We start from the raw sequence: 56,967 nt of genomic DNA, 5'->3' as shown, positions 1-56,967 counted from the left end.
TTTCGGGTGGATAGGGATACGATGCAGGACAGCGGAGTGAAGCATTCTAGGGTTCAGGAGAGCGGCGGCTTGCCGCCGCGCCGGCTGTCGGTGGCGCCGATGCTGGATTGGACCGATCGACACTACCGCTATTTCGCGCGCCAGATCACCCGACACACCTGGTTGTATACCGAGATGGTCACCACCGGCGCGCTGCTGCATGGCGACGTCGAACGCCATCTGCGCTTCGACGAAGCGGAACACCCGCTGGCGCTGCAACTGGGCGGCAGCGAGCCGGCGGAGCTGGCGCGTTGCGCCAGGCTGGCGGCGGAATGGGGCTACGACGAGGTCAACCTGAACGTGGGCTGCCCGTCGGAGCGCGTGCAGAAGGGCGCTTTCGGCGCCTGTCTGATGGCCGAGCCGCAATTGGTGGCCGACTGCGTCAAGGCGATGCGCGACGCGGTGCCCATCGACGTGACGGTCAAGCACCGCATCGGTATTGATCGCATCGAGCATTACGATTATCTGCGCGACTTCGTCGATCAGGTGGCGGACGCCGGCTGCCGCACCTTCATCGTCCATGCGCGCAACGCCATCCTCAAGGGCCTGAGCCCCAAGGAAAACCGTGAAATTCCGCCGTTGAAATATGATTACGTCTACCGGCTGAAGCAGGAGCGCCCGGATCTGGAAATCCTGATCAACGGCGGCGTCAAAAGCCAGGCCGACATCGACGAGCATCTGCGCCATGTGGACGGCGTGATGGTGGGGCGCGAGGCCTACCACAATCCCTGGCTGATGGCCGATTGGGACCAGCGCTACTACGGCGTCGGCGCCGCGCCGGAGCGCGAGCAGGTGGTGGCCGCGATGATGCCCTATGTGGCGGCGCGCCTGGCCGAGGGCCACAAGACGCGCAATATCGCCCGCCACATCCTGGGCCTGTTCCAGGGCATTCCCGGCGCGCGCAATTGGCGGCGCATGCTGTCCGACGCCAAGCTGCTGGACGGCGCCGACGAGCGCCTGCTGCTGCAGGCCTTGGAAGCGACGCTGGGCGCCGCCCGCCGCTCGGAATAAACAGCATGAACCGCCTGGCCGCGGCCAGGAACGGATTCGCGGCATCGGGGTCTGCTGTAGCAAGGCGAGAGCGCTGTTCTTGCCGAGGCCGGGCCCGACGCCGCCATATTTAAGAACGTGTTGACGATCCAGCGAGCAAGCGCGAGACAAGGCGGAAGCCGCCGAGAAAGCGGAAGACGAGCGTGGCGCATGAGCGTCTCGACGCCGCGCGCCGCGTCAGCTCCCGCGAAGCGCTGCGGATCGTGAACAGGTTCCAAGTCGCGGGACTTCCCAAGGGAGGCCCGCCATGGCGGCTTGCCGCCTTTTCTGTTCGCCATGCTGGTCATGGCTGTCTGGAGGTGAATCTGAATTGAAAGCGCTGAAGCTTGTCCTATTGTCCTCCGTTCTGTCGTCCGCCGTCTGGGCCGGGCCCAAGGACGTCTTGCACATCTATAACTGGAGCGGCTCCTTGTCGGACGCCATCCTCCGCCAGTTCGAGAAAAGCTGTGATTGCCGCGTGGTACAGAATTACTACGGCGACAACGAGGAAATGCTGGCCAAGCTGGCGGCCGGGGCCAAGGGCTACGATATGGTGTTTCCGTCCAGCTTCGTGATCGAGGCGATGAGCAAGCAGAAGCTACTGCAGCCGCTGGATCACGCCAAGTTGCCGAATCTGAAGAATGTCGATCCGGCCTATCTGTCCCAAAGCTACGATCCGGGCAACCGCTACACCGTGCCCACGGTGCTGTCGCTGACTTCGGTCGGCTACAATGCGGAGCGTCTGCAGAAACTGGGCATAGACCCGCACAGCTGGTCGGTGATCTTCGATCCCAAGGTGCTGCAGAAGATCAAGGGCAAGGTCACGGTGCTGGACAGCTCGCGCGAGGTGTTCGCCGCCGCGCTGTTCTACTTGGGCAAGAACCCCAATACCGCCAGCCAGGCCGACTATCGCGCGGCGCAGGCGGTGATCAAGCAGGCCAAGCCCTACTGGGCCACCTTCTCCAACGCCAGTTATCTGAAAGAGCTGGCGGTGGGCAATATCTGGGTGTCGCTGGGCTATTCCACCGAGTTCTTCCAGGCCGCCGAGGACGCGCGCCTGGCCAAGCGCCGTTTCCACATCGCCAATGTGGCGCAGAAGGAAGGCAATGAACTGGGCGTGGACACCATGGCGGTGCTGGCCAGCGCCAAACGCCCGGACCTGGCGCATCAGTTCATCAACTTCATGCTGGACGGCAAGAACGCCGCCCAATTGACCAATCTCAACGGCGCCACCAATCCGGTCAAGACCGCCGCGCCCTTTTTCCGAGCGGATTTGAAAGCCCATCCGGTGATAGATCCGACGCCGGACACCGTGAAAAAATGGACGGTGCTGCGTGAGCTGACGCCGGTGGAACGGCGCTCGCTGGCGCGAATGTGGACGGAAGTGAAGGTCAGCCGTTAAGCTTGTCTTTAATAGATATTCCGCAGCCCCGGCGTCGTCGGGGCTGCGTCGCATTCGATGGAGTTCTCATGTTCGACAAATTAGTGATGGCCAGCAACAACGCCGGCAAGTTGAAGGAATTCGCCGCGCTGATGGCGCCGCTGGGCATACAAGTGATTCCGCAGGGAGAGCTGCAGGTGCCGGAATGCCCGGAACCGCACCACACCTTCCTGGAAAACGCGCTGGAAAAAGCGCGTCACGCCAGCCGCGTGACCGGCTTGCCGGCGCTGGCCGACGATTCCGGCATCTGCGTCGAGGCGCTGTCCGGCGCGCCGGGCGTGTACTCGGCCCGCTACGCCGGCGAACCCAAGTCAGATGCCGCCAACAACGCCAAGCTGGTGGCGGCGCTGCAGGGCGAGGCCAATCGCCGCGCCTGGTATTACTGCGTGCTGGTCATGGTGCGCCACGCCGACGATCCGCAGCCGCTGGTAGCGGACGGCATGTGGTTCGGCGAAGTGCGCGACGAGGCCGCCGGCGCCGGCGGCTTCGGCTACGACCCGCATTTCTGGCTGCCGCAGCACGGCTGTAGCGTGGCGGAGATGGACGCGGCGGAGAAGAACCGCGTCAGCCACCGCGGCCAGGCGCTGCAAGCGCTGCTGGCCAAGCTGCGCGCGCTGGCATGAAGCGGGTACCCTCGCTCAGCGCTCGGCCGGCGCGGCTGATGCAACAAGGAGCCGCGACGTGCAGGTGAGCAAGATTTCGCTGTCCGCGCTTGGGCTGGACGGTCAAGTCGGCTTGAAAGAGCTGCCGCCGCTGTCGCTCTACATCCATTTCCCGTGGTGCGTGCGCAAATGCCCGTATTGCGACTTCAACTCGCACGAGCCCAAGAGCGGTTTCGACGAGATGGCCTATGTCGACGCCTTGCTGCGCGATCTGGAATTCAGCCTGCCCGAGGTCTGGGGCCGGCCGCTGAACAGCATCTTCATGGGGGGCGGCACTCCCAGCCTGTTCTCGCCGCTGGCGATGGACGCGCTGCTGGCCGGCGTGCGCGCGCGCATGCGGCTGCAGCCGGATGCGGAAATCACCATGGAAGCCAATCCCGGCACCTTCGAGGCCGAGCGTTTCCGCGGCTACCGCGAGGCCGGCATCAATCGGCTGTCCATCGGCATCCAGAGCTTCAAGCCTGCGCATTTGCAGGCGTTGGGCCGCATCCATGACGGCGAGGAGGCGCGTCGCGCCATCGATATCGCGCTAAGCCACTTCGACAACGTCAATCTGGACCTGATGTACGCGCTGCCGGGGCAGACCCTGGACGAAGCGCTGGCCGATCTGGACACCGCGCTGTCCTACGGCATCACCCATCTGTCCGCCTATCATCTGACGATAGAACCCAACACCCTGTTTGCCGTGGAGACGCCGCGCAATTTGCCGGACGACGAAGTGTCCGCCGACATGCAGGAGGCGATAGAAGCCCGGCTCGCCGCCGCCGGCTTCGAACACTACGAGACCTCGGCGTTCGCGCGGCCGGGCCGCCGCGCGCGGCACAATCTCAACTACTGGCAGTTCGGCGACTATATCGGCATCGGCGCCGGCGCCCACGGCAAGATCAGCAGCCACGCCGGCATCGTGCGCCAGATGCGCTACAAGCAGCCGGCCGCTTATTTGCAGGCGGTGGCCGAGGGCAAGCCCTTGCAAAGCAGCCGCAAGGTGGGACGCGAGGAACTGCCGTTCGAATTCATGATGAATTTGCTGCGGCTGACCGAAGGCTTCGAATTGCGCCTGTTCCAGGAGCGCACCGGCCTGCCGCTGTCCGTCATACAATCCGCCTTGACGCAAGCCGAGGCGCAAGGCCTGATAGCGCGCGACGCCGTGATGTTGCGGCCCACGCTCAAGGGCCAGCGTTTCCTCAATGATTTATTAACCCTGTTCCTGAAAGAAGGAGATGAATAATGGCTAAGGAAATCATCCACACCGACAAGGCTCCGGCCGCCATCGGCGCTTACTCGCAAGCCGTGAAAGCCGGCAACACCGTTTACCTGTCCGGCCAGATCCCGCTGGACCCGGCCACCATGAACGTGGTGGAAGGCGGTTTCGCCGCTGAAACCCATCAGGTGTTCAAGAACATGAAGGCCGTGTGCGAAGCCGCCGGCGGCAGCCTGGACCAGATCGTCAAGCTCAACGCTTATCTGACCGACCTGTCCAATTTCGCCACCTTCAACGAAATCATGGGCCAGTACTTCAGCCAGCCCTTCCCGGCGCGCGCCGCCGTCGGCGTGGCCAGCCTGCCCAAGGGCGTGCTGGTGGAAGCGGAAGCGGTTCTGGTGCTCTAAACCTGCTTACGATCTGCTGCGCTTCGTGAGACGTGGCACGGTGAGTACGTCTTCAAAATGCTCATGTACCGTGTGTACATTCCGCTTTTTCAGCCGTTTTCGCCTTGTCTCGCCTTAGCTCGCGAGATCGTAAACAGGTTCTGAGCGGCCCAACTGCTCGAAATGACAGACCACAAGGCGGCCCAGGCCGCCTTTTTTCATGTTAACTATTTGGACCCTCATTCTAAGCCGTGGAGGTCGCATGAGAGTCCGGATCGCGCTATTGCTATTGCTGCCGGGTCTGGCCTAGGCCCAGGTTTACAAGTGCCGCGACGCGGAAGGTCGGCTGGCCTATCGCGACCAGGCTTGCGCCGACGGCGGCACGGCGGAAGTGTTTCAGCCGCCGCCGCTGAACGTGATGAAGCAGGATGAACGCCAGCGTCGCGGCGTGGCCAAGTATCAGGCCGAGCGTCGGCGCTGGGCCGCCGACGAGGTGCGCGAAGCCCGGCAGCGCCAGGCGGATGGCCGCCGCGCTGAGTTGGCGCGCCAGAGAGAGCTGGACAAGGCGCGCCGGCGCTGTCAAGGTCTGCGGGAGCGTCAGCGGCGCTTGCGGCAGTCCTTGGCGGCTGTGCCGGCCAGGAAGGCGCAGGAGGCGCGCTTGGCCAGCGTGGAAGAGCAGATGGCCGCGGCGGCTTGCCATCAATTCCAGGAGGGGGCATGAGCAGGTATTCGTTCGAATTGGTCAATGTGTTCGCCGAGGAGCGCTTCGGCGGCAATCCGCTGGCGGTGTTCAGCGATGCCAGCGGTTTGGATGATCGCACCATGCAATTGCTGGCGCGGCAGATGAATCTATCGGAAACCGTATTCCTGTTCCCGCATGAAAGCGCGGCGGCGCGGCTGCGCATCTTCACGCCCAGCCAGGAACTGCCCTTCGCCGGCCATCCCACCCTGGGCGCGGCGGCGGTGTTGCACTGGCGCGGAGAACTGGGTGCCAGCTTCCAGTTGCACACCAATGCCGGCCTGATTCCGCTGCGGCATCACGATGGGATTTACTCGCTGCGCGCCAATGCGCCGAGCGAGCGCGGCTCCGGCCTCAGCCGCGGCCAGGCCGCGGCGATGCTGGGCTTGGACCAAGAAGACATCGCGCTGGAACCGGTGTGGCTGGACACCGGCAGTGAGCAATTGTTGATCCGCGCCGCCAGCGCCGGCGCGGTGCTGCGCGCCAAGCCGGTGCATGCCTTGTTGCTGCGAGACGCCACCTTGCGGCCGGGGCGCAGCGTCGCCTACCTATGGCATGAAGATGCCGGCGTGGCCACGGTGCGGCTGTTTTACGAGCAGCAGGGCGCGCTGCTGGAAGACCCGGGCACCGGCTCGGCCTGCGCCAATCTGGGCGGCTGGTGCGCGCTCCATGGCCAGGGGCCCTTGCAATGGAGGGTGGAGCAGGGCGCGGCGCTGGCGCGGCCCAATGTGCTGTATCTGCAAGTGGACGCCGAGCGCAGTATCACGGTAGGCGGGCGGGTGCAGCAGATCGGTCGAGGCGAGATTGTCTTGTAATCCTGGTCCAGGCCGTTGCGGTGCCATTCTTGACGTCGGCATCGGCTGTTGGCATCCTAGAGCCGCTGCTCCAAACCGGCGTTTCAGCGGCTGGCCGCCAGCGCTGCGCAGCGCATCAATAATGACAACCGCCATCAGGGCAAGAGCCGGCCACGGCTTTGCCGGCGGTCCGACTCGCGAGGAAAGATCAAGATGAGCAAATTCGCCAAAGCCGCCTGCCTGGCGTCCGTGCTGGGCCTGTTCAGCCACATGGCGCTGGCTGACAGCGCCGCCGGCGTCTGGAAGACGATAGACGACGAAACCAAGCAGGCCAAGGCCCTGGTGCAGATCAGCGAAAACGCCAGCGGCGAGCTGAGCGGCAAGATCATCAAGCTGTTCGCCAATCCGGAAGCGGTGTGCGACAAGTGCGAGGGCGACAAGAAGGGCAAGCCGGTCAATGGCATGCAAATCCTGTGGGGCCTGAAGAAGGACGGCGCGGAATGGGGCAATGGCAAGATCCTGGATCCCAAGTCCGGCAAGATCTACACCTCCGGCGCCAAGCTGATGGAAGACGGCAAGAAGCTGCGCGTGCGCGGCTATATCGGCCCCTTCTTCCGCTCCCAGGTGTGGGAGCGCCAGTAAGCGGCGACGCGGCCGGATAGCCGATGGGCGGAAGCGATGCGCTTCCGCCTTTTTCTTTATTGGGTACAATCGCTGCTGATGAGCTCCCTAATCGATCCCGCCAATCAAGCGCCGAGCGTGGCGCCGGCTCTGGCCAAGAAGCTGGAAAAGCTGGGCATACGCCGCCGTTTCGATCTGATCCTGCATCTGCCGCTGCGCTATGAGGACGAAACCCATCTATACGCGATCGCCGACGCGCCTTACGGCCAGGCGGTGCTGGTGGAGGGCGAGGTGATCGCCCATGAGATCCAGTTCCGCCCGCGCCGCCAGCTGGTGGCGCGCATCGAGGACGCCAGCGGCAGCCTGGTGCTGCGCTTCATTCATTTCTATCCCAACCAGGTGAAGCAGTTCACCACCGGCAACCGGGTGCGCGCCTTGGGCGAGATCCGTCGCGGCTTCGCCGGCGACGAGATGGTGCACCCCAAGATCCGCGAAGTGGGCAATGGCGCGCCGCTGGCGGAAAGCCTGACTCCGGTCTATCCCACCGTCAACGGCCTGACCCAGCCAGCGCTGCGCAAGCTGATCCACGCCGAACTGGATAGCCAGCCCCTGGGCGAGACGTTGCCGGAGGAACTGGCCGCGCCGCTGCGGCTGACGCCGTTCGCCGAGGCGATCCGACTGCTGCACCTGCCGACGCCGGATTACAGCGCCGGTCAGCTGGCCGATCCCGGCCTACCGGCCTGGCAGCGGCTCAAGTTCGACGAATTGCTGGCGCAGCAGCTATCGATGCGGCTGGCCTATCGCGCGCGCAGGCTGGGCCACGCGCCGCCCTTGCGCGGCGACGGCAAGCTGAGCCAGGCCTTGGCCGAGCGCCTGCCGTTCACGCTGACCGGCGCGCAGCAGCGCGCTTTGGCTGAAGTCCGCGCCGACCTGACTCAGCCGCACCCGATGCACCGGCTGTTGCAAGGCGACGTGGGTAGCGGCAAGACCATCGTCGCGGCCCTGGCGGCCTTGACCGCGATCGAATCCGGCTACCAGGTGGCCTTGATGGCGCCGACCGAAATCCTGGCCGAGCAGCATTTCCTCAAGCTGTCCTCCTGGCTGGAGCCGCTGGGCATCCCGGTGCGCTGGCTGGCCGGCAGCCTGCGCAAGAAGCAGAAACAGGAGGCGATGGCGGCCATCGCCAGCGGCGACACGCGGCTGGCGGTGGGCACGCACGCGCTGTTCCAGGACGAGGTGGCTTTTGAGCGTCTGGGCCTGGTCATCGTCGACGAACAGCACCGCTTCGGCGTGGGCCAGCGGCTGGCGCTGAAAGAGAAGGGCGGCGAGCCGCATCAGCTGATGATGTCGGCGACGCCGATTCCGCGCACGCTGGCGATGAGCTTCTACGCCGATCTCGACGTGTCGGTGATAGACGAGTTGCCGCCGGGGCGCACGCCCATCGTCACCAAGCTGATCAATAGCGCGCGCCGCGAGGAGATTGTCGCCCACGTGGCCAAAACCTGCGCCGACGGGCAGCAGGCCTACTGGGTGTGTCCGTTGATCGAAGAATCGGAAACCCTGCAATTGCAGACCGCGGTGGACACCCACCAGCAACTGACCGCGGATCTGCCGCATTTGGGCGTCGGCCTGGTGCACGGCCGGATGAAGGCGGACGAAAAGGCGGCGGTGATGGCGGCCTTTGCCCGCAACGAGCTGCAAGTGCTGGTGGCCACCACGGTGATCGAGGTCGGCGTGGACGTGCCCAATGCCAGCCTGATGGTGATAGAGCACGCCGAGCGCATGGGCCTGGCCCAGTTGCATCAGTTGCGCGGCCGAGTAGGGCGCGGCAGCGCCAAGAGCGTGTGCGTGCTGATGTTCGACAACCCCTTGTCGGACTTGGCCAAGGCGCGCTTGAAAGTGATATACGAGAATGTTGATGGTTTCGAGATCGCGCGCCAGGATTTGCTGATTCGCGGGCCCGGCGAACTGCTGGGCGCGCGCCAGAGCGGCCTGCCCATGCTGCGTTTCGCCAATCTGGAAGAGGATCTGGAACTGCTGGAAGCGGCGCGCGAGTTGGCGCCCTTGCTGCTGGAACGCCACCCGCAAGCGGTGGATGCGCATCTGGATCGTTGGCTGGCCGGGCGCGAGCAGTTTCTCAAGGCTTGAGAGCGCCATGAATAGGGCAAAAAAAAGCGCCTCGGCTGGGGGGCTGAGGCGCAAAGGGATTGCTGCAAACAACAAAGGAGAAACCATGATGAAGCGAGCAAATATTAGCAATTTATAAAATATTGGCACAAGCGCTCCCGGCTTAAAGCTTGACCCAGGTCAATCGAAAACTTTCCGGGCGGAAATGCCAAAAGAAAAAGCCACCGCATGCGGTGGCTTTGCTTGTTTTTGACAGCTTTAAACAGAACTGCAAAAACGGTTAACCGATTTTATTACAGCCAGAGCGAGGCGATGTAGTACAGACCGCCCGCCAGCAGCATCGATACCGGCAGCGTGAACAGCCAGGCCAGCGCGATCGAGCGGATGGTGGACATCTGCAGGCCGGCCTTGTCCGCCACCATGGTGCCGGCCACGGCGCTGGACAGCACCTGGGTGGTGGACACCGGGAAGCCGAACTGGCTGGCGAGGCCGATGGAGATGGCGGCGGTCATCTGCGCCGACACGCCCTGGGCGTAAGTCATGTCTTTTTTGCCTATGCCTTCGCCCACGGTTTTCACCACGCGGCGCCAGCCGACCATGGTGCCTATGCCCAGCGACAGCGCCACGGCGACGATCACCCAGGTGGGCGCGTATTCGGTGGTGGTGGTCAGGTCTTTGCGCAGATTCTGCAGCATCTGCTTTTCATCGGCGGACAGCTTGGGCAGCGCGGAGGCCTTCTTGGCGGCGTCGTCCAGGCACAGCAGCTCGGTGCGCACATTCCAGCGCTGGTCCGAACTCAAGGCGTGGTAATCGCCGCCGTCGCCCATGGTGGCCAGCAGACGTTGAACGGTGGCCGGCGTTTCCAGCGGATGGCATTCATACTGGCTGCTGCCCTTGGACGGCACGATGATCTTGCTCAGCTCCACCTGATTGCGCTCGTAGAACTTCTGCAGATGCACGGCGGCGTCGCGGGTGCGGTCCAGCTGGTAAGGGGTGCTGTCCAGGTCCAGCACGAACTTGGCCGGCACGATGCCGATCAGCACCAGCATGATCAGGCCCACGCCTTTCTGGCCGTCGTTGGAGCCGTGGGCGAAGCTGACGCCCATGGACGACACGATCAGCATGAAACGGGTCCAGAACGGCGGATGCTTGCGGCCTTCCACTTGCTGGCGCTGATAGGGCGTCTTATGCACATTGCTGTGCGGCCGGTAGCGCCGTAGCAGGATGACGATCAGCGCCGCCAGCAGCGCGCCCACCACGGGCGAGGCCAGTAAGGAGGCGCCGACGTCCACCGCCTTGCTCCAGTTCACGCCGTGGGACAGCGAGGTGCCGTGGATCAGGCTATTGGCCACGCCCACGCCCAGAATGGCGCCGATCAGGGTGTGGCTGCTGGACGCGGGCAGGCCGAAATACCAGGTGCCCAGGTTCCAGGCGATGGCGGCGGTCAACAATGCGAACACCATGGCCATGCCGCGGGTGGTGTTGACCGAGATCAGCAGGTCCACCGGCAACAGGTGCACGATGGCGTAGGCGACGGCGAGGCCACCGGTGATCACGCCGAGGAAGTTGAAAATGCCGGAATAGAACACCGCGAGACGCGGTTTCATCGATTGGGTATAGATAACGGTAGCCACCGCGTTGGCAGTGTCATGGAAGCCGTTGATGAACTCAAAGGCGAGCACGAAGCCCAGGGAAAGCACCAGGGTGATGGCGACGTGGGTCTCAAGCCCGGAAAACAGGTCCAACATGGTGAAATGTGCACACAGTATCGTAAAGGCGCGATTGTTGTGTCCAGGGCCAATGCCGTCAAGTACTTATAAAAAAAAAATAAATGGTGTCGTATTTGTCGGAAAAGCATGCGGAATCGCCTTGACAGACCGGGCCGCGAGAACGGCTGATTTAGACGATTTTTTGCGGCTGTCATGCTGATTTGCCATGTGTTGAACGCCAAAAGCCGCCATGCCGGAAACGGTCATGACGGCGGTCTGGCAACTGGGCGGGAATCAGCCGAACTTGCCGGTGATGTAGTCCTCGGTGGCCTTCTTCTGCGGGGTGGTGAAGATGGAATCGGTGTCGCCGAATTCGATCAACTCGCCCAGATACATATAGGCGGTGTAGTCCGACACCCGCGCCGCCTGCTGCATATTGTGGGTGACGATGGCGATGGTGTAGTCCTCTTTGAGCTCATGGATCAGCTCTTCGATGTGGGCGGTGGAAATCGGGTCCAGCGCCGAGGTCGGTTCGTCCAGCAGCAGTACTTCCGGCTTGGACGCCACCGCGCGCGCGATGCACAGCCGCTGCTGCTGGCCGCCGGACAGCGAATTGCCGGACTGCTTGAGCTTGTCCTTGACCTCGTCCCACAACGCGGCCTTGCGCAGCGCCCATTCGACGCGGTCTTCCATTTCGCCCTTGGACAGTTTTTCGTAGAGCTTCACGCCGAAGGTGATGTTGTCGTAAATCGACATCGGGAACGGGGTGGGCTTCTGGAACACCATGCCCACCTTGGCGCGCAGCAGGTTGACGTCCACGTCGCGGCCCAGGATGTTGTGGCCGTCCAGCAGGATGTCGCCCTCGGCGCGCAGGCCGGGGTAGAGCTCGTACATGCGGTTGAAGGTGCGCAGCAGCGTGGACTTGCCGCAGCCGGACGGGCCGATGAAGGCGGTGACCTTGCGCGAGGCGATTTCCAGCTGGATGTTCTTTAGCGCGTGGAAATTGCCGTAAAAGAAGTTCAGATTCTTGACCTGAAGCTTGGAGTGAATTTCAGCCATGGTCTGCAAGCCTTAATGCGATTGATTTTTCTGGCTGCCCATCCAGCGGGCAACGATGTTGAGCGTCAGCACGCTGAAGGTGATCAACAGGGAACCGGCCCAGGCCAGCTTGTGCCAGTCCTCGTACGGACTCATCGCGAACTGGAAGATCACGATGGGCAGGTTGGCCATCGGCTGGTTCATATTGCTATTGAAGAACTGGTTGTTCAGCGCGGTGAACAGCAGCGGCGCGGTTTCGCCGGAAATGCGCGCCACCGCCAGCAGGATGCCGGTCAGCACACCGGCCTTGGCCGAACGCAGGGTGACGTGCAAGGTCACCTTCCACTGCGGCGCGCCCAGCGCCGATGCGGCTTCGCGCAGGCTGCCCGGCACCAGGCGCAGCATGTTCTCGGTGGTGCGCACCACCACCGGAATCACCAGGATGGCCAGCGCGAAGGAGCCGGCCCAGCCGGAAAAGTGTCCGACCGATACCACGTAGACTTCGTAGATGAACAGGCCGATGACGATGGACGGCGCCGACAGCAGGATGTCGTTGATGAAGCGGGTGGCCGGCGCCAGCCAGCCGCGCTGGCCGAACTCGGCCAGGTAGATGCCGGCCAGGATGCCGATCGGCGTGCCGAACAAGGTGCCGAAGGCGGTCATCATCAGGCTGCCATAAATGGCGTTGGCCAGGCCGCCGGTACTGCCCGGCGGCGGCGTGCTGGCGGTGAACACCTCCCAGTTGAGCCCGGTCAAGCCGTGCTGCAACAAGGTGCTCAGAATCCAGAACAGCCAAAACAGGCCGAAGGCCATGGTGAACATCGACGCGCCCATATTGATGCGGTTCACCAGCCGGCGGCGGCGGTAAACGCTGCTGTCGGCCTTGGAGGAAATGGCGGATTGGGGCGGGCGCAGGGCGGAATTCATAACGGTTTGGCTCATGCGGTTAGCGTCTCTCGTGTTCAGGACGGGCGACCTTCCTGTTTCTTCAGGCGCAGCAACAGCAATTTGGAGCACGCCAGCACCACGAAGGTGATGAAGAACAGGATCAGGCCCAGTTGAATCAGGGAGGAGAGATAAAGCTCGCCATTGGCTTCGGCGAATTCATTGGCCAGCGAGGAGGCGATGGAATTGCCCGGCTCGAACAGGCCGGCGGCGAAGCGGGTGGAGTTGCCGATGACGAAGGTCACCGCCATGGTCTCGCCCAGCGCGCGGCCCAGTCCCAGCATGATGCCGCCGACCACGCCGGTCTTGGTATAGGGCAGCACCACATAGCGCACCACTTCCCAAGTGGTGGAGCCCAGGCCGTAGGCGGATTCCTTCAGCATCACCGGCACCACTTCGAACACGTCGCGCATCACCGAGGCGATGAAGGGGATGATCATGATGGCCAGGATCAGGCCGGCGGTGAAAATGCCTATGCCCATCGGCGCGCCCTGGAACAGCACGCCCAGCAGCGGGATATTGCCAAGGGTGTCGGTCAGCAGCGGCTGCACGTGGTCGGCGAAAATGGGCGCGAACACGAACAGGCCCCACATGCCGTAAATGATGGACGGAATGCCGGCCAGCAGTTCCACCGCGATGCCCAGTGGCCGCTTCAGCCAGGTGGGGCACAGCTCGGTCAGGAACAGGGCGATGCCGAAGCTGACCGGCACGCCGATCAACAGGGCGATGAAAGAGGTGGCCAGGGTGCCGAAGATGGGCACCAACGCGCCGAACTGCTCATTAACCGGGTCCCAGTCGCTGGTGACCAGAAACTTGAAGCCGAAGGCGTGGATGCTGGGCAGCGCGCCTATCAGCAGCGAAATCAGGATGCCCACCAGCAAGGCCAACACCAGGAAGGCGAAGAAGCGGGTGACCCAGCGGAACAGATTGTCCAGCAATAACTGGGTTTTGATTTGCGGCGAGTGACTCAACTTTTGCATATGCATGCTCATTTATCAGACAAAAAGCCGGGGAAGCCTTCCCCGGCCTGCGTGCGTGCATTGTATGCGGCTTAGTTCCACACCGGCTTGCCGCCGTTGTCGGCAATTTGCTTCCAGCTGGCGCGGATCACGCCCTTGATCGCGTCCGGCATCGGGATGTAGTCCAGATCCAGCGCGGTCTTGTCGCCGTTCTTGTAAGCCCAGTCGAAGAATTTCAGCACTTCGCCGCCCTGGGCCGGCTTGTCCTGCTTCTTGTGCATCAGGATGAAGGTGGCGCCGGCGATGGGCCAGCTGTCCTTGCCCGGCTGGTTGGTCAGCAGCAGGTAGAAGCCCGGCGCTTTCTTCCAGTCGGCGTTGGCGGCGGCGGCCTTGAAGCTGAATTCGTCCGGCTTGACGAAGCTGCCGGCCTGGTTCTGCATCAGGCCGAAGGCCAGTTTGTTCTGCTTGGCGTAGGCGTATTCGACATAGCCGATCGCGCCCTTGATGCGGGTCACGTAGTTGGCCACGCCCTCATTGCCCTTGCCGCCCACCGGATTGCCTTTCCAGCTGACCGCGGTGTTGGAGCCCACTTCCTTGGCCCAGTCCGAGGACACCTTGGACAGGTAGTTGGTGAAGATGAAGGTGGTGCCGGAGCCGTCGGAGCGACGCACCACGGAGATGCGCAGGTCCGGCAGCTTGACGCCGGGGTTGAGCTTGGCGATGGCCGGGTCATTCCACTTGGCCACCTTGCCCAGGTAGATGTCGGCCAGCAGCGGGCCGGTGAACTTCACTTGTCCCGGGGCGATGCCGGGCACGTTCAGCACCGGTACCACGCCGCCGATGACGGTGGGGAATTGGGTCAGTCCGGATTTTTCCAGCTCTTCCGGCTTCAGCGGCATGTCGGAGGCGCCGAAGTCCACGGTCTTGGACTGGATCTGCTTGATGCCGCCGCCGGAACCGATGGATTGGTAGTTCAGATTGTTATTGGTGCCGGCCTTGTAAGCGGCGGCCCATTTGGCGTACAGCGGATACGGGAAGGTGGCGCCCGCGCCGGTGATGTCGGCGGCCACGGCCGCGCCGGACAGGCAGACGGAGCCGAGTACAAACGATGCGGCCAGACGAACAGACTGTTTCATGCCTACTCCTGAGAATGGATGAGGTGCGTGGTGATGGGCGCATGCTAAGGCTGAAATTTTTCAGGAATATTACAAGTCGTGGAATGGCATTCGATTGCGGACAATCAATGTTGCGTGGCGGGCGGTTTGAGCGGGAAAGAGCGCAGCAGTATAATCGGCGGATATTTCAAGACCATGAGGAGTCGGGGATGTCCGGCAAGCTGGTGATTGGCAACTGGAAGATGAATACTCGCGCCGACAGCGCGCAGGCGTTGTTGGCGGCTTTGCTGGCCGATGAGGCGAGCAACCGCGACTGGGTCGGCGTGGCCGCGCCGGCGGTTTACCTGGCCGGCTTGGGCGAGCGGCTGCGCGGCCAGGCCTTGCGCCTGTGCGCGCAGGATGTCAGCGCCTTCGACCAGGACGGCGCCTTCACCGGCGAGACCAGCGCCGCGATGCTGGCCGATATCGGCTGCGCTTATACCCTGGTGGGCCACTCGGAGCGCCGCCAGTACTTCGGCGAGAGCAATGCCGTCCTGCTGAAGAAAATGCGCGCCGCGATCGCCGCCGGCCTGGCGCCGGTGTTGTGCGTCGGCGAAACGCTGGAGGAGCGCGAGGCCGGCCGTCAGCTGGAAGTGATTCGCGATCAGCTTGCGCTTCTGGCCGAGATAGACCATGGTGAATACGTTGTGGCTTATGAACCGGTCTGGGCCATTGGCACCGGCAAGGTGGCGACGCTGGCGCAAATCGCCGAAATCCATGGCGCGATCAAAAATTGGTACTTGCAAAACGTCAAGGCCTCCGATAATATTCGCGTCCTCTACGGCGGCAGTGTCAAGGCAGAGAATGCCGAAGCGATTCTGGCGACTGAAAATGTCGACGGAGCCCTTGTTGGAGGGGCATCTCTGGACGCCGGTTCATTCAGGGCAATTTGCCAAGCCGCAGGAAAATTGATATAGTATGGAACTTCTTAAGACGCTTATCTGGATTGTAAATATCCTGTCCGCAGGCACTATTATCGTGCTAGTTTTGATGCAGCACGGCAAGGGTGCGGACATGGGTGCGGCTTTCGGTAGCGGCGCTTCCGGTAGCTTGTTCGGCGCGTCTGGTTCTGCGAATTTCTTGAGTAGAACAACCGCTATTGCAGCGGCCGTGTTCTTCTCGACTTCCCTTGCGCTGGTTTTTCTGTCTGGGGGCGGAAAAAGTGATCTGGGCGTGATGGGAACCAAGGTTGAACAGGTTGCACCGCAAATCCCGGCCGGTGTGCCTAGCGATAAAGCTTCGGGTACGACATCGAAAATACCGGAGTAACAATTAAAGCTTGCTGTGCCGACATGGTGAAATTGGTAGACACGCTATCTTGAGGGGGTAGTGGCGAAAGCTGTGTGAGTTCGAGTCTCACTGTCGGCACCACCATTCAAAAACAGGCCACCGGGACTCCGGTGGCCTGTTTTATTTGGAGCCAAGGGGGGTGACCCCCTTTCTTTCGTGGGGGTGTACGGGAAATGCTGCAAAATTACTTTCCCATTCTGCTGTTTGTCTTGGTCGGACTGTTGGTCGGCGTAGGCCCTATTTTATTGGGCAAGCTGCTGGCTCCCAACCGTCCCGATCCAGAGAAACTGTCTCCGTATGAGTGCGGCTTCGAGGCTTTCGAAGACGCTCGCATGAAATTTGACGTCCGCTATTATCTGATAGCCATCCTCTTCATCCTGTTCGATCTGGAAGTGGCCTTCCTGCTTCCGTGGGCGGTGGTGTTGAAGGAGCTGGGCACGTACGGCCTCGGCGTCATGGTGGAGTTCCTGGGCGTATTGACCCTGGGCTTCGTCTACATGTGGAAAAAAGGAGCTCTGGAATGGGAGTAGAAGGTATTCTGGAGAAGGGGTTTGTCACCACGACGGCTGACAAGCTCATCAATTACACCCGAACCGGTTCGCTGTGGCCGATGACCTTTGGTCTGGCCTGTTGCGCGGTGGAAATGATGCACGCTGGCGCGGCGCGTTATGACCTGGACCGTTTCGGCATCGTGTTCCGCCCCAGCCCGCGCCAGTCCGATCTGATGATCGTGGCCGGCACGCTGTGCAACAAGATGGCCCCGGCCCTGCGCAAGGTTTACGACCAGATGGCCGAGCCGCGCTGGGTGATCTCGATGGGTTCCTGTGCCAACGGCGGCGGCTATTACCATTATTCCTATTCAGTCGTGCGCGGCTGCGATCGCATCGTGCCGGTCGACGTCTACGTGCCCGGCTGTCCGCCAACTGCAGAGGCCTTGCTGTACGGCATCATCCAGCTGCAGAACAAGATCAAACGCACCAACACCATCGCCCGCTAAGGTAGAAACTTATGGCCTCCAAGAAAATGGAAGCGTTAGGGTCGGTAGTGCAGCAGGCGCTGGGCGACAAGCTCGTGCAAAGCACGCTGGCTCTGGAAGAGCTGACCATTGTATGCAAGGCGGCGGACCTGATCGCCGTGGCGACCACGCTGCGCGATCACGCCGACCTGTCTTTTGAGCAATGCATCGATTTGTGCGGCGTGGACTACAGCGCATACCGCGATGAGGTATGGGACGGTCCGCGCTTCGCCGTTGTCTACCATCTGTTGTCGGTCAAGCACAATCAGCGCATCCGCCTGCGCGTGTTCGCCGAGGACGACGGCTTCCCCGTGGTCGCGTCGGTCGTCGGCGTCTGGAGCGGCGCTAACTGGTTCGAACGCGAGGCGTTCGACCTGTTCGGCATCGTCTTCGACGGCCACCCCGACCTGCGTCGCATCCTGACCGATTATGGCTTCGTCGGCCATCCGTTCCGTAAGGACTTCCCGCTGTCCGGTCACGTGGAAATGCGTTATGACCCGACCCAACAGCGCGTGATCTATCAGCCGGTGACCATCGAGCCGCGCGAGATCACCCCGCGCATCATCCGCGAGGAGAACTACGGTGGCTGAAATCCGTAACTACACCCTCAACTTCGGCCCGCAGCACCCGGCCGCGCACGGCGTGCTGCGCCTGGTGCTGGAACTGGACGGCGAAGTCGTCCAGCGCGCCGACCCGCACATCGGCCTGCTGCACCGCGGCACCGAGAAGCTGGCCGAGAGCAAGACCTTCATCCAGTCGCTGCCCTATATGGACCGTCTCGACTACGTGTCCATGATGTGCAACGAGCATGCTTACTGCCTGTCCATCGAGAAGCTGCTGGGCATTGAAGTGCCGGAACGCGCGCAATACATCCGCGTGATGTTCGCCGAGATCACCCGCCTGCTGAACCACTTGCTGTGGATAGGCGCGCACGGCCTCGACATCGGCGCGATGACCGTGTTCCTGTACGCCTTCCGCGAGCGCGAAGACCTGATGGACTGCTATGAAGCGGTGTCCGGCGCGCGTCTGCACGCGGCTTACTTCCGTCCCGGCGGCGTGTATCGCGATCTGCCGGACAGCATGCCGCAGTACACCGTCTCCAAGATCAAGAACGCCCGCGAACTGGCGCGCCGCAATGAAGGCCGCCAGGGTTCGCTGCTGGACTTCATCGACGAGTTCACCCAGCGCTTCCCCGGCTATGTGGACGAGTACGAGACCCTGCTGACCGACAACCGCATCTGGAAACAGCGCACCGTCGGCATCGGCGTGGTGACGCCCGAGCGCGCGCTGAACCTGGGCCTGACCGGCCCGATGCTGCGCGGCTCCGGCATCGCCTGGGACTTGCGCAAGAAGCAGCCCTACGATGTGTACTCCAAGCTGGACTTCGACATCCCGGTGGGCGTCAACGGCGATTGCTACGACCGCTACCTCGTGCGCGTCGAGGAAATGCGCCAGTCCAACCGCATCATCCGCCAGTGCGTGGAATGGCTGCGCAAGAACCCGGGCCCGGTGATCACCGACAACCATAAAGTGGCGCCGCCTTCGCGCGAAGGCATGAAGGCCAATATGGAAGACTTGATCCACCACTTCAAACTGTTTACCGAAGGCATGCACGTGCCGGAGGGCGAGGCCTATGTGGGCACCGAGCACCCGAAAGGCGAGTTCGGCGTCTACCTGGTGTCCGACGGCGCCAACAAGCCGTACCGCCTGAAGATCCGCGCGCCCGGCTATGCCCATCTGGCGGCGCTGGACGAGATGGCCAAGGGTCATATGATCGCCGACGTGGTGGCCATCATCGGTACTCAGGATATCGTGTTTGGGGAGATTGACCGCTGATGCTGTCCGCTGAATCGCTAGCCAAAATCGATCGCGAAGTCGCCAAATATCCCGCCGACCAGAAACGGTCCGCGGTGATGGGCGCCTTGCGCATCGCGCTGACTGAACGTCGCGAAGCGGGCTCCGCTCCGGAAGAGCGTTGCCTGAATACCGAGGTGATCGAGTTCGTCGCCAACTACCTGCAGATCCCGCCGGTAGCCGCTTACGAAGTCGCCACTTTCTACAATATGTACGACATGAAGCCGGTTGGGCAGTACAAGATCACTGTCTGCACCAACCTGCCCTGTGCCTTGTCCGGCGGCGTCAACGCGGCCGAGTACATCTCCAAGAAGCTGGGTGTCGCCATCGGCGAAACCAGCGCCGACGGCAAGTACACCTTGCTGGAAGGGGAGTGCATGGGTGCCTGCGGCGACGCGCCGGTCTTGCTGGTCAACAACCACAAGATGTGCAGCTTCATGACGCCCGAAGCAATCGATAAGAAACTGGCGGAGCTGAAATAATGGCAATCTTCGTCAATGGCGTGATTTTCGATGGCGTCGACACTTCCGATCCCAATTGCTGGCAACTGAGCGCCTATGAGGCGCGCGGCGGCTACCAGGCGCTGCGTCGCATCCTGGACAGCAAGATGGCCCAGGAAGACGTGATCGCCGAAGTGAAGAACTCCGGCCTGCGCGGCCGCGGCGGCGCGGGTTTCCCCACCGGCCTGAAGTGGAGCTTCATGCCACGTTCCTTCCCGGGCGACAAATACGTGGTGTGCAACACTGACGAGGGCGAGCCGGGCACTTTCAAGGACCGCGACATCCTGCGCTTCAATCCGCATTCGCTGATCGAAGGCATGATCATCGCCGGTTACGCGATGGGCACCAAGGCCGGCTACAACTACATCCACGGTGAAATCTTCGCCGAGTACGAACGCTTCGAAGAAGCGCTGGATGAAGCGCGCAAGGCGGGTCTGCTGGGTCAGAACATCCTGGGCTCCGGCTTCAACTTCGACCTGTTCGCCCATCATGGCTACGGCGCCTACATCTGCGGCGAGGAAACCGCGCTGCTGGAATCGCTGGAAGGCAAGAAGGGCCAACCGCGCTTCAAGCCGCCGTTCCCGGCCAGCTTCGGCCTGTACGGCAAGCCGACCACCATCAACAACACCGAATCGTTCGCCTCGGTGCCCTTCATCATCCGCGACGGCGCGCAGCCGTTCCTGGAAAAGGGCAAGCCGAACAACGGCGGCACCAAGTTGTTCTCGGTCTCCGGCCATGTGAACCGTCCGGGCAACTACGAGATCCCGCTGGGCACTCCGTTCTCCGAGCTGCTGGAAATGGCCGGCGGCATGCGTGACGGCAAGAAGCTCAAGGCGGTGATTCCGGGCGGCTCGTCCGCGCCGATTCTGCCCGCCGATGTCATGATGCAGTGCACGATGGATTACGACAGCATCGCCAAGGCCGGTTCGATGCTGGGTTCCGGCGCTGTCATCGTGATGAATGAAGACGTGTGCATGATCAAGGCGCTGGAGCGTCTGGCGTATTTCTACCACGAAGAATCCTGCGGCCAGTGCACGCCGTGCCGCGAAGGCACCGGCTGGCTGTACCGCGTGATCCACCGCATCGCCAACGGCCAGGGCCGTCCGGGCGATCTGGAGCTTCTGGACTCCGTGGGCAATAACATGGCGGGCCGCACCATTTGTGCGCTGGCCGACGCCGCCGTGTTCCCGGTTCGCAGTTTCACCAAGCATTTCCGTCACGAGTTCGAGTACGCGATCGAGCACGGAAAGACCTTGGTGGACCACAAATGGTGTTGAGCGATGCTTGAAATCGAAATCGACGGAAAAAAACTGACGGTCCCGCAAGGCAGCACCGTCATGGAAGCGGCCCACTCGGTGGGCACGTACATTCCGCACTTCTGCTACCACAAGAAGCTGTCCATCGCGGCCAACTGCCGCATGTGCCTGGTGGAAGTGGAAAAAGCGCCCAAGCCGCTGCCGGCTTGTGCCACCCCGGTGACCGACGGCATGAAGGTCCACACCCACTCCGACATGGCCAAGAAGGCCCAGGCCGGCGTGATGGAATTCCTGCTGATCAACCACCCGCTGGATTGCCCGATCTGCGACCAGGGCGGCGAATGCCAGCTGCAGGATCTGGCCGTGGGTTACGGCAACTCATCCTCGCGCTATCAGGAAGAAAAGCGCGTGGTGGTGGGCAAGGACATGGGCCCGCTGGTCTCGGCGGAAGAAATGTCGCGCTGCATTCACTGCACCCGTTGCGTGCGCTTTACCGAGGAAGTCGGCGGCTTCCAGGAAATCGGCATGGCTCATCGCGGCGAGTTCTCCGAGATTCTGCCCTTCCTCGGCAAGACCGTGGATTCGGAAATCTCCGGCAACGTCATCGATCTGTGCCCGGTGGGCGCGCTGACCTCCAAGCCGTTCCGCTACAGCACCCGCGCCTGGGAGCTGTCGCGCCGCAAATCGGTCAGCCCGCATGACGGCCTGGGCTCCAACCTGATTGTTCAGGTCAAGAGCAATGAAGTGATGCGCGTGCTGCCGCTGGAAAACGAGGCCATCAACGAGTGCTGGATCGCCGACCGCGACCGCTTCTCCTACGAGGGCTTGAACTCGGCCGAGCGTCTGAAGCAGCCGATGATCAAGTTCGACGGCCAATGGCACGAGACGGATTGGGAAACCGCGTTGAACTACGTGGTGAAGGGCTTGAACGGCGTGTCCGCCGATCACGGCAAGGACGCCATCGGCTTCCTGACCAGCCCGCATTCCACCACCGAAGAACTGCATCTGGCGCAGAAACTGGCGCGCGCCTTCGGCGTGGAAAGCATCGATTACCGTCTGCGCCGCAGCGACTTCGCCGCCGACGCGGCCAAGCAGGGCGCCGAATGGCTGGGTTCCAGCATTTCCGATCTGGCCGCGGCCAAGTCGGTGCTGGTGGTTGGCTCCACGCTGCGCAAGGAACAGCCGCTGCTGACCTCGCGCCTGCGCTCCGCGGCCAAGAAGGGCAGCGAGCTTAACATTATCCATGTCGCCGACGACGAACTGCTGATCAAGATCAACGCCAAGCTGATCGTGTCGCCGCTGGCGCTGGTCAACGGCTTCGCCCAGGTGCTGAAGGCCGTGGTCGAGATCAAGGGCGGTGAAACCAGCGTTGATCTGTCCGCGGTGCAAGTGTCCGCCGAGGCGCGTCGCATCGCCGAGAGCCTGAGCGGCGCGGAAACCGCCGCCGTGGTGCTGGGCAATGTGGCGCAGCACCATCCGGCGTTCAGCCAGCTGTTGGCCGTGGCGCAGGAGATCGCTCGCCTGAGCGGCGCCAGCTTTGGCGTGCTGTCCGAGGCCGCCAACAGCGTGGGCGCGGAACTGGTGGGCGCGCTGCCGCAAGGCGCGGGCGCCAACGCCGCCGCGATGATCGCTGAGCCGAAGAAGGCTTATGTGCTGCTGAACACCGAAGTCGAATTCGACAGCTACAACCCGCAAGCCGCCGTCGCCGCGATGAAGCAGGCCGCCACCGTGATCGCGCTGACCGCGTTCAAGGGCCAGGGCCTGCTGGACTACGCCGATGTGCTGCTGCCGATCGCGCCGTTCTCCGAGACCGCCGGCTCCTTCGTCAATATGGAAGGCAAGCTGCAGAGCTTCAACGGCGTGGTGCGTCCGCTGGGCGAAGCCCGCCCGGCCTGGAAAGTGCTGCGCGTGCTGGGCAATATGCTGAATCTGTCCGGCTTCGACTTCAACAGCGCCGAGGAAGTGCGCGCCGAACTGCTGGCCAAGGGCGACATCGCCGCGCGTCTGAACAACGCGCTGAACCAGCTGAACGTCGCGGCCGCCGCGACCGCCGGCGTGGCGCGCATCGGCGAAGTGCCGTTGTACCAGGCCGACGCCGTCTGCCGCCGCGCCGAGTCGCTGCAACAGACCCGCGACGCGGCCGAGCCGGTGGCTTCCGCCCACAGCGGCCTGCTGCAGAAGCTGGGCATCGCCGCCGACAGCACCGCGTTGCTGAGCCAGGGTTCCGGCCAGGCGCGCGTGCGCATCGTCGCCGACGACAGCCTGCCGCAGGACACGGTTCGCATCGCCACCGCTCACGCGGCCACGCTGGCGCTGGGCGGCATGTTCGACGCTATCGAGATCACCCAGGGGTAAAGCATGGAGTTCTTGCAAGGTATTCTTGGCACTGACGCGGGGCTCGTGGTTTGGACCCTGTTGAAGATCATCGCCATCGTATTGCCGATGCTGCTGTGCGTCGCCTACCTGACCTATGCCGAGCGCAAGGTCATCGGCTTCATGCAGATCCGCATCGGCCCCAACCGGGTAGGCCCGCTGGGCCTGCTGCAGCCTATCGCCGACGCGGTCAAGCTGCTGATGAAGGAAATCATCCTGCCCACCAACTCCAGCAAGGGCCTGTTCCTGCTGGCGCCGGTGTTGTCCATCGCCCCGGCGCTGGCGGCCTGGGCGGTGATTCCGTTCACCGACAAGCTGGTGCTGGCCAACGTCAACGCTTCGCTGCTCTACATCCTGGCCTTGACCTCGATGGGGGTGTACGGCGTGATCATCGCCGGCTGGGCGGGCAACTCCAAGTACTCCTTCCTCGGCGCCATGCGTTCCGCCGCCCAGATCGTGTCCTACGAACTGGCGATGGGCTTCGCGCTTATCGGCGTGCTGATGGTGTCCAGCAGCCTGAACCTGGTGGACATCGTCCAGCAGCAAGGGCAGGGCATGGCCGGCGGTTCCGTGTTGTCGTGGAACTGGCTGCCGCTGTTCCCGCTGTTCGTGGTCTACCTGATTTCCGGCGTGGCCGAAACCAACCGCGCGCCGTTCGACGTGGCCGAGGGCGAATCCGAGATCGTCGCCGGTTTCCACGTCGAGTACTCGGGCATGGCCTTCGCCATCTTCTTCCTGGCCGAATACGCCAACATGATCCTGGTCGCTGCGCTGACCTCGCTGCTGTTCCTCGGCGGCTGGTTGTCGCCGTTCCCGGCATCCTGGGGCATTCTGGGCGCGGGCGGCTTCTTCTGGCTGGCGCTCAAGGTGGCGATGGTGCTGTTCTGCTTCCTGTGGTTCCGCGCCACCTTCCCGCGCTATCGCTACGACCAGATCATGCGTCTGGGCTGGAAGGTGTTCATCCCGGTGACCCTGGTGTGGATCCTGGTGGTGGGCGTCTGGATGATGACCCCGCTGTCCTTGTGGCACTGAGACGGGGAGAGGTGAAAAGATGAATTCGATCCGCAACTTTTTCAAGACCTTCCTGCTGGTGGAGCTGGTCAAGGGCCTGATGGTCACTGGCCGCTACTTCTTCGCCCGCAAGATCACGGTCCAGTTTCCTGAAGAGAAGACGCCGATTTCGCCGCGCTTCCGCGGTCTGCACGCGCAGCGCCGCTACGCCAACGGCGAAGAGCGCTGCATCGCTTGCAAGCTGTGCGAGGCGGTGTGCCCGGCGATGGCGATCAGCATCGAGTCCGAGCAGCGTGACGACGGCACCCGCCGCACCACGCGCTACGACATCGATCTGACCAAGTGCATCTTCTGCGGCTTCTGCGAGGAGGCCTGTCCGGTGGACGCCATCGTGGAAACCCACATCTTTGAATACCACGGCGAAAAACGTGGCGACTTGTACTACACCAAGCCGATGCTGCTGGCGATCGGGGACAAGTACGAGGCGGAAATCGCCGCCAACAAGGCGGCCGACGCCAAGTATCGCTAAGGGGGGGTCATGAACTTCACAATGTTTGTCTTTTATGTCCTGTCCGCCATCCTGGTGTTCGCGGGCATCCGCGTGGTGACGGCCAAGAACCCGATTCACGCGGCCTTGTTCCTGGTGCTGGCCTTCTTCAACAGCGCCGGCCTGTGGCTGCTGATGGAAGCCGAGTTCCTGGCCATCACCCTGGTGGTGGTGTATGTGGGCGCGGTGATGGTGCTGTTCCTGTTCGTGGTGATGATGCTGGACATCAACATCGAGAAACTGCGCGAGGGCTTCTGGAAGAACCTGCCGATCGCCGCCGCCGTAGGCATCATCATGGTGTTTGAGATGGCGATGATCCTGGCCAGCCCCAGCGCCAAGTTGGACGCCTACCAGGCCGCGGCGCCGCTGGCTGCAGACTTCAGCAACGTCAAGGTGCTGGGCCGCCAGTTGTACACCACCTATCTGCTGCCTTTTGAAGTGGCGGCGGTGGTGCTGCTGCTGGCCATGGTGGCCGCCATCGGCCTGACCATGCGCAGCCGCAAGGACACCAAGGCTATCGATCCGGCGCTGCAGGTCAAGGTCAAGCGCAATGACCGCGTGCGTCTGGTCAAGATGCAGGCTGAACAGCCTGCCGAAGAATCCACGGTGGAGGAGGCCTCCGAGGCCGACTCCGGTAAGCAACAGGCCTGACGGCCAATCAACATAAGGGAGGAAATGTGCTGACACTGACTCACTTCCTGGTGCTGGCCGCAATCCTGTTTGCCATCGGCGTGCTAGGCGTTTTCCTGAACCGGAAAAATCTGATCGTGCTGCTGATGGCCATCGAGCTGATGCTGCTCGCGGTGAATTTCAACTTCATCGCGTTCTCGCATTACCTGTCGGACACGGCAGGCCAGATCTTCGTATTCTTCATCCTGACGGTGGCCGCGGCCGAAGCCGCGATTGGCCTGGCCATCCTGGTGGTGCTGTTCCGCAATCTGCGCACCATCAACGTTGAAGACTTGGGCAGCCTCAAAGGCTAAGGCAAACCGGAACCTACACAAAGCACACAAGCATGGATATGAAGAGCTTATACCTGCTGATTGCACTCGCCCCGCTGGCGGGTTCCATCATTGCAGGCCTATTTGGATGGGCCATCGGCCGGCGCGCTTCGCACGTCGTGACGATAGCCGGCGTGGCGCTGTCCGCCGCGCTTTCGCTCAAGGTGCTTCACGCCTTCCTGACCGGGCAGGCTGAAGTGTTCAACGGTCCGGTTTACACCTGGCTGACGGTGGGTGGCTACGAGTTCTCGGTGGGCTTCCTGGTGGATTCGCTGACCGCGATGATGCTGGTGGTGGTCACCAGCGTGTCGCTGATGGTGCACATTTACACCATAGGCTATATGCAGGAAGACCCGGGCTATCAGCGCTTCTTCAGCTATATCTCGCTGTTTACCTTCTCGATGCTGATGCTGGTGATGAGCAACAACTTCATCCAGCTGTTCTTCGGTTGGGAAGCGGTGGGCCTGGTGTCCTACCTGCTGATCGGCTTCTGGTTCAAGCGTCCGACCGCGATCTTCGCCAACCTGAAGGCCTTCTTGGTCAACCGCGTCGGCGACTTCGGCTTCCTGCTGGGCATCGGCCTGGTGCTGGCCTACTTCGGCGGTTCGCTGAACTACAGCGACGTGTTCGCCGCCGCTCCGGCGCTGGCCAGCAAGACCATCAGCCTGATTCCGGGTACCGAGTGGTCGTTGCTGAGCGTGACCTGCATCCTGCTGTTCATCGGCGCGATGGGCAAATCGGCGCAGTTCCCGCTGCACGTGTGGCTGCCGGACTCGATGGAAGGCCCGACTCCGATCTCGGCGCTGATTCACGCGGCAACGATGGTGACCGCCGGCATCTTCATGGTGTCGCGCATGAGCCCGCTGTTCGAACTGTCCGACACCGCGCTGAACGTGATCATGGTCGCCGGTTCCATCACCGCGCTGTTCATGGGTTTCCTCGGCATCGTCCAGAACGACATCAAGCGCGTGGTGGCTTACTCCACGCTGTCGCAGCTGGGCTATATGACCGTGGCGCTGGGCGCCTCGGCCTACTCGGTGGCGATGTTCCACGTGATGACCCACGCCTTCTTCAAGGCGCTGCTGTTCCTGGCGGCGGGCTCGGTGATCATCGGCATGCACCATGATCAGGACATGCGCAATATGGGCGGCCTGCGCAAGTACATGCCCATCACCTGGCTGACTTCGCTGTTGGGTTCGCTGGCCTTGATCGGCACGCCGTTCTTCTCCGGCTTCTACTCCAAGGACTCCATCATCGAGGCGGTGCACGCGTCCAATCTGTCCGCGGCCGGTTTCGCTTATTTCGCGGTGATCGCCGGCGTGTTCATCACCGCCTTCTATTCCTTCCGCATGTACTTCCTGGTCTTCCACGGCAAGGAACGCTGGATGGAGAAGAAGGACAATCATCACGATCACGGCCATGACGATCACGACCATCACCATGGCCTGGGTCCGAACGACAAGCCGCACGAGTCGCCGTGGGTGGTGACCCTGCCGCTGGTGCTGCTGGCGATTCCGTCGGTGCTGGTGGGTTACTTCGCGATCGAGCCGCTGCTGTACGGCGACTTCTTCAAGGGCGTGATCACCGTCAACCATGAGCTGCATCCGGCGATGGAAGAGATCGCCCGCGAGTTCCATGGCGCCGCCGCCATGGGCGTGCATTCGCTGAGCACGCTGCCGCTGTGGCTGGCGCTGGCCGGCGTGGCCACCGCCTGGTTCTTCTACATGAAGGCGCCGCAAATCCCGGCCGCCATCAAGCAGAAGTTCAGCCTGGTGAACAAGATCCTGGAAAACAAGTACTACCTGGACGAGATCTATTTCGCCGTGTTCGCCAAGGGCTCGCGAGCCCTGGGCACCTTCTTCTGGAAGGTGGGCGACATGTTGCTGATCGACGGTCTGTTGGTGAACGGCACCGCCAAACTGGTGGCGACTTTCTCCGGCTTCATCCGCCGCGCGCAAACCGGCTTCATCTACAGCTACGCCACCGCGATGATCATCGGGGTGCTGGCGCTGATGACGATGTGGTTCTGGCCGCTGATCTGGCGTTGAGCCCGGGCTCCGGGATTGGAATAACAAATGGGTTTGACTATGTTCACACATCTATTGACTCTGGTGATCTGGGCCCCGATAGCGGCCGGGTTGCTGGTGCTGGCGACAGGGGGCGATCAGCGGGCCGCGTTGGCGCGCTGGCTGGCCGCGGCGGGGGCCCTGGCGGGCTTCCTGCTGTCGCTGCCGCTGTTCACTGAATTCAACAATCTCAGCGGCGGCATGCAGTTCGTCGAGATGAAGCCGTGGATCGAGTCCCTCGGCATCAACTACCACCTGGGCGTGGACGGCATCTCGATGCTGTTCATCGTACTCAACAGCTTCACCACCTTGCTGGTGGTGGTGGCCGGCTGGCAGGTGATCCAGAAGCGCGTGGCGCAGTACATGGCCGCCTTCCTGATCATGTCCGGTCTGATCAACGGCGCTTTCGCCGCGCTGGACGCCATCCTGTTCTATGTCTTCTTCGAAGGCATGCTGATCCCGATGTATCTGATCATCGGCGTCTGGGGCGGCCCGCGTCGCGTGTACGCGTCGATCAAGTTCTTCCTCTACACCCTGCTCGGCTCGCTGCTGATGCTGGTGGCCTTGATCTACCTGTACTTCCAGGCTGGCAAGTCCTTCGACATCCAGGCTTTCCACGACATCGCCAAGATCCCGCTGACGGTGCAGATCCTGCTATTCGTCGCCTTCTTCCTGTCCTTCGCGGTGAAGGTGCCGATGTGGCCGGTGCACACCTGGCTGCCGGACGCCCACGTGGAAGCGCCTACCGGCGGCTCCATGGTGCTGGCCGCGATCACGTTGAAGATCGGCGCTTACGGCTTCCTGCGGTTCGTGCTGCCCATTCTGCCGGACGCCGCGCGCGAGCTGTCCGGCGTGATGGTGGCGCTGTCGCTGGTGGCGGTGGTCTACATCGGCCTGGTGGCGCTGGTGCAGTCCGACATGAAAAAGCTGGTGGCTTACTCGTCGATTTCGCACATGGGCTTCGTCACCCTGGGCCTGTTCCTGTTCACCGGTTCCGAGCTGAACCAGTGGGCGGTTGAAGGCGCGCTGGTGCAGATGGTGTCCCACGGCTTCGTCTCCGCCGCGATGTTCTTCTGCATCGGCGTGATGTATGACCGCGTGCACAGCCGCAACATCGCCGACTACGGCGGCGTGGCCAACAAGATGCCTATCTTCGCGGCCTTCATGATGCTGTTCGCGATGGCCAACTCCGGCCTGCCGGCCACTTCCGGCTTCGTCGGCGAGTTCATGGTGATCATGGGCGCGGTGCAGGTGAACTTCTGGTACGCGGCGCTGGCCGCCACCACGCTGATCTTCGGCGCCGCCTATACCTTGTGGATGTACAAGCGCGTGATCTTCGGCGAAGTGGGCAACAGCCATGTGGCGGAGCTGTCCGACGTCAACAAGCGCGAGTTCCTGGTACTGGCCATCCTGGCCATAGCGGTGCTGGGCATGGGCCTGTACCCGCAAGCCTTCGTCGAGAAAATGCACCTGTCGGTCAATGACCTGATTCTGCATGTCTCGCAGAGCAAGCTGTAAGCGCGGAAGGAATGGAAACAATGAATTGGGCTGATCTCAACCTGATACCCGCGATTCCCGAGATGTTCCTCGCCGGCGCGATCCTGTTCGTGCTGATGGCGGACCTGTTTGTCTCGGACGAGAAGCGCGGCATCACCCTGGGCCTGACGCTGCTGACCCTGCTGGGCACGGCGGTGGCGCAGGTGATGACTTTCACCGCGCAGCCGGTGCTCACGTTCTCCGGCATGTTCGTCGCCGACCCCATGGGCGGCGTGGTCAAGCTGGCCATGTACGCGGTCACCGCCATCGTGCTGATCTACAGCCGGCAGTACACCGCCGATCGCCAGCTGTTCAAGGGCGAGTATTTCTCGCTGGCGCTGTTCGCCTTGCTGGGCATGAACCTGATGGTGTCGGCCTCGCACTTCCTGACCCTGTACATGGGCCTGGAATTGCTGTCGCTGGCCTTGTACTCCATCATCGCGCTGCAGCGCGAGTCGGTGAAGGCCACCGAGGCGGCAATGAAGTACTTCGTGCTGGGCGCGCTGGCCTCCGGCCTGCTGCTGTACGGCATCTCGATGATCTACGGCGCCACCGGCTCGCTGGAACTGGCCGCGATCGCCAAGTCCATCGCCGCGCACAAGGCCAATGACGTGCTGCTGATCTTCGGCCTGGTGTTCATCGTGGCCGGCCTGTCCTTCAAGCTGGGCGCGGTGCCGTTCCATATGTGGGTGCCGGACGTGTACCACGGCGCGCCGACCTCGGTGACGCTGATGGTGGGCGCCGCTCCCAAGCTGGCCGCCTTCGTGTTCACGCTGCGCATCCTGGCCCAGGGCCTGGACGCGCTGGTGGCTGACTGGCAGATGATGTTGGTGATCGTGGCCGCCCTGTCCATGGCCATCGGCAACATCACCGCCATCGTGCAGACCAATATCAAGCGCATGCTGGCCTATTCGACGATCTCGCACATGGGCTTCCTGCTCCTGGGCGTGCTGGCCGGCACCAAGGTCGGCTATTCGGCGGCGCTGTTCTACGCGCTGAGCTATGTGCTGATGTCGCTGGTCAGCTTCGGCATGCTGCTGGCGCTGTCGCGCGCCGGTTTCGAGTGCGAGAAGCTGGACGACCTGAAAGGCCTGAACAGCCGCAACAGCTGGTACGCGCTGCTGATGCTGCTGACCATGTTCTCCATGGCAGGCATCCCGCCGCTGGTGGGCTTCTACGCCAAGTTCGCGGTGATCAAGGCCATCGTCGACATAGGCATGATCAAGCTGGCCATCTTCGCGGTGCTGATGTCGGTGATCGGCGCGTTCTACTACCTGCGCGTGGTGAAGGCGATGTATTTCGACGAGGCGGAAGACCGCAGCGACATCGTGGTGCGCGGCGATATGAAGCTGGTGCTGTCGCTGAACGCGTTGGCCTTGCTCTTCATCGGCCTGCTGCCGGAGCGCGCGTTGGAATTGTGCGTGCAAGTCGTGCGTCAATCGCTCACCGTGATTTAAAGGTCATTCCACCATGCAATCCAGCGTCATCGTTTTATTCCTCGTAGCCCTGGCGGCGGCCAACCTGCCGTTCCTGACCCAGAAAGTGGGCGGGGTGCTGAAGGTGGCCGACAAGCATTTTGGCTGGCGCCTGCTCGAGCTGATGGCGCTGTATCTGCTGGTGGGCGGCTTCGCCTATTTGCTGGAGAGCCGCTTGATGCCGGTGCAATCGCAGAACTGGCAGTTCTACGTGACCACGGTGTCGCTGTTCCTGGTATTCGCGTTTCCGGGCTTTGTCTATCGCTACTTCTGGCGGCGGCGAGCCTAGCGCGAGCAGGGCGGACGCAATACGCGGCGCGGACGGGATTTCCCGTCCGCGCTGTTTTTTTTTGGGGCAGGCGCGCTGGCTAGTCCAAGGCCGCGCGATGAGAGAAACGGAGAGGACGGGATGTTGAAAGTGATCGCCCAGGACTTTATTCAACCGGAGCGCGTGGCCGAGGTGATGCCGCTGTATCGCGAACTGGTGGCGAAGACGCGGCAAGAACCGGACTGCATCAGCTATGAGCTGTTCATCGATCAGAAAGACCCCGGCCATTTCGTCTTCATCGAAACCTGGCCGGACCGGGCGGCGCTGGACCGGCATTGCCAGCCCGAGCATTTCCGCCGGCTGGTGCCGCAGATAGACAGCCGGCAGCGGCAGGCGGGCACTTTCTTGCTGATGGACGAGTTCGCCGACGCCGGCAGCTGATTGAAAAAGGCGCCGCGTTGCGGCGCCTTGCTTAGTAGAAGCGCGCTTCGCCTTGCGGCCGGCTCTTGAAGCGCTTGTGCAGCCAGAAGTACTGGTCCGGGATTTCGCGGACGCGCTGTTCCAGGAAGGCGTTCATGCGGCGGGTGTCGGCCTCGACATCTTCGCTCGGGTAGTCGTCCCACGGCGGGTAGAACTCCAGCTCGAAGCGGTCGCCGACGCGGCGGGCGATGGCCGGCACCACCTTGGCGCGCGCCAGCTTGCTGATGCGGGACAGGCCGGTGATGGTGGCGGCCTTGACGCCGAAGAAGTCGACGAAGACCGAGTCGCGCACGCCGAAGTCCTGGTCCGGCAGGTAGAGGAAGGGCGCGTGGTCCTTGCGCATTGCCTTGATGATGGGACGCAAGCCCTCCTGGCGCGACACGATGTAGGCATTGTCGTAGCGCTGGCGGCCCTGGTAGATCTGGCGATCCAGCGCTTCGTTCTTCTGATGGGAGTAAACGCTGACCAGCGGAATGTATTGGTTCAGCGCATACACGCACATTTCGAAGCCGACGAAGTGCGGATAGAACAGGATCACGTCTTCGCCGCGTTCGCGCAGCTCGGTGACATAGTGCAGGTTCTTGATCTCGACCAGCTTGTCGATGCGCTGGGCCGAGCTCCACCATGCGACGCCGTATTCCAGCACCATGCGTATCATGTGCTGGAAATTGCGGCGGATCAGCCGGCGGCGTTCGGCAATGGGCATTTCCGGGAAGCACAAGCGCAGATTGATCATGCCGACGCGGCGGCGGCCGCGTGCCAGGCAGTAGGCGATATTGCCCAGGCCGCGGGCCAGCAGGCCGATCGCCCACATCGGCAGCAGGCGAATCAACCAAAGCAGGGCAAAAGCGAATTTCATAGATTTCCTTGCTGGGACGCTCGAAAACCTCGCTGCGTTGGCGAGGGGGTTCCGAGCGTTCCTGTTATTGCGCGTCTGGCCGGCTGACGCCGGGCGGACATTTATAGCGGTTATAGCTCCACAGGTATTGGCTGGGGAAGCGGCGGATCAGCGCTTCCACCTGGGCGTTGAGCTGAGTGGCATCTTGCTCCTTATCGCCGCTGAAAGCTTGCGCCGGCGGTTCGATGTGCACGCGGAAGCCCTGGCCGCCTGGTAGACGCTCGCCAACGAAGAACAGCGTTTCCACGCCGCTGATCTGCGCCAGCCGCGGCACCAGGGTCATGGTATAGGCCGGACGCTCGAAGAACGGCGCCCATACGCCCTCGCCGTTGCCGGGCACCTGGTCCGGCAGGATGATGGTGGCTTCGCCGGATTTCAGCGCCTTCATCAGCACGCGCACCCCGGCGCCGGTGGCCGGCGCGGTCTTGCCTTTGCCGCGAGCGCGGCCGGCCTGCATCACCGGTTCCAGCCAGGCGAGCTTGGGCGGGCGGTACATCGCGGTCAGCGGAAACGGCAGCCGCGAGCTGATGTAGCGGCCGGCGATATCGTAGCTGCCCAGGTGCGGGGTGACGAAGACGATGCCGTGGCCTTTGGCCAGCGCCGCTTCGACATGCTCCCAGCCGATGCATTCGCGCACCATGGCGGCGATGTCGTCCGGTTCGCGGCACCAGGCTATGGCCAGTTCCAGCGCGCCCTTGCCGGTTTCCGCCGCGCTTTGTTTGACTAATCGCGGTAAAAGCTGATAATTTCGACAGATTTTACTAGAACTTAGGTTCTCCCGGAGCCGTGCTCTATAGCGGGGGGACGCATGATAAGTCAGTCGTCCAAGAACGGCACCTAGGCCTTGTAGCCAGGATAAAGGCAGGTGCGCCAAGAAAGACAGCAATAAATGGACTAGCTTAGACATATGAAGCTCAGTCTTGGTCTTAAAGCGACCTATTTTATCATCACAAGGTTTTGCATTTTTCGGGAACGAATAATAAATGAGCGAATATCTGTTTACATCTGAGTCGGTGTCGGAAGGACACCCGGACAAAGTCGCCGACCAGATCTCCGATGCCATCCTCGACGCCATCCTGCGCGAGGACAAGCATGCGCGCGTCGCCGCCGAGACCCTGGTGAATACCGGTCTGGTGGTGCTGGCCGGCGAAATCACCACCAGCGCCAACATCGATTACATCAAGATCGCCCGCGAGACCATCAAGCGCATCGGCTACGATGATTCCGCCTTGGGCTTCGATTTCCGCGGTTGCGCGGTGATGGCCTGCTACGACAAGCAGTCCCCGGACATCGCCCAGGGCGTCAACGAGGGCGAAGGCCTGGATCTGACCCAGGGCGCCGGCGACCAAGGCCTGATGTTCGGCTATGCCTGCGATGAAACGCCGACGCTGATGCCGTTCCCGATCTACTACGCACACCGCCTGGTGCAGCGTCAGGCCGAGCTGCGCAAGGACGGCCGCCTGCCGTGGCTGCGTCCGGACGCCAAGAGCCAGATCACCTGCGTCTACGATAGCGCCACCGGCCTGCCCAAGCGCATCGACACCGTGGTGCTGTCCACTCAGCACACCCCGGACATCGATCACAAGACGCTGACCGAAGCGGTGATCGAGGACATCATCAAGCCGGTGCTGCCGCCGGACATGATTACCCCGGAAACCAAGTTCCTGATCAATCCGACCGGTCGTTTCGTGATTGGCGGCCCGATGGGCGATTGCGGCCTGACCGGTCGCAAGATCATCGTCGACACCTATGGCGGCGCGGCGCCGCACGGCGGCGGCGCCTTCTCCGGCAAGGATCCGTCCAAGGTGGATCGTTCCGCTGCCTACGCCGGCCGCTATGTGGCGAAAAACATTGTCGCCGCCGGCCTGGCGCGCCAGTGCCAGATCCAGGTTTCCTACGCCATCGGCGTGGCCGAGCCGACCTCGATCGCGGTGGATACCTTTGGCACCAATTCCATCCCGAACGAGAAGATCGTCGAGCTGGTGAAAAAGCATTTCGACCTGCGTCCTAAAGGCATCATCCAGATGCTGGACCTGCTGCGTCCGATCTACAGCAAGACCGCCGCTTACGGCCACTTCGGCCGCGAAGAGCCGGAATTCAGCTGGGAGCGCACCGACAAGGTGGAAGCGCTGCGCGCCGACGCCGGCCTGTAAACCGCTCGCGGTTGCACGCCAAAAAACGCCTGTCCACGGACAGGCGTTTTTTGTTTTTGGCTAGAGGACCGCGCTCAGGCGACAGGCATTCTTGCCGGCGGCCTTGACCTGGTACAGGGCCTGGTCCGCGGCTTGGTAGAGCTGGGGCGCGGCGCCGGCGTGCTTGGGAAAGACCGCGATGCCACAGGAAAACGTGGCGCAGAAACTGTCGTCGCCGGCGCCGTGCGGCAAGCGTTCGAAGGCCGCGCGCCAGCGCTCGGCGCGCAGCAAGGCATGCTCGCAGCCGCAGCCCGGCATCAGCACCAGAAACTCCTCGCCGCCCAGCCGGCAGATCACGTCCTCCTCGCTACCATCGCTGTCCAGCAAGGTCGCCAAGCGCCGCAGCACTTGATCGCCGTGAAAGTGGCCGAAGCTGTCGTTGATACGCTTGAAATCATCGAGATCGATCAGGGCGATGGCCAAGGAACTGCCGTCGCGGCGGGCGCGGCTCAGCTCGCGCGGAAACATCTCATCCAGATAGCGGCGGTTGTACAGGCCGGTCAGCGGATCGCGCAGCGCTTGCTCGCGCAGCGCCGCCTGCAGCGACTCGATTTCGGCGATGCGCATGGCCAGGGTCTGATTGGCGCTGCGCAGCGCCTCCTCCGCCTGGCGGCGTTCGGTGATGTCGCGCAGCACCAGCATGCGGCTGGAGTGCGGCTGGGTCTGTTGGGTGATTGGATACACGCGCAGGTCAAGGATGCGCGAGCCATCCTGCAAGGACAGCTCCAGTTGCTGCTGCTGGCAGGGCAGGATCTGGGCATGCGGCCAGTCCGCCGGCAAGGGCTGCCCCAGCAGCAAGCGGCTGGATTGGCCAAGCAGCCGCGCGGCGGCTGGGTTTAGGTCCAGGATGCGCATCTTGTCGTCCACCACCATCACGCCATCGCCCATGGCTTCGAAAGAGCGCGCGCGCGCCACCGGCACCAGGTAGAGCAGGCGTAAATAGAGCAGATCCAGCGCGAATATCAGGCCGGTGACGGTGAAGGAGTGCGGCGTCGGGTCCAGGCCTTGCAGCGGCATGGCGCCGCTCAGGTAGAGGATGTTGCCGAGCCAGGGCGCGCAGGCGCTGATCATCAGCACGATGGACTGGCCGCGGAAGTGGGCTGGATAGTAGTGCAGCGCGCGGATCAGCATCAGCGAGCCTATCAGCATCATCAGATAGGAATAGCCGGCGACGCCGATCCAGAACGCCGGGCCGTGCTCATAGATCAGCAGATTGTAGCCGGAGGGACTGGGCCGATAGCCGGTCCAGATCAGCTGGTGCATCTCATTGCTCGCCGCCAGCAGCAGGCACAGCAGCGGCAGCGCGAACAGCGCCGCCAGCCAGCGCCGGCTCAACTGGATGCGGTTGTAGTCCAGCGCCAGCAGCAGGAACAGCACCGGAGTGCTCAAGGTGCCCAGGTATTCCAGCTTGGACCAGGCTATCTTGACGGGCAGGCTGGTGGCGGCCAGTTCGCACATGGCGCCGGCGGCCCAGACGGCGACCGCGCTCATCAGCAGCGCCAGCCAGCGCACGCCGGGGAACTGGCGGCGATACCAGGCAATGGCGGCGATGGCGGTGGCAATCAGCGCGGCGATCCCGGACAGGGCGGCCAGCGGGGTGAAATCGAAAGTCATGGGGCGACGATGGATCGGCAAGCCGGTAGTGTATCTTCTTGGCATGCGGACTCCTACCTTTTCCGAGCGGCATAGGTATAATCGAAACGTCGCCGCCCGCGTGTTCCACGCTGCCGGCGGCCGGTCGGCCCGAGGGGCGCTGCGAGGATGATCCATCCCCAGGCTCGGGCCGCTCTCGCTTCAACGGCGCTCACCTGATCAAAACCGTGCCGGGCACGGGAGCGGGTGAGCCGCATCCTGGCCGGCTGCGTGAACTAAGGAATGCTCGCGATGGCTGATTTCACCGATTTTCATGTTGCCGATATCAATCTGTCCGCCTGGGGCCGCAAGGAACTGGCGATTGCCGAAACCGAGATGCCGGGCCTGATGGCCCTGCGTGACGAGCACCGGCACAGCCAGCCGCTGCGCGGCGCGCGCATCGCCGGCAGTCTGCACATGACGATCCAGACCGGGGTCTTGATCGAGACCCTGGTGGCGCTGGGCGCCGAAGTGCGCTGGGCCTCTTGCAATATCTTCTCCACCCAGGACCACGCCGCCGCCGCCATCGCCGCGGCCGGCATCCCGGTGTTCGCCTTCAAGGGCGAGAGCCTGGACGAGTACTGGGAGTTCAGCCACAAGATCTTCGAATGGCCGGAGAACGAGCCGGCCAATATGATTCTCGACGACGGGGGCGACGCCACCTTGTTGTTGATGCTGGGCAGCAAGGCGGAAAGCGATCGCGGCGCGATCAGCCATCCGTCCAACGAGGAGGAGACCGCGCTGTTCGCCGCCATCGCCCGTTATCTGCAGAAAGACCCGCAGTGGTATTCCAAGCGTCTCAAGCACATCAAGGGCGTGACCGAGGAAACCACCACCGGCGTGCACCGTCTGTATCAGCTGGAGAAGGAAGGGCGCTTGCCGTTCCCGGCCTTCAACGTCAACGACTCGGTGACCAAGTCCAAGTTCGACAACCTCTACGGCTGCCGCGAATCGCTGGTGGACGGCATCAAGCGCGCCACCGACGTGATGGTGGCCGGCAAGGTGGCGGTGGTGCTGGGCTATGGCGACGTGGGCAAGGGGTGCGCGCAGAGCCTGCGTGGCCTCGGCGCCACGGTGTGGGTGACCGAGGTGGACCCGATCTGCGCGCTGCAGGCGGCGATGGAAGGCTACCGCGTGGTGCGCATGGACGAAGTGGCAGATCAGGCCGACATCTTCGTCACCGCCACCGGCAATGTCGGCGTGATCACGCATGAGCACATGAAGAAGATGCGCAACAACGCCATCGTCTGCAATATCGGCCATTTCGACAGCGAGATCGAGGTCGCCAGCCTGCGCCAGTACCAGTGGGACAATATCAAGCCGCAGGTGGACCACATCATTTTCCCAGACGGCAAGCGAGTGATCCTGCTGGCCGAGGGCCGGCTGGTCAATCTGGGCTGCGCCACCGGCCACCCCAGCTTCGTGATGTCCAACTCCTTCACCAACCAGGTGTTGGCGCAAGTGGAAATCTTCGCCAACGGCCAGCAATACGGCAAACAGGTTTATGTGTTGCCCAAGCATCTGGACGAGAAGGTGGCGCGCCTGCATCTGGGCCGCATCGGCGCCAGGCTGACCGAGCTGTCCGACGAGCAGGCCGCCTATATCAGCGTGCCCAAGCAAGGGCCATATAAGCCGGATCACTATCGTTATTGATTTTTATAACGATATTAAAACGGACAGTGCTATTAGAATGGTGCTGTCCGTTTTTTCTTGTCCGCCGCCGCGGACCGCGGTCATCCTATAAAAACAAAGGAGTCTCCCGCAGGAGATACAGAGAGATCATGACAGCACAGAGCCGAACCTTCAGTTTCGAATTCTTTCCGCCCAAAACGCCGGAAGGCATCGCCAAGCTGCGCACCACGCGCCAGCAACTGGCCCAGTTCAAGCCGCAGTTCTTTTCCGTCACCTTCGGCGCCGGCGGCACCACCCGCGACGGCACGCTGGCGACGGTGCTGGAAATCCGCAGCGAAGGCCATGCCGCCGCGCCGCACCTGTCCTGCATCGGTTCCACCCGCGACAATATCAGCGCCATTCTCAATGAATACCGCAATAACGGCATCCGCCACATCGTCGCGCTGCGCGGCGACATCCCGTCCGGCATGGTGGCGGCCGGCGAATTCCGCTACGCCAATGAGCTGGTGGAATTCATCCGCGCCGAACACGGCGATCATTTCCACATCGAAGTGGCTGCTTATCCTGAATTCCATCCGCAGGCGCGCTCGGCCGAGGACGACATCAACAACTTCGTGCGCAAGGTCAACGCCGGGGCCAATTCGGCGATGACCCAGTACTTCTTCAATGCCGACGCCTATTTCCGTTTCGTCGACGAAGCGCAGGCGCGCGGCGTGAATATTCCCATCGTTCCGGGCATCATGCCGATCTCCAACTTCGGGCAACTGTGTCGTTTTTCCGACATGTGCGGCGCGGAAGTGCCGCGTTGGCTGCGCCAGCGCATGCAGGCCTATTACGACGACAGCGCGTCCATCCGCGCGCTGGGCCTGGACGTGGTGACCGAGCTGTGCGACCGCCTGCTGCAGCACGGCGCGCCGGGCCTGCATTTCTACACGCTGAATCAGGCCGGCTTGGTGTCCACCATTTGGCAGCGGCTAGGTTTGTGAATCAGGACGCGTTCCCATGCAAAACGGCCCGGAATACCGGGCCGTTCTGTTCTAATCCTGACGCGGCGCGAGGCCGCTCGCCTAAAGGCCGCGCAATTGGCCCAGCGGCAATGAAGTCGTCCGCTTGATCTCCTTGAGCACAAAGCTGGATTTCACATCGGCGACGCCAGGATGCTGCAGCAGTTCATCCATCACGAAGCGCGAGAAGTGTTCCATGTCTTCGAAATACACCTGCAACAGATAGTCCATCTCGCCGGTCATCGCGAAACAGTTGATGACCTCCTGCCAGCTCTGCACCGCTTCAATAAAGCTCTGCAAATGCGCATTGCCGCGCTTTTCCAGCGTCACCCGCACCCAGGCCTGCAAGCCCAGGCCGATGCGGGCCGGATCCAGCAGCGCCACGTACTGGCGGATCACGCCGGACTCCTCCAGCTGTTTCAGACGGCGCAGACAAGGGGATGGAGACAGGGCCACCCGTTCTGCTAATTCCACGTTGGTTAAGCGACCGTCATGCTGTAGCTCGGCCAGAATACGCAAGTCTGTCTTATCTAATGTAAGACTTGGCATGTTTTCTCCTAAAAGAGGCAAAATATTAGTGTTTTATACTTAGTTATTACTGGTTTCTTGGTATTTAGCAAGAAAATTGCCCCGTAGTTTCCATAGAATAAAAAGCCTAAAAACGCATTCTACACACGGCGCTAAAAAAGCACCGGGGTTTGTCGAGCGATAAGACGGCGGAGATTTAAGATTCACATCCAGAGGAGAAGCTTGCCGCAAGTCATTGCGGCAGGCCGTGTGCGCGGCGTGAGTGTTCATCAGCGCCGGCTATTCAGCCTTTTCTTTCTTCTGTCCCGTCTTCTTGTGCGCTTTACCCGGTGAAACCGTGTCTAGAACAAGGCTTTCTCAACATGTCATGACAAGACTATCACAAGACATGCCATCAAAAGCTAGTGTTAATTGTTAATAAACAAGCTTGTTGCGCGGACCACAAGACAAAGTCGCCAGTTCAGAGCGGCGCTCTACTTCCGCTCGTCGCGAGCCGGCGCACACTCATCTACAACAGGAGAAACAGATGAAAATGGAAACCATGCTGCAAAACCCCCTGGCCACCGACGGTTTTGAATTCGTCGAGTACACCGCCCCCACTGAAGATGGCATCGCCAAGCTCAAAGCGCTGTTTTTGTCGCTGGGCTTCAGCGAAGTGGCGCGCCATCGCAGCAAGAACGTCAGCCTGTTCCGTCAGGGCGACATCAACTTCATTCTGAACGGCGAGTCGTCGCAGCCGGCCAAGGCCTTCGGCCACGAGCACGGCCCGTCCGCTTGTGCGATGGCGTGGCGGGTCAAGGACGCGGCCAAGGCCTATGAATACGCGCTGGCCCATGGCGCCAAGAAGTACGAACGTCCGATCGGCTTCATGGAGCTGAACATCCCGGCGGTGGAAGGCATTGGCGGCTCGGCGCTGTATTTCGTCGACCGCTACGGTCCGGAGCACAGCATTTACGATGTGGACTTCCTGCCGCTGGACGGCGTGGATCAGCATCCCCAAGGCGTGGGCCTGTATGAGATCGATCACCTGACCCACAATGTCTTCCGCGGCAATATGGCCAAGTGGGCGGGTTTCTACACCGATATCGCCAATTTCCGCGAAATCCGCTATTTCGACATCGAGGGCAAGCTCACCGGCCTGGTGTCCCAGGCGATGACCAGCCCCTGCGGCAAGATTCGCATCCCGATCAACGAATCCTCCGACGACAAGAGCCAGATCGAGGAATTCCTGCGCGAATACCATGGCGAAGGCATCCAGCACATCGCGCTGACCACCCGCGACATCTACCACACCGTGGAAACCTTGAAGGCCGCCGGCACCCGCTTCCTGGACACTCCGGACACTTATTATGAAAAAGTGGACACCCGGGTGCCGGGCCATGGCGAGGATCTGGCGCGCTTGCACAAGAACCATATCCTGGTGGACGGCGCGCCGGTGGACGGCGCCGGCATCCTGCTGCAGATCTTCACCGAAACCGTGATCGGTCCGATCTTCTTCGAGATCATCCAGCGCAAGGGCAACGAGGGCTTTGGCGAGGGCAACTTCCGCGCGCTGTTCGAGTCGATCGAAGAAGACCAGATTCGCCGCGGCGTCATTTAAAGCCCGCTGTTCATCCATGCGATGCCCGCCGTTCCGACGGCGGGCTTGAAGGACTCACCATGCGTAAATGGATTCAGTACCCCCACCGCGAAGGCACCGTCTCGCGCCAGGCCCACGCCGATTTCCCGAGCGAGGCCATTTATGAGCGCGAAGTGGGCCGCAGCGGCTTCTTCGGTCCGGCCACCCATCTGCACCACAAGCATCCGCCCACCGGCTGGAGCGCCTGGGAAGGTCCGCTGCGCCCGCGCGCCTTTGATCTGAATGAGTTGCCCAAGAACGTCGCCGCGCCCTGGGCCGCGCCGCTGGTGTTGCACAATGCGCAGTGCAAGCTGCGCATCTGGAGCGTGGATCAGGCGATGACTCAGTTGTTCCGCAACGGCGACGGCGACGACATGCTGTTCATCCACGCCGGCAGCGGCGAGCTGTTTTGCGATTACGGCCACCTGAGCTATCGAGACGGCGACTATATCCTGATGCCGCGCTCCACCAGCTGGCGCATCGAGCCGGCGGCGCCCACCACCATGCTGCTGATCGAGGCCAGCAACGGCGCTTACCAGTTGCCGGATAAAGGCCTGGTCGGGCCGCACGCCATTTTCGACGAGGCGATGCTGGACGTGCCGGCGATAGACGACGCCTTCCGCGCGCAGCAGACCGAGGACGAGTGGCAGGTGGTGATCAAGCGCCGCGGCGCGCTGTCCACGGTGACTTATCCGTTCAATCCGCTGGACGCGGTGGGCTGGCACGGCAATCACTCGGTGGCGCGCATCAACTGGCGCGACATCCGGCCGCTGATGAGCCACCGTTATCACTTGCCGCCGTCGGCGCACACCACCTTCGTCGCCGACGGTTTCGTGATCTGCACCTTCGTGCCGCGGCCGATCGAGTCCGATCCGGGCGCGCTGAAGGTGCCGTTCTATCACAACAACGACGATTACGACGAAGTGATCTTCTATCACGCCGGCGACTTCTTCAGCCGCGACAATATCAAGCCGGGCATGCTGACCTTCCATCCGGCCGGCTTCACCCACGGGCCGCATCCCAAGGCCTTCGCCAAGGCGATGACGGATCCCAAGACCTTCACCGACGAAGTGGCGGTGATGATAGACGCGCGCGATGCGCTGGAGCAGGGGCCGCAGATGCCGGAGGTGGAGTGGGCCCAGTATGTGGATAGCTGGAAACCCAAGCCCTAGTCGCCTGGCGTTATCGCTGCTGCGCAAGCCGATCTCGGCGCTGCGATGCTCGCGGTACCATTTGTACCGCTGCGCTTCTCCCGCCGACCTCGGCTTGCTCGCGACGCGATAGCGCTCAGGCGATGTCGTGGATGTCATACCGTATCACTGGAATTTCAGCTGCCCAGCTGCAGAAAGAATAGAAGATGAAACTCGCCACATATCAGAATCAAACCCGCGACGGCCAACTGCTGGTCGTCAGCCGCGACCTGTCCCGCGCGGTGGCGGTGCCGCAGATCGCCGCCGGCTTGCAGCAGGCGCTGGATAGCTGGGACGCGCTGGCGCCGCGCTTGCAGGAGGTCTACGCCGCGCTTAACGACGGCGAGGTGCCGGGCGCCTTCCCGTTCGAGCCGCAGCGCTGCCACAGCCCATTGCCGCGCGCCTATCAATGGGCGGACGGCAGCGCTTATCTGAACCATGTCGAACTGGTGCGCAAGGCGCGCGGCGCCGAGGTGCCGGCCAGCTTCTACCATGATCCGCTGATGTACCAGGGCGGCTCCGACGCCTTCCTGCCGCCGCTGGCGCCGATTCCGCTGCGCGACGAGGCCTGGGGCCTGGACTTTGAGGGCGAGGTGGCGGTGATCACCGGCGACGTGCCGCTGGGCGCCGACGCCGCCGCCTGCGCTGGCCAGATCCGCCTGCTGATGCTGGTCAACGACGTCAGCCTGCGCAATCTGATTCCCAATGAATTGGCCAAGGGCTTCGGCTTCTTCCAGAGCAAGCCGGCCACGGCGTTCTCGCCGGTGGCGGTGACCCCGGACGAATTGGGCGCCGCCTGGCGCGACGGCAAGGCGCATCTGCCGCTGCTGGTGGAATACAACGGCGCGCCTTACGGCCATCCCAACGCCGGCGTGGAAATGCAGTTCAGCTTCCCGCAACTGGTGGCGCACGTGGCCAAGACCCGCGAGCTGGCCGCCGGCTCCATCATCGGTTCCGGCACCGTGTCCAATCATGACCGCAGCGTCGGCTCCTGCTGCCTGGCGGAACAGCGGATGATAGAGACCATAGAGAGCGGCGCGCCGACGACCCCGTTCATGAAAGTGGGCGACCGCGTGCGCATCGAAATGAAGGACGCCACCGGCGCCAGCGTCTTCGGCGCCATCGAGCAGATGGTGGTGAAACATGGTTGAGCGCGTGTTGTACGGCTATTTCCGTTCCAGCGCCGCCTACCGGGTGCGCATCGCGCTGAATCTGAAAGGGCTGGATTACCGCTATCAGCCGATCAATCTGCTCAAGGGCGAGCAGCAAAGCCCCGAGTATCTGGCCATCAATCCGCAGGGGCTGGTGCCGTTGCTGGACGACGGCGGGGTCAAGATCGCGCAGTCCCTGGCGATCTGCGAATACCTGGACGAGGCCTATCCGGATACGCCGCGGCTGTTGCCGTCCGCTCCGGCAGAGCGGGCGCGGGTGCGCGCGCTGGCCTTGGCGATCGCCGCCGACATCCATCCCTTGCAGAACACCCGGGTCGGCAAATATCTGCAGACCGAGTACGGCAAGGATGAAGAGGGCAAGGCGCAGTGGATACGTCACTGGATTCAGACCGGCTTCGCCGCGCTGGAACAGCAGCTGGCGGCAGCGCCTGGCCGCTACGCGGCGGGCGAGCAGCCGACGCTGGCCGATGTCTGCCTGCTGCCGCAGGTGTTCAGCGCCCATCGCTTCGGCCTGGATCTGACCGCGTATCCGCACATCGTCCGCGTCGCGGACGCGCTGGAGCAAGTGCCGGCTTTTGCGGCAGCTCACCCGTCCCTGCAGCCGGACGCGATCTAAGTCTTTGATCCGGCGGGCTAGTCGTTTCCGACGGCTGGCTCGCTTATTTTTCCCGCGCCGCAGCCGCCCGTTTTTTTGCAATTATTCCTTGACGCGGCTAACGTCCTCTGATTAAATGCGTGGCTCTGACGGCGCGACAGCGCAGCAGTGATGGCCAGTTAGCTCAGTTGGTAGAGCAGCGGATTGAAAATCCGCGTGTCCGTGGTTCGATTCCGCGACTGGCCACCATCACCGCCTTGCATCAGCACCCGTCGGCCAGTTAGCTCAGTTGGTAGAGCAGCGGATTGAAAATCCGCGTGTCCGTGGTTCGATTCCGCGACTGGCCACCAGATACCTGAAAAGCCGAACTCATCGAGTTCGGCTTTTTGCATTGCGTATTGGCTTGCCATTCAATATATAGTTAAATATAATATATATTGTTATGTTAAGGAGATGGACATGAGCCAGCATTACCCTGATTTGAGCGTGGAACTGAGCGCGGAGTTGAGCAAGCTGCGCAAGGAGATTCCGGAAACCCTGAAAGGCTTCGGCCAGATGAGCCGCGCCGCGCATGCCGACGGCGCCTTGTCGAACCAGACCAAGGAGCTGATCGCGCTGGCGATAGGCATCGCCAACCGCTGCCACGGCTGTCTGGCCTTCCATGCCAAGGCGCTGGTGGAACTGGGCTGCGGCCGCGCCGAATTCATGGAGATGCTGCAAGTGGCCATCTATATGGGCGGCGGTCCGTCGCTGATGACGGCGGCGGAAGCCTTGCAGGCCTATGAGCAGTTTGGCGGGGAAGCGGCGCCGGCGGCGTGATGGCGGGGCGGCGCATGGTTCTGATCAGTCCATGCGAGCGCCCGCTTTCAATATTGGGCAGCGCCTTGCGGCGGGCGTATACTGAGGGCTTCTGTTGTCGCGGGAGTTTGACGGTGTACTACTTCATCGCATCCGATCTGGATGGCACCTTGCTTGACCCCAATCACGCGGTGGACCCGTTCACCGCCAGCACCTTGCAGGCGCTGCAAGCGCGCGGCGTGCGTTTCGCCATCGCTACCGGCCGCCACTATCTGGACGTGCAGGGCATCCGCCAGGCCTTGGGCATCCGCGCCCACCTGATCACCTCCAATGGCGCGCGGGTGCATGATCCCGACGACAAGCTGGTGCATCGCCAGGATATCGATCCCGCGCTGGTGCGCCGGCTGGCGCAGCCGGAGTTCGCCGCCGGCACGGTGCTGAACTTCTATCTGGACGATGGCTGGCTGATCGATCAACCCTGCCAGTACCTGCTCAATTTCCATGCCGATTCCGGACTGCGCTATCAAGTGGCCGATCTGGCCGGGCATAGCGGCGCGGGCGTCGGCAAAGTGCTCTATATCGGCGAGCACGCGCATTTGCTGGAGGTCGAGCGCAAGTTGCACCAGGCCTTTGGCGATGAGCTTTACATCACCTTCTCGGCTGACGACTGCCTGGAAGTGATGGCGCCCGGCGTGTCCAAGGGCCACGCGCTGGAACTGGTGCTGTCGGACCTGGGCCTGGACAAGGCGCATTGCCTGGCTTTTGGCGACGGTCAGAACGATATCGAGTTGCTGCAGACCGCCGGCCATCCGCGGATGATGAGCAATGCCCAGCCGCGGCTGGCCGAGCAACTGCCGCAGGTGCCGCGCATAGGCAGCAATCGCGAAGCCGGCGTGGCACGCCATCTGCGCGAGTTGTTCGAGTTGTAATCCGCCATCGCGCCGCCATCCGGCGGCGGCGCATCTCCTCCTGTCACGGAGCCAATAACAAGCCGGGCGCAAGGATAGCTTGTCTTTGCCGCGCAGCCTCGCCGTGAGCGCTGCATGAGTTCAACACCATTGTGGCGCAAGCCATGGAGGCCGCATGAATTCATCCTGTCTCGAGAACCGCGCCGCCGCGCCGCCGCGTCGCGGAGTCCCGGCTACCGAGCGGTAGCCGATTTGCTGGCCCAGGCCGGCATCGCGGTCAATGGCCGGCATGGCCACGACATCAAGGTGTTCCATCCCGATTTCTTCCGTCGCGTGCTGGCCCAGGGTTCTTTGGGCCTGGGGGAGAGCTATATGGACGGCTGGTGGGACTGCGAGCAGCTGGACGCATTCTTCCATCGGGTTTTGCGCGCCGGCCTGGAGCAAGCTCTGCCGCGCGGCGTCCGCGAGCTGCTGCACGCCTGCGCCGCGCGCTTGTTCAACTTGCAATCGCCAAGCCGGGCGCGCCGGGTCGGTCGGCGCCATTACGACCTGGGCAACGACTTGTTCCTGGCGATGCTGGACCCGCATCTGCAGTATTCCTGCGCTTATTGGAAACAGGCGGCGACGCTGGAGGAGGCCCAGGAAGCCAAGCTGCGGCTGATCTGCGATAAATTGCGCCTGACAGCCGGCATGCATGTGCTGGACATCGGCTGCGGCTGGGGCGGCCTGGCCGCTTACGCTGCGCGCCATTACGGGGTTCAGGTGACCGGGGTGACGATTTCGGCGCAGCAGCTGGAACTGGCGCGGCGGCATTGCGAGGGGCTGGATGTGGACATCCGTCTGCAGGACTACCGCCAACTGCGATTGCAGGCGGATCGCATCGTGTCTGTCGGCATGTTCGAGCATGTCGGGCCGCGCAACTACGCTTCTTATTTCTCGATCGCGAGGAAGAACCTCAAGCCGGACGGGCTGTTCCTGCTGCATACGATAGGCTCGCTGCGTGCCGGCCTGCGCGTGGATCCCTGGATCAACCGCTATATTTTCCCCGGCGGCTGCCTGCCGTCGGCCAGCCAGATCGCCCGCGCCAGCGAGCCGGACTGGGTGATGGAGGACTGGCACAACTTCGGCGCCGATTACGATCTGACCCTGATGGCCTGGCTGCAGCGCTTCCGCCGGGCTTGGCCGCAGCTGTCCGCCGCTTACTCGGAACGCTTCCGGCGCATGTTCGAATACTATCTGTGCGCTTGCGCCGGCGCGTTTCGCGCCCGGGATCTGCAGCTGTGGCAGATACTGTTCAGTCGTGGCGGCGTGGCGGGAGGCGTGCGGGTCGCGCGCTAGGCAGCAAAAACGCCAGCGCGAGCGCTGGCGTTTGGCATGGCAGGAAGGCTTGCGGCTGACTCAGCTTTGCAGTGCCTGAGCCAGGGCCGCGGCCTGATCGCCGACGATCAAATGCCAGACGCCGGGGGAGACTTCCAGCATCGCCACCACGCCGGCGGCGCGCGCGGCGTCCTGATTGAGCTGGGAGCCCGGTTTCAGTTCCACCCGCAAGCGGGTATGAGCGATGGCTTCCACCTTGGCCAGCTTGGCCGCGCCGCCCAAGGCCTGGCGCAGCGCCGCCGCCTGGCCCTGATCGGCCGCGGGCATCGGCGTCGCCGCCTGCGGCGCCGGAGCCGGCGCGCTGGCCGGGGCGTCGAGTTCGGCATCCGCGCCGGCGCTGCGCAGATAGATTTCCATATCGGTCTTCAGGTTTTCCGACTGCGGGCCGAAGATGGCCTGGATGCCGTTGCCCACCACCACCACGCCGGACGCGCCCATGCTCTTGAGCTTGGCCTGATTCACCATGGCCGGCGTTTTCACCGCGATGCGCAGCCGGGTGATGCAGGCGTCCAGGCTGCTGATATTGGAGCGGCCGCCAAAGGCCAGCACCAGTTCGCGCGCGCGCGCGTCCTCGCTCAGCTCCACGCTGGCTTCGGCGCTTTCGTCCTCGCGGCCCGGGGTTTTCAGGTTGAACTTGGCGATGACGAAGCGGAACACGCCGTAATAGATGCCCGCGTAGATCGGGCCGAGGATGAGCACGTACCAGGCATGCTTGGCCTTGTCGCCGAACAGGTTGAACATCAGGTAATCGATGCCGCCCTGGGAGAAGGTGAAGCCCATGTGCATGTCCAGGGTGTTGGCGATGAACTGCGCCGACGCGGCCAGGCAGGCATGGAGGAAGTACAGCACCGGCGCGACGAACAGGAAGGAGAATTCGATCGGTTCGGTGATGCCGGTCAAAAAGGAGGTCAGCGCTGCGGAAATCATGATGCCGCCGACCTTGACGCGGTTTTCCGGCTTGGCCGAATGCCAGATGGCGATGGCCGCGGCCGGCAGGCCGAACATCTTGAACAGGAAGGCGCCGGACAGGATGCCGGCGGTCGGATCGCCGGCGAAGAAGCGGTTGATGTCGCCGTGTATCATCTTGCCGCTGACCGGGTCGGGGAAGGCGCCGATTTCAAAGAAGAAGGGCACGTTCCAGATGTGGTGCAGGCCGAAGGGCAGCAGCAGGCGCTCGACGAAGCCGTAGACGGTGGCGGCGGTGCGCGGGTCGCTGACCGCGGCCCACTGCGAGAAGCTCTTGATGGCATTGCCTATCGGCGGCCAGATGAAGGACAGCGCCACGCCCAGCACGATGGCGCTGATGGCGGTGACGATGGGCACGAAGCGCTTGCCGGCGAAGAAGCCCAGGTATTCGGGCAGCTTGATCCGGTAATAGCGGTTGAACATATACGCCGCCAGGCCGCCGGCGAGAATGCCGCCGAACACGCCGGTCTGTATCGACGGCAGACCCATGATGGTGTCGGGCTTGACCCCCATCAGTCCGGCCATCACCCCCAGGGTGACGGTGGTGACCAGGTGGCCGATCACCGCGGCGATCGCCGCCACGCCGTCGTTTTCGGTAAAGCCCAGCGCCACGCCCACGGCGAAGATCAGCGGCAGATTGCCGAAGATCACGTCGCCGGAGTTCTTCATCAGCGACAGAATGGCCAGCGCGACGCTGCTCTGGGTGTGGAAATCGGTGGCGCCTATGCCCAGCAGCAGGCCGGCTACCGGCAGCACGGCCACTGGCAGCATCAGCGCCTTGCCGATTTTTTGCAGAAATGCGAATGATTGACTAAACATGATGGTTTATTCCTTGCTCGATCGCGTAGGGAATAGCGGGCGGCCTTGCCGCCGCCCGGCAGTGCTCAGGGCCAGCGCCTGTTTATCTGGCCTGGGTGTTCAACAACTCGCGCACCTCGGTCACGGTGGACAGGGCCAGCGCCTGTCGCGCCAACGCCTGGCACTCGTCCGCGCTCCAGCGCGCCAGTGTGGCCTTGACCGCGGCCAGCGCCGGCGTGCTGACCGACAGCTCGCCGACGCCCATGCCCACCAGCAGCGGCGCGGCGCGTTCGTCGGAGGCGAGGCCGCCGCAGATGCCCACCCATTTGCCGTGGGCGCGGGCGCCGTCGCAAGTCATCGCTATCATCGCCAGCACCGCCGGGTGCAGCGCGTCGGCCTGCTTGGCCAACTGCGGATGGCCGCGGTCCATCGCCAGCACGTACTGGGTCAGGTCGTTGGTGCCGATGGAGAAGAAATCCACTTCCGGCGCGAAGCGCGCGGCCATGACGGCGGCGGAGGGCACTTCCACCATGATGCCCACCTTGACGTCATGCTGGCCGCTTGCGGCCTGCTCTTCGGCCAGCACGGCCTTGGCGGCGCGCAATTCGTCCAGCGAAGCCACCATCGGGAACATGATGTGCAAGCGGGTCAGCGGCGCGGCTTGCAGGATGGCGCGCAACTGGGTGCGCAACAGGTCCGGGCGCTCCAGGCTGACGCGGATGCCGCGCAGGCCGAGGAAGGGGTTGTCTTCCTTGGGCAAGGGCAGGTAGGACAGCGGCTTGTCGCCGCCCACGTCCAGGGTGCGCACTACCAGCGGGCGTTCCTGGCCCAGCGCGCGGGCCACCGCACAGTATTCTTCCGCCTGTTCCTGCTCGCTGGGCGCGGTGTCGCGGTTGTCGAACAGGAATTCGGAACGCAGCAGGCCCACGCCCTCGGCGCCCTTGGCCACCGCCTCGCGCGCGTCGGCGGCGTTGCGGATATTGGCCACCACTTCGATGCGCACGCCGTCGCGGGTGCGCGCTTCCTGCTGCGACATCGCCGCTTCGGCGGCGCGGCGCGCGGCGATGCCGGCGATTTCGGTTTCGGCCGCGGCCAGTTGCTCGGCGTTTGGCGCGATGCGCAGCGTGCCGCGGCTGCCGTCGATGATGACTTGTTCGCTATCCGGCAGCGCCAGCGCGGCCTGGGAAATGCCGCAGATCGCCGGAATGCCCAGCGAACGCGCCAGGATGGCCACATGGCTGGTGGCGCCGCCGGTGCGGGTACAGAAGCCCAGCACCTTGTTGGGGTCCAGCGCGGCGGTGTCGGACGGGGTCAGATCCTCGGCGATCAGGATGGAGCCGGCCGGCACGTCCAGGCTGGCCTGCTTGACGCCGGCCAGCAAGGCCAGCACGCGGCGGCCCACGTCGCGGATATCGTTGGCGCGTTCGCGCAGCAAGGCGTTGTCCTGCGCCTCCAGGCGCGCGGAGTAGGAACTGAAGGCGGCGCGCCAGGCCCAGGCGGCGGATTTGCCGTCGGCCAGGCCGGCATAGGTTTGCGCCAGCAGGTCCGGGTCTTGCAGCAATTCCTGGTGCATGGACAGGATGGCCTGCTTGGCTTTGTCGGTCAGCTGGGTTTTGACCGCGTCTATCTGTTGCGCCGCTTCTTCGGTGGCGCGGGTGAAGAATTGCTGTTCCTGATTGGCGCCTTGGCCGAATTCCGGCACGTCGAATTCTTGCAGCCGGTGATGGTAGACACGGCCGATGGCCAGGCCAGGCGAGGCGCCGACGCCGACCAGTAGCTCGGCGCTTTCTTCGTGCAGGACGGGGGCGATTGCCGACGCGGGCGCGGCCGGCGCTTCGTCCTCTGCCTCGCCGCAGCGGTCCAGCAGCAGCTGGGTCAGCTCGGCCAGTGCCTGCTCGGCGTCGGCGCCGGCGGCTTCGATGCGCACCTTGTCGCCGTTGCGGGTGGACAGGCCCATCACGCCGACCACGGATTTGGCGTTGGCTGATTGCTCGCCCAGCAGCAGGTGAATGTCGGCCTGGAAGCTTTTCGCCTTGCTGGCGAATACCGCGGCCGGGCGGGCATGCAGGCCGGCGGGATTGGTGATGGTGATTTCCGGGGACAACAGCTTGGCGCTGTCGGCGGCCGGGGCTGCGGCCGTGGCGGCGGCTCCGGACAGTTCCAGTTCCAGCACCACGGTCTTGCCGGCTTCGGCCTGGCCGCTGGCGCAGTGCATCGCGCTGACGGTGGCATCGCCATTGGTGATGATGATCTGGGTCAACAGGCTCTGCGCCTTGCGCGCGACCAGGTCCAGTTCAAAATCGATTAGCGGCTGACCGGCCTTGACTTGCTGGCCTTGCGCGACCAGCGGCTGAAAGCCCTGGCCTTTGAGCATCACGGTGTCGATGCCGATGTGCACCATCACTTCCACGCCTTGGGGCGAGATGATGGTCAGCGCATGGTGCGCGGAATGTAGATTGCTGACGGTGCCGGAGACCGGAGCCAGCAGGCTGCAGGAGGTCGGATCCAGCGAAATGCCGTCTCCAACCATCTTGCCGGCGAATACCGGATCGGGAACGGTGTCCAGTGCGACCAGCCACCCGGACAGGGGGGCGAGGATCTGCAGTCGTGGCAAGGGTGTGCTCATATATAACTCCTCAGATCGGGAATTTATCAGTTGTTTTATTACGAGCGTCGGCCTGCTTCTTCATGAGCGGTTCCGTGTGGCGTGCCGGATAGAGTACACCGTACGGAATGGCCTGTCTGTGTTCGATGGCGCAGCGACATCAATCAGGCCGCGACAGTGCTGACGCTTACTGTCAAAGCAGAGATATGATGCCAATACTGTAGTTTAATTACATCGAAATAACGGTGCAGCTTGATGGCAATCAAGAAATTAAGCAAGTAGGAATTCACGTATTTGCACTAGTTCTTGGCTGGTCGGTGGCGGGGGGATGGAAGGGCCGGGGATGGGGGCTGATTTTGCACGGAGAAATGGCCCCCGGCTCGGACGGCATGGCAGCGGGGAGGCTGTTGCATTTTTGTTATGCGTGGAATGAAAAACGGCGACCCCTGGGAGGGGCCGCCGTCTAGCTGGCAGGGTAAGGCTCAGGCCTGACGCTTGCTGTCGCCGAGGAAGAACAGAGCCAGCGAGCTGGTGATCAGGAAGGCCGGATATTCCCAGCCGCCGCCTTCGTTGGAGAACATCCAGCCATGGGCGCCGTGCACCAGCACGATGGTGCCGAGCAGCAGCGGAACCAGCGCCAGCGCTACCCAGCGAGCGAAGAAGCCGGACAATAGCAGCAGGCCGCCGCCGACTTCGGCCAGGATGGACAGGTAGCCGACAAAACCGGGCAGGCCCAGGCTGGCGAAGTAGCCGGCGGTGCCGGCCGGGGTGAACACCAGCAGCTTGAGCAAGCCGTGGGACAGATACATCAGGCCCAGCGACAGACGCAGGATCAGGGTGCCGAGGGCGGGGTTTTGGAAGCGGTTCATGGTGGGACTCCAAACAAATTTGCGATGGAGTGCATTTGACCATGTGGTGTAAATTCAATAAATCCGCTATTAATAAAAATATTGTTTACCAATAGGAAATTATCATGGACCGCTTTTCGGAGATACGCGCCTTCGTCTGCGTGGCGGAGCTGGGCAGTTTCGCCGCCGCCGCCGAGAGGCTGGAGTTGTCGCGGGCGATGGTGACCAAGCTGGTATCCAGCCTGGAAGGGAGGCTGGGCGTGCGGCTGATGCATCGCACCACGCGGCGCTTGTCGCTGACCGAGGCGGGCGAGACCTATCTGGGGCAGGCTGGCGGCCTGTTGGCCGAGCTTGACGATCTGGACGCGCGTTTATCGCACGGTGCCAGCAGCCCGGTGGGGCGTTTGCGGGTGTCGGCGCCGGTGTCTTTCGGCATGCGCTACCTGGGACGGGTGGTGGCCGGCTTTCATCAGCAGTATCCGCAGATCGAGGTGGAACTGAACCTGAACGACCGGCGCGTGGACCTGGTGGAGGAGGGCTTCGACCTGGGGTTGCGGGTATCCAATCTATCGGACTCGTCCTTGGTGGCGCGGCGGCTGGCGCGAATACGCGACCTGGTCGTCGCCGCGCCCAGTTATCTGCAGCGCTGCGGCACGCCGGCGACGCCGGCGGAACTGGCCGAGCATCAATGCCTGTTGTACGCGCTGACCACGCAGCCCAATCTGTGGGATTTCACCGCGCCGGACGGCAGCAGCGGCCGAGTCAAGGTCAAGGGCATGCTGCGCGCCAATAACGGCGACATCCTGACCGACGCGGCCATCCACGGCATGGGGGTGATCCTGCAGCCGCGCTTTCTGCTGGAGCAGGCCTTGGCCGAGGGCACGCTGGTGCCGCTGCTCGGCGATTACGACTGGCATTGCCTGGATTTGTCGGCGGTCTATCCGGCGCGGCGGCATGTGCCTGGCAAGGTCAGGGCCTTTGTCGATTATCTGCAGCAGTTTTTCCAATAGCAAACGGCGTCTGAGGCTTGGCAGGCATCGGACGCCGTTGATCTAAGAACCTGTTTACGATCTGCTGCGCGTCAGCGATACGGCGTTGAAAACAAGCTCAAAATGCTCATGTACCACGAGTACATTCCGCTTTTTCTCTCGTTTTCGCCTTGTCTCGCTCTTGCTCGCGAGACTTTGAACGGGCTCTCAGCGGATCTGGTGCAGGTTTATTCGTGCATCGCCAGGAAGCCCTTGAGCCGGCTTTCGATGATGCGCGGGTTTTCGCCGTTGGCGATGGAAACCAGGCCCTCCACCACTAGCTCTTTCAAGGCGACTTCCGAAGCGACCAGGTGCTTGAGCTTGCTGGCGATGGGCAGGAACAGCAAGTTGGCAGAGCCTACGCCGTAGACGGTGGCGACGAAGGCCACGGCGATGCCGGCGCCCAGCTTGGACGGGTCGGACAGGTTTTCCATCACGTGGATCAGGCCCAGCACCGCGCCCAGGATGCCCATGGTCGGCGCATAGCCGCCGGCGGATTCCCAGATCCGCGCCGCCTGCTTGCGCGCGTGCTCGAACATGGAGATTTCCACGTCCATCACCGAGCGCAGCGTGTCCGGCTCGGCGCCATCCACCAGCATTTGCAGCGCCTTCTTGATGAAGGGATCCTTCTGCAGATTGATATAGCCTTCCAGCGCCAGCAGGCCGCCCTTGCGCGCGGTCTGGCTCCAGTTGATGATTTCGCGGATCATTTTGTCGTGGTCCAGCGCCGGCGGCTGGAAAATCCATTTCAGCATGCGCACGCCGGCGACGAACTGCTTGGGCGTGCTTTGCAGCATCACCGCGCTGACAGTGCCGCCGATGACGATCATGAAGGCGGTCAGCTGTATCAGGGAACCGATGTTGCCCCCCTCCAGCGCCTGGCCGGCGAGGATGGCGGTCAAACCCATCAGAATGGCTACAATGCTTATCTTGTCCACACGAAGTTCCGGTTTTTAGTGTTATGCCGCGTCAGGGCGCGGAGCGTCAGAGCCAGTCCTTGATGCGCGCGCGCAGCCGGGCGATGGCCTGGCTATGCAATTGGCTGACTCGCGATTCGGACACGCCGAGCACCGCGCCGATTTCCTTCAGATTCAATTCCTGCTCGTAATAGAGCGCCATCACCAATTGATCGCGCTCCGGCAGCAGCTTGATGCCGTCTATCAGCGCCTGGCGGAAACCGCCGTCGGCCAGCGCGGCGAACGGGTCCGGCGAGTCGTCGTCGGCGACATTGGCCACCGCGTCGGGCAGTGAGTCGCCGTCATCGTTGGAAAAGTCCTCGAAATGCAGCAGGGTCATGCCGCGGCAATCGCCCAGCATGTCCTGATACTGTTCCAGCTCCAGCCCCATGTGGGTGGCGATTTCCGATTCCAGCGGCGAGCGGCCCAACTGGTGTTCCAGCTGCCGCACCGCGTCCTCGATCTGGCGCGAATGGCGGCGCGCCTGGCGCGGCATCCAGTCTTCGCGGCGCAGCTCGTCCAGCATCGCGCCGCGCACGCGCTGGCTGGCGAAGGTTTCGAACATCACGCCCTGGGCCGGGTCGAACTGGCGCGCGGCCTCTATCAGGCCGATGACGCCGACTTGGATCAGATCGTCGATGTCGACCGAGGCCGGCAGCCGGGCGATCATCATGCCGGCCAGCTTCTTGACCAGCGGCGCGTAGGCCTCCACGTCGATCTCGACGGGGGCCGCGGCGGCGGCGTAGCCGGTTCGGCGATAGGACGGCAAGCTCATAAAGATTTGACTCCATCCGCCTCGGCCCAGTCGCGCGAGGCGGCAATCAACAAGTCCATGAATCCGGTGCCCGCGCGCGGCGTTTCCTGGGTATCCCATTGCGGCAGCACCGCGGCCAGCTGCGAGAACGCCATCGCGGCCTCGCTGTCCGGAAAGGCCTCCATCAACGGGCGGCGCAAGGTCTGGCTGCGGCGCAGCGCATTGTCCATCGGCACGAAACCCACCCAGCGCAGCGCCACCGACAGGAACTCCCCGGTGGCTGCCGACAGCCGGGTGAACAGCTCGCGCGCTTCTTCCAGATGGCGGGCGCGGTTGATCAGCACATTGAAGCGCTGGCGGCCATAACCGCCGGACAGCCTCTTGATATTAGCGTAGGCCGTGGTCAGCGACTCCGCCGCCGGCGTGAGCACTAATACCAAATTGTCGGCTACGCTGGCCGGCACCGGGTCGTGGGCCGGATTGGGCGCGTCCACCAGCAACACCGAGGCGTCGCGCTCCAGCGCGGCGAATTCGCTGCCCAGGCGCAGCCACAGCTGGGCGGAGAACAGCGCGCGCTCTTCCGGGCGCGCATAGAGATTGATCAGCTGAATGCCCTGGCGCGAACTCACCATCATCTCGTCCAGTCCGCCCAGGGTCAGCACCTGGCTTTCCAACGTGGCGGTGGTGGGCACGCCCAGGCGGCGCGCCTGCACCTGGCCCTGGGTGCAGTCCACCAGCAGCGGGCGCTGGCCGGCGTAGGCCAGGCCCAGCGCCAGCTCGGTGGCCAGGGTGCTGGCGCCGGAGCCGGAGGAGCCGATGAAGGCGAAGCTGGGAGCGCGCGAGGAACGGGCGCTGAGCAGGCGGAGGCTGGCGGCTTGATCCTGCATCGCGGCTACAACCATCCGGCCTGGGCCGCGTTCATGATCGGCAGTTCGTCGGCCTGGAGCGTGAAGGGGGAGTTTTGCTGCTGCGAGCGCATCGCGCGGTCCACCAGGAAGCCGGCGTGGGCGGCGTGCAGGTCTTCCGGCACGCGCTGACCATTGGTGATGTAGAACAGGCGCAGCCGGTTGCGGATGATCACGTCCAGGCTGGGCCCCATCGTCACCGATTCGTCTATCTTGGACAGCACGCAGCCGGTGAGGCCGTCGCCGCGGTAGCGGCGCACCACGTCTTCCAGCGTCTGGCCGTCGGCGTTGGAGGCCAACAGTAGCAGGCGCTCGATCGGCCGGCCGGCGGTGCGGAACATTTCGATCTGCGCCAGCACGCGGGCGTCGCGCTGGCCCATGCCCACGGTGTCGATGAACACGATGTGGCGGTTGGACAGATCGGCCAGCGTCAGTTGCAGATCGCCCTCGTTCTGGATAGAGAACACCGGGATGCCGAGAATCTTGCCGTAGATGCGCAATTGGTCCTGGGCGCCGATCCGGTAGCTGTCGGTGGTGATCAGCGCCACGTGCTGAGCGCCGAAGCGCATGGTGGCGCGCGCGGCCAGCTTGGCCACGGTGGTGGTCTTGCCGACGCCGGTGGGGCCGACCAGCGCGTAGATGCCGCCGCGGTCCATGATTTTCTTGTCGGAATCCGCGCATTTCAGATTGTGCATCAGCGCCGAGCGCGCCCACTTGACCGCGACCTCGGCCTCGTACTGGGCCGGCATCTTTTCGATCAGCTGGCGGATCAGCTGGGCGGAAAAGCCCATCGCCAGCAGGTGCTTGAATAGTTCGAGACGGTTGGGCGCCTTGCCTTCCATGTCGGACCAGGCGAAGCTGGCCAGCTGGCTTTGCAGCAGGCTGCGCAGCAGCTTGATCTCGTCGCCTATCTGCTTGAGTTCCTGCGACATTACCTCGGGCTCTTCGCCATTGGCGGGACTCAATATCGGCGCGGGTGCAGGAGCCGGCGCGGGTCGGGCCGCGGCGCGCGGCGCGGCTGGCTGAGGGGCGGGCTGGGCGTAGGGC

Annotated in this window: 53 protein-coding genes, 3 tRNA genes, 1 pseudogene and 1 riboswitch; of the genes and pseudogenes, 41 read left to right on the top strand and 16 right to left on the bottom strand. The window is 63.0% G+C overall.

Going from position 1 to position 56,967, the window contains the following annotated elements:
* The first annotated feature begins 36 nt into the window (after positions 1-36).
* From dusA to recG, 9 genes and pseudogenes are all read left to right on the top strand, one after another.
* Positions 37-1,050 (top strand): tRNA dihydrouridine(20/20a) synthase DusA, encoded by a 1,014-nt coding sequence (gene dusA, locus LQT98_RS07865; protein WP_331282531.1) that lies wholly within the window; start codon positions 37-39, stop codon positions 1,048-1,050.
* Positions 1,051-1,423: 373 nt separating this feature from the next.
* Positions 1,424-2,470 carry an ABC transporter substrate-binding protein gene (locus tag LQT98_RS07860; protein WP_231461790.1) on the top strand — a complete coding sequence of 349 codons (1,047 nt, stop codon included), beginning with the start codon at positions 1,424-1,426 and terminating at the stop codon, positions 2,468-2,470.
* A 68-nt stretch (positions 2,471-2,538) separates the two neighbouring features.
* Positions 2,539-3,132 carry an RdgB/HAM1 family non-canonical purine NTP pyrophosphatase gene (rdgB, locus tag LQT98_RS07855; RefSeq protein ID WP_231461789.1) on the top strand — a complete coding sequence of 198 codons (594 nt, stop codon included), beginning with the start codon at positions 2,539-2,541 and terminating at the stop codon, positions 3,130-3,132.
* Positions 3,133-3,211: 79 nt separating this feature from the next.
* On the top strand, positions 3,212-4,399 hold the full coding sequence (gene hemW, locus LQT98_RS07850) for a radical SAM family heme chaperone HemW (RefSeq protein WP_269325972.1): 1,188 nt from the start codon (positions 3,212-3,214) through the stop codon (positions 4,397-4,399).
* On the top strand, positions 4,399-4,779 hold the full coding sequence (locus LQT98_RS07845) for a RidA family protein (RefSeq protein WP_043642167.1): 381 nt from the start codon (positions 4,399-4,401) through the stop codon (positions 4,777-4,779). The genes hemW and LQT98_RS07845 overlap by 1 nt, the downstream gene beginning before the upstream one ends.
* A 301-nt stretch (positions 4,780-5,080) precedes the next feature.
* Positions 5,081-5,479: pseudogene (locus tag LQT98_RS07840) on the top strand (hypothetical protein); the annotation flags it as partial.
* Positions 5,476-6,312, top strand: coding sequence for a PhzF family phenazine biosynthesis protein (locus LQT98_RS07835; protein WP_231461783.1), 837 nt, complete (start codon positions 5,476-5,478; stop codon positions 6,310-6,312). The pseudogene LQT98_RS07840 and the gene LQT98_RS07835, both read left to right, overlap by 4 nt.
* A gap of 192 nt (positions 6,313-6,504) precedes the next feature.
* A complete protein-coding gene (locus tag LQT98_RS07830; protein WP_048408818.1) occupies positions 6,505-6,933 on the top strand; it encodes a DUF2147 domain-containing protein in 429 nt (142 codons plus the stop codon).
* A gap of 78 nt (positions 6,934-7,011) precedes the next feature.
* Complete coding sequence (gene recG, locus LQT98_RS07825) at positions 7,012-9,060, top strand: ATP-dependent DNA helicase RecG (RefSeq protein ID WP_048408891.1); 2,049 nt, start codon at positions 7,012-7,014, stop codon at positions 9,058-9,060.
* Between the two features lie 272 nt (positions 9,061-9,332).
* On the opposite strand, the gene LQT98_RS07820 is transcribed toward recG, so the two are convergent.
* From LQT98_RS07820 to pstS, 5 genes are all read right to left on the bottom strand, one after another.
* Positions 9,333-10,787 (bottom strand): inorganic phosphate transporter, encoded by a 1,455-nt coding sequence (locus LQT98_RS07820; RefSeq protein ID WP_048408817.1) that lies wholly within the window; start codon positions 10,785-10,787, stop codon positions 9,333-9,335.
* Between the two features lie 255 nt (positions 10,788-11,042).
* Positions 11,043-11,807, bottom strand: coding sequence for a phosphate ABC transporter ATP-binding protein PstB (gene pstB / locus LQT98_RS07815; RefSeq protein WP_231461781.1), 765 nt, complete (start codon positions 11,805-11,807; stop codon positions 11,043-11,045).
* 12 nt (positions 11,808-11,819) lie between these two features.
* A complete protein-coding gene (gene pstA / locus LQT98_RS07810) occupies positions 11,820-12,713 on the bottom strand; it encodes a phosphate ABC transporter permease PstA (protein ID WP_231461873.1) in 894 nt (297 codons plus the stop codon).
* A gap of 35 nt (positions 12,714-12,748) precedes the next feature.
* Complete coding sequence (gene pstC, locus LQT98_RS07805; RefSeq protein WP_048408815.1) at positions 12,749-13,711, bottom strand: phosphate ABC transporter permease subunit PstC; 963 nt, start codon at positions 13,709-13,711, stop codon at positions 12,749-12,751.
* A gap of 71 nt (positions 13,712-13,782) precedes the next feature.
* Positions 13,783-14,826: a phosphate ABC transporter substrate-binding protein PstS gene (gene pstS, locus LQT98_RS07800; RefSeq protein ID WP_231461778.1), complete on the bottom strand. Its 1,044-nt coding sequence runs from the start codon at positions 14,824-14,826 to the stop codon at positions 13,783-13,785.
* A 188-nt stretch (positions 14,827-15,014) separates the two neighbouring features.
* Here pstS and tpiA point away from each other — a divergent pair, with 188 nt between their 5' ends.
* The 19 genes from tpiA to LQT98_RS07705 all read left to right on the top strand — a co-directional run bounded on the left by tpiA (position 15,015) and on the right by LQT98_RS07705 (position 31,477).
* On the top strand, positions 15,015-15,761 hold the full coding sequence (tpiA, locus tag LQT98_RS07795; protein ID WP_231461872.1) for a triose-phosphate isomerase: 747 nt from the start codon (positions 15,015-15,017) through the stop codon (positions 15,759-15,761).
* A gap of 1 nt (position 15,762) precedes the next feature.
* On the top strand, positions 15,763-16,113 hold the full coding sequence (secG, locus tag LQT98_RS07790) for a preprotein translocase subunit SecG (protein ID WP_048408813.1): 351 nt from the start codon (positions 15,763-15,765) through the stop codon (positions 16,111-16,113).
* A 17-nt stretch (positions 16,114-16,130) separates the two neighbouring features.
* Positions 16,131-16,215, top strand: a tRNA-Leu gene (locus LQT98_RS07785).
* A 92-nt stretch (positions 16,216-16,307) separates the two neighbouring features.
* Positions 16,308-16,664, top strand: a complete 357-nt coding sequence (gene ndhC, locus LQT98_RS07780; protein WP_048408812.1) for an NADH-quinone oxidoreductase subunit A — start codon at positions 16,308-16,310, stop codon at positions 16,662-16,664.
* Entirely contained in the window at positions 16,655-17,131 is a 477-nt protein-coding gene (locus LQT98_RS07775) for a NuoB/complex I 20 kDa subunit family protein (RefSeq protein WP_019103471.1), read from the top strand. The genes ndhC and LQT98_RS07775 overlap by 10 nt, the downstream gene beginning before the upstream one ends.
* A gap of 11 nt (positions 17,132-17,142) precedes the next feature.
* Positions 17,143-17,739 carry an NADH-quinone oxidoreductase subunit C gene (locus LQT98_RS07770; protein WP_231461776.1) on the top strand — a complete coding sequence of 199 codons (597 nt, stop codon included), beginning with the start codon at positions 17,143-17,145 and terminating at the stop codon, positions 17,737-17,739.
* A complete protein-coding gene (locus tag LQT98_RS07765; RefSeq protein WP_107800403.1) occupies positions 17,732-18,985 on the top strand; it encodes an NADH-quinone oxidoreductase subunit D in 1,254 nt (417 codons plus the stop codon). Before LQT98_RS07770 ends, LQT98_RS07765 begins: the two co-directional genes overlap by 8 nt.
* Complete coding sequence (gene nuoE, locus LQT98_RS07760; protein WP_107800402.1) at positions 18,985-19,485, top strand: NADH-quinone oxidoreductase subunit NuoE; 501 nt, start codon at positions 18,985-18,987, stop codon at positions 19,483-19,485. Before LQT98_RS07765 ends, nuoE begins: the two co-directional genes overlap by 1 nt.
* Entirely contained in the window at positions 19,485-20,780 is a 1,296-nt protein-coding gene (gene nuoF, locus LQT98_RS07755; RefSeq protein WP_019103467.1) for an NADH-quinone oxidoreductase subunit NuoF, read from the top strand. The genes nuoE and nuoF overlap by 1 nt, the downstream gene beginning before the upstream one ends.
* 3 nt (positions 20,781-20,783) lie before the next feature.
* Positions 20,784-23,114, top strand: a complete 2,331-nt coding sequence (gene nuoG / locus LQT98_RS07750) for an NADH-quinone oxidoreductase subunit NuoG (protein ID WP_048408807.1) — start codon at positions 20,784-20,786, stop codon at positions 23,112-23,114.
* A gap of 3 nt (positions 23,115-23,117) precedes the next feature.
* Entirely contained in the window at positions 23,118-24,164 is a 1,047-nt protein-coding gene (gene nuoH, locus LQT98_RS07745) for an NADH-quinone oxidoreductase subunit NuoH (RefSeq protein ID WP_048408806.1), read from the top strand.
* A 28-nt stretch (positions 24,165-24,192) separates the two neighbouring features.
* Positions 24,193-24,672 (top strand): NADH-quinone oxidoreductase subunit NuoI, encoded by a 480-nt coding sequence (gene nuoI, locus LQT98_RS07740; protein ID WP_196783887.1) that lies wholly within the window; start codon positions 24,193-24,195, stop codon positions 24,670-24,672.
* Positions 24,673-24,681: 9 nt separating this feature from the next.
* Positions 24,682-25,341: an NADH-quinone oxidoreductase subunit J gene (locus tag LQT98_RS07735; protein ID WP_231461774.1), complete on the top strand. Its 660-nt coding sequence runs from the start codon at positions 24,682-24,684 to the stop codon at positions 25,339-25,341.
* A 26-nt stretch (positions 25,342-25,367) separates the two neighbouring features.
* The gene (gene nuoK, locus LQT98_RS07730) at positions 25,368-25,673 is read left to right on the top strand and encodes an NADH-quinone oxidoreductase subunit NuoK (protein WP_019102195.1); all 306 of its coding nucleotides are present in this window, start codon (positions 25,368-25,370) and stop codon (positions 25,671-25,673) included.
* Positions 25,674-25,705: 32 nt separating this feature from the next.
* The gene (gene nuoL, locus LQT98_RS07725; protein WP_231461772.1) at positions 25,706-27,739 is read left to right on the top strand and encodes an NADH-quinone oxidoreductase subunit L; all 2,034 of its coding nucleotides are present in this window, start codon (positions 25,706-25,708) and stop codon (positions 27,737-27,739) included.
* 39 nt (positions 27,740-27,778) lie between these two features.
* Entirely contained in the window at positions 27,779-29,275 is a 1,497-nt protein-coding gene (locus tag LQT98_RS07720; RefSeq protein WP_048408888.1) for an NADH-quinone oxidoreductase subunit M, read from the top strand.
* Between the two features lie 20 nt (positions 29,276-29,295).
* Positions 29,296-30,750 (top strand): NADH-quinone oxidoreductase subunit NuoN, encoded by a 1,455-nt coding sequence (gene nuoN / locus LQT98_RS07715; protein ID WP_231461770.1) that lies wholly within the window; start codon positions 29,296-29,298, stop codon positions 30,748-30,750.
* Between the two features lie 13 nt (positions 30,751-30,763).
* Positions 30,764-31,057, top strand: a complete 294-nt coding sequence (locus LQT98_RS07710) for a DUF2818 family protein (protein WP_048408802.1) — start codon at positions 30,764-30,766, stop codon at positions 31,055-31,057.
* A gap of 120 nt (positions 31,058-31,177) precedes the next feature.
* Positions 31,178-31,477, top strand: coding sequence for a putative quinol monooxygenase (locus LQT98_RS07705; protein WP_231461769.1), 300 nt, complete (start codon positions 31,178-31,180; stop codon positions 31,475-31,477).
* 31 nt (positions 31,478-31,508) lie between these two features.
* Here the strand turns inward: LQT98_RS07705 and LQT98_RS07700 are convergent, their stop codons facing one another.
* Both LQT98_RS07700 and LQT98_RS07695 read right to left on the bottom strand, forming a co-directional pair.
* Positions 31,509-32,375, bottom strand: a complete 867-nt coding sequence (locus tag LQT98_RS07700) for a lipid A biosynthesis lauroyl acyltransferase (RefSeq protein ID WP_048408800.1) — start codon at positions 32,373-32,375, stop codon at positions 31,509-31,511.
* Positions 32,376-32,439: 64 nt separating this feature from the next.
* Positions 32,440-33,321, bottom strand: coding sequence for a lysophospholipid acyltransferase family protein (locus LQT98_RS07695; protein ID WP_048408799.1), 882 nt, complete (start codon positions 33,319-33,321; stop codon positions 32,440-32,442).
* Between the two features lie 76 nt (positions 33,322-33,397).
* Here LQT98_RS07695 and metK point away from each other — a divergent pair, with 76 nt between their 5' ends.
* The gene (metK, locus tag LQT98_RS07690) at positions 33,398-34,567 is read left to right on the top strand and encodes a methionine adenosyltransferase (protein ID WP_048408798.1); all 1,170 of its coding nucleotides are present in this window, start codon (positions 33,398-33,400) and stop codon (positions 34,565-34,567) included.
* 60 nt (positions 34,568-34,627) lie between these two features.
* Here the strand turns inward: metK and LQT98_RS07685 are convergent, their stop codons facing one another.
* Entirely contained in the window at positions 34,628-36,265 is a 1,638-nt protein-coding gene (locus tag LQT98_RS07685; protein ID WP_231461768.1) for a histidine kinase N-terminal 7TM domain-containing diguanylate cyclase, read from the bottom strand.
* Between the two features lie 80 nt (positions 36,266-36,345).
* Positions 36,346-36,419: riboswitch (S-adenosyl-L-homocysteine riboswitch) on the top strand.
* A gap of 62 nt (positions 36,420-36,481) precedes the next feature.
* Between LQT98_RS07685 and ahcY the strand changes: the two genes are divergently transcribed.
* Together ahcY and metF are read left to right on the top strand one after the other, a co-directional pair.
* Positions 36,482-37,891, top strand: coding sequence for an adenosylhomocysteinase (ahcY, locus tag LQT98_RS07680; protein ID WP_231461767.1), 1,410 nt, complete (start codon positions 36,482-36,484; stop codon positions 37,889-37,891).
* A gap of 128 nt (positions 37,892-38,019) precedes the next feature.
* Positions 38,020-38,856 (top strand): methylenetetrahydrofolate reductase [NAD(P)H], encoded by an 837-nt coding sequence (metF, locus tag LQT98_RS07675; RefSeq protein ID WP_048408795.1) that lies wholly within the window; start codon positions 38,020-38,022, stop codon positions 38,854-38,856.
* Between the two features lie 81 nt (positions 38,857-38,937).
* Here the strand turns inward: metF and LQT98_RS07670 are convergent, their stop codons facing one another.
* Positions 38,938-39,423, bottom strand: coding sequence for an Lrp/AsnC family transcriptional regulator (locus LQT98_RS07670; protein ID WP_039756263.1), 486 nt, complete (start codon positions 39,421-39,423; stop codon positions 38,938-38,940).
* Between the two features lie 505 nt (positions 39,424-39,928).
* Here LQT98_RS07670 and hppD point away from each other — a divergent pair.
* The 9 genes from hppD to cfa all read left to right on the top strand — a co-directional run bounded on the left by hppD (position 39,929) and on the right by cfa (position 47,021).
* Positions 39,929-41,002, top strand: coding sequence for a 4-hydroxyphenylpyruvate dioxygenase (gene hppD / locus LQT98_RS07665; protein ID WP_048408794.1), 1,074 nt, complete (start codon positions 39,929-39,931; stop codon positions 41,000-41,002).
* A gap of 59 nt (positions 41,003-41,061) precedes the next feature.
* Positions 41,062-42,192 carry a homogentisate 1,2-dioxygenase gene (locus LQT98_RS07660; RefSeq protein WP_231461766.1) on the top strand — a complete coding sequence of 377 codons (1,131 nt, stop codon included), beginning with the start codon at positions 41,062-41,064 and terminating at the stop codon, positions 42,190-42,192.
* Positions 42,193-42,377: 185 nt separating this feature from the next.
* Positions 42,378-43,361 (top strand): fumarylacetoacetate hydrolase family protein, encoded by a 984-nt coding sequence (locus LQT98_RS07655; protein ID WP_231461765.1) that lies wholly within the window; start codon positions 42,378-42,380, stop codon positions 43,359-43,361.
* The gene (gene maiA / locus LQT98_RS07650) at positions 43,354-43,998 is read left to right on the top strand and encodes a maleylacetoacetate isomerase (protein ID WP_231461764.1); all 645 of its coding nucleotides are present in this window, start codon (positions 43,354-43,356) and stop codon (positions 43,996-43,998) included. Before LQT98_RS07655 ends, maiA begins: the two co-directional genes overlap by 8 nt.
* Positions 43,999-44,150: 152 nt before the next feature.
* A tRNA-Phe gene (locus LQT98_RS07645) sits at positions 44,151-44,226 on the top strand.
* Between the two features lie 25 nt (positions 44,227-44,251).
* A tRNA-Phe gene (locus LQT98_RS07640) sits at positions 44,252-44,327 on the top strand.
* Positions 44,328-44,436: 109 nt separating this feature from the next.
* Complete coding sequence (locus tag LQT98_RS07635) at positions 44,437-44,796, top strand: carboxymuconolactone decarboxylase family protein (RefSeq protein WP_231461761.1); 360 nt, start codon at positions 44,437-44,439, stop codon at positions 44,794-44,796.
* Between the two features lie 113 nt (positions 44,797-44,909).
* Positions 44,910-45,704 (top strand): Cof-type HAD-IIB family hydrolase, encoded by a 795-nt coding sequence (locus LQT98_RS07630; RefSeq protein ID WP_231461759.1) that lies wholly within the window; start codon positions 44,910-44,912, stop codon positions 45,702-45,704.
* 114 nt (positions 45,705-45,818) lie between these two features.
* On the top strand, positions 45,819-47,021 hold the full coding sequence (gene cfa / locus LQT98_RS07625) for a cyclopropane fatty acyl phospholipid synthase (RefSeq protein ID WP_231461758.1): 1,203 nt from the start codon (positions 45,819-45,821) through the stop codon (positions 47,019-47,021).
* A 60-nt stretch (positions 47,022-47,081) separates the two neighbouring features.
* On the opposite strand, the gene ptsG is transcribed toward cfa, so the two are convergent.
* The 3 genes from ptsG to LQT98_RS07610 all read right to left on the bottom strand — a co-directional run bounded on the left by ptsG (position 47,082) and on the right by LQT98_RS07610 (position 52,298).
* Complete coding sequence (gene ptsG, locus LQT98_RS07620) at positions 47,082-48,845, bottom strand: PTS glucose transporter subunit IIBC (protein ID WP_231461757.1); 1,764 nt, start codon at positions 48,843-48,845, stop codon at positions 47,082-47,084.
* 82 nt (positions 48,846-48,927) lie between these two features.
* Entirely contained in the window at positions 48,928-51,450 is a 2,523-nt protein-coding gene (gene ptsP / locus LQT98_RS07615; RefSeq protein ID WP_231461756.1) for a phosphoenolpyruvate--protein phosphotransferase, read from the bottom strand.
* 461 nt (positions 51,451-51,911) lie between these two features.
* A complete protein-coding gene (locus LQT98_RS07610; protein WP_231461755.1) occupies positions 51,912-52,298 on the bottom strand; it encodes a DoxX family protein in 387 nt (128 codons plus the stop codon).
* Between the two features lie 104 nt (positions 52,299-52,402).
* Between LQT98_RS07610 and LQT98_RS07605 the strand changes: the two genes are divergently transcribed.
* Entirely contained in the window at positions 52,403-53,287 is an 885-nt protein-coding gene (locus LQT98_RS07605; RefSeq protein ID WP_048411760.1) for a LysR family transcriptional regulator, read from the top strand.
* A 206-nt stretch (positions 53,288-53,493) separates the two neighbouring features.
* Here the strand turns inward: LQT98_RS07605 and LQT98_RS07600 are convergent, their stop codons facing one another.
* From LQT98_RS07600 to flhF, 4 genes are all read right to left on the bottom strand, one after another.
* On the bottom strand, positions 53,494-54,243 hold the full coding sequence (locus LQT98_RS07600; protein ID WP_231461754.1) for a flagellar motor protein: 750 nt from the start codon (positions 54,241-54,243) through the stop codon (positions 53,494-53,496).
* 46 nt (positions 54,244-54,289) lie between these two features.
* Complete coding sequence (locus LQT98_RS07595) at positions 54,290-55,036, bottom strand: RNA polymerase sigma factor FliA (RefSeq protein WP_048411762.1); 747 nt, start codon at positions 55,034-55,036, stop codon at positions 54,290-54,292.
* Complete coding sequence (locus LQT98_RS07590; protein WP_231461753.1) at positions 55,033-55,902, bottom strand: MinD/ParA family ATP-binding protein; 870 nt, start codon at positions 55,900-55,902, stop codon at positions 55,033-55,035. The genes LQT98_RS07595 and LQT98_RS07590 overlap by 4 nt, the downstream gene beginning before the upstream one ends.
* A gap of 5 nt (positions 55,903-55,907) precedes the next feature.
* Positions 55,908-56,967, bottom strand: a 1,060-nt coding sequence (gene flhF, locus LQT98_RS07585) for a flagellar biosynthesis protein FlhF (RefSeq protein WP_269325969.1), incomplete at its 5' end; no start/stop codon positions are given.

The sequence above is a fragment of the Chromobacterium aquaticum genome, from assembly GCF_021129195.1.
Taxonomy (GTDB): Bacteria; Pseudomonadota; Gammaproteobacteria; order Burkholderiales; family Chromobacteriaceae; genus Chromobacterium; species Chromobacterium aquaticum.
This window is presented reverse-complemented; position numbering and strand designations above follow the sequence as displayed.

Bases quoted from the DNA above. Each gene is read 5' to 3' on its own strand.
- rdgB (WP_231461789.1), top strand. From the start codon at position 2,539: ATGTTCGACAAATTAGTGATGGCCAGCAACAACGCCGGCAAGTTGAAG.
- LQT98_RS07845 (WP_043642167.1), top strand. From the start codon at position 4,399: ATGGCTAAGGAAATCATCCACACCGACAAGGCTCCGGCCGCCATCGGC.
- LQT98_RS07835 (WP_231461783.1), top strand. From the start codon at position 5,476: ATGAGCAGGTATTCGTTCGAATTGGTCAATGTGTTCGCCGAGGAGCGC.
- LQT98_RS07830 (WP_048408818.1), top strand. From the start codon at position 6,505: ATGAGCAAATTCGCCAAAGCCGCCTGCCTGGCGTCCGTGCTGGGCCTG.
- recG (WP_048408891.1), top strand. From the start codon at position 7,012: ATGAGCTCCCTAATCGATCCCGCCAATCAAGCGCCGAGCGTGGCGCCG.
- LQT98_RS07820 (WP_048408817.1), bottom strand. From the start codon at position 10,787: ATGTTGGACCTGTTTTCCGGGCTTGAGACCCACGTCGCCATCACCCTG.
- pstB (WP_231461781.1), bottom strand. From the start codon at position 11,807: ATGGCTGAAATTCACTCCAAGCTTCAGGTCAAGAATCTGAACTTCTTT.
- pstA (WP_231461873.1), bottom strand. From the start codon at position 12,713: ATGAATTCCGCCCTGCGCCCGCCCCAATCCGCCATTTCCTCCAAGGCC.
- pstC (WP_048408815.1), bottom strand. From the start codon at position 13,711: ATGCAAAAGTTGAGTCACTCGCCGCAAATCAAAACCCAGTTATTGCTG.
- pstS (WP_231461778.1), bottom strand. From the start codon at position 14,826: ATGAAACAGTCTGTTCGTCTGGCCGCATCGTTTGTACTCGGCTCCGTC.
- tpiA (WP_231461872.1), top strand. From the start codon at position 15,015: ATGTCCGGCAAGCTGGTGATTGGCAACTGGAAGATGAATACTCGCGCC.
- secG (WP_048408813.1), top strand. From the start codon at position 15,763: ATGGAACTTCTTAAGACGCTTATCTGGATTGTAAATATCCTGTCCGCA.
- ndhC (WP_048408812.1), top strand. From the start codon at position 16,308: ATGCTGCAAAATTACTTTCCCATTCTGCTGTTTGTCTTGGTCGGACTG.
- LQT98_RS07775 (WP_019103471.1), top strand. From the start codon at position 16,655: ATGGGAGTAGAAGGTATTCTGGAGAAGGGGTTTGTCACCACGACGGCT.
- LQT98_RS07770 (WP_231461776.1), top strand. From the start codon at position 17,143: ATGGCCTCCAAGAAAATGGAAGCGTTAGGGTCGGTAGTGCAGCAGGCG.
- nuoE (WP_107800402.1), top strand. From the start codon at position 18,985: ATGCTGTCCGCTGAATCGCTAGCCAAAATCGATCGCGAAGTCGCCAAA.
- nuoF (WP_019103467.1), top strand. From the start codon at position 19,485: ATGGCAATCTTCGTCAATGGCGTGATTTTCGATGGCGTCGACACTTCC.
- nuoG (WP_048408807.1), top strand. From the start codon at position 20,784: ATGCTTGAAATCGAAATCGACGGAAAAAAACTGACGGTCCCGCAAGGC.
- nuoH (WP_048408806.1), top strand. From the start codon at position 23,118: ATGGAGTTCTTGCAAGGTATTCTTGGCACTGACGCGGGGCTCGTGGTT.
- LQT98_RS07735 (WP_231461774.1), top strand. From the start codon at position 24,682: ATGAACTTCACAATGTTTGTCTTTTATGTCCTGTCCGCCATCCTGGTG.
- nuoL (WP_231461772.1), top strand. From the start codon at position 25,706: ATGGATATGAAGAGCTTATACCTGCTGATTGCACTCGCCCCGCTGGCG.
- LQT98_RS07720 (WP_048408888.1), top strand. From the start codon at position 27,779: ATGTTCACACATCTATTGACTCTGGTGATCTGGGCCCCGATAGCGGCC.
- nuoN (WP_231461770.1), top strand. From the start codon at position 29,296: ATGAATTGGGCTGATCTCAACCTGATACCCGCGATTCCCGAGATGTTC.
- LQT98_RS07710 (WP_048408802.1), top strand. From the start codon at position 30,764: ATGCAATCCAGCGTCATCGTTTTATTCCTCGTAGCCCTGGCGGCGGCC.
- LQT98_RS07705 (WP_231461769.1), top strand. From the start codon at position 31,178: ATGTTGAAAGTGATCGCCCAGGACTTTATTCAACCGGAGCGCGTGGCC.
- LQT98_RS07700 (WP_048408800.1), bottom strand. From the start codon at position 32,375: ATGAAATTCGCTTTTGCCCTGCTTTGGTTGATTCGCCTGCTGCCGATG.
- LQT98_RS07695 (WP_048408799.1), bottom strand. From the start codon at position 33,321: ATGTCTAAGCTAGTCCATTTATTGCTGTCTTTCTTGGCGCACCTGCCT.
- metK (WP_048408798.1), top strand. From the start codon at position 33,398: ATGAGCGAATATCTGTTTACATCTGAGTCGGTGTCGGAAGGACACCCG.
- LQT98_RS07685 (WP_231461768.1), bottom strand. From the start codon at position 36,265: ATGCCAAGAAGATACACTACCGGCTTGCCGATCCATCGTCGCCCCATG.
- ahcY (WP_231461767.1), top strand. From the start codon at position 36,482: ATGCTCGCGATGGCTGATTTCACCGATTTTCATGTTGCCGATATCAAT.
- metF (WP_048408795.1), top strand. From the start codon at position 38,020: ATGACAGCACAGAGCCGAACCTTCAGTTTCGAATTCTTTCCGCCCAAA.
- LQT98_RS07670 (WP_039756263.1), bottom strand. From the start codon at position 39,423: ATGCCAAGTCTTACATTAGATAAGACAGACTTGCGTATTCTGGCCGAG.
- hppD (WP_048408794.1), top strand. From the start codon at position 39,929: ATGAAAATGGAAACCATGCTGCAAAACCCCCTGGCCACCGACGGTTTT.
- LQT98_RS07660 (WP_231461766.1), top strand. From the start codon at position 41,062: ATGCGTAAATGGATTCAGTACCCCCACCGCGAAGGCACCGTCTCGCGC.
- LQT98_RS07655 (WP_231461765.1), top strand. From the start codon at position 42,378: ATGAAACTCGCCACATATCAGAATCAAACCCGCGACGGCCAACTGCTG.
- maiA (WP_231461764.1), top strand. From the start codon at position 43,354: ATGGTTGAGCGCGTGTTGTACGGCTATTTCCGTTCCAGCGCCGCCTAC.
- LQT98_RS07635 (WP_231461761.1), top strand. From the start codon at position 44,437: ATGAGCCAGCATTACCCTGATTTGAGCGTGGAACTGAGCGCGGAGTTG.
- cfa (WP_231461758.1), top strand. From the start codon at position 45,819: ATGAGTTCAACACCATTGTGGCGCAAGCCATGGAGGCCGCATGAATTC.
- ptsG (WP_231461757.1), bottom strand. From the start codon at position 48,845: ATGTTTAGTCAATCATTCGCATTTCTGCAAAAAATCGGCAAGGCGCTG.
- ptsP (WP_231461756.1), bottom strand. From the start codon at position 51,450: ATGAGCACACCCTTGCCACGACTGCAGATCCTCGCCCCCCTGTCCGGG.
- LQT98_RS07610 (WP_231461755.1), bottom strand. From the start codon at position 52,298: ATGAACCGCTTCCAAAACCCCGCCCTCGGCACCCTGATCCTGCGTCTG.
- LQT98_RS07605 (WP_048411760.1), top strand. From the start codon at position 52,403: ATGGACCGCTTTTCGGAGATACGCGCCTTCGTCTGCGTGGCGGAGCTG.
- LQT98_RS07595 (WP_048411762.1), bottom strand. From the start codon at position 55,036: ATGAGCTTGCCGTCCTATCGCCGAACCGGCTACGCCGCCGCCGCGGCC.
- LQT98_RS07590 (WP_231461753.1), bottom strand. From the start codon at position 55,902: ATGCAGGATCAAGCCGCCAGCCTCCGCCTGCTCAGCGCCCGTTCCTCG.